The sequence below is a fragment of the uncultured Clostridium sp. genome, assembly GCF_937920395.1.
Taxonomy (GTDB): Bacteria; Bacillota; Clostridia; order Clostridiales; family Clostridiaceae; genus Clostridium_AD.
The window spans coordinates 1-57671 of the sequence record NZ_CALEVF010000038.1; the positions used below are offsets into that span (position 1 = coordinate 1).

58 protein-coding genes (1 of these 58 running past the window's edge) are annotated in these 57671 nt (G+C 30.0%); 50 read left to right on the forward strand and 8 right to left on the reverse strand.

All coding sequences use genetic code 11. The features are described from left to right. Window positions 1-231: 231 nt before the first annotated feature. Entirely contained in the window at window positions 232-654 is a 423-nt protein-coding gene (locus Q0649_RS03450) for a putative ABC transporter permease (protein WP_298837363.1), read from the forward strand. 84 nt (window positions 655-738) lie between these two features. Here the strand turns inward: Q0649_RS03450 and Q0649_RS03455 are convergent, their stop codons facing one another. The 3 genes from Q0649_RS03455 to Q0649_RS03465 form a co-directional block, all read right to left on the reverse strand. Continuing rightward, window positions 739-1185 carry a MarR family winged helix-turn-helix transcriptional regulator gene (locus tag Q0649_RS03455; protein ID WP_298837365.1) on the reverse strand — a complete coding sequence of 149 codons (447 nt, stop codon included), beginning with the start codon at window positions 1183-1185 and terminating at the stop codon, window positions 739-741. A 176-nt stretch (window positions 1186-1361) separates the two neighbouring features. After that, window positions 1362-4070, reverse strand: a complete 2709-nt coding sequence (locus Q0649_RS03460) for a hypothetical protein (protein WP_298837367.1) — start codon at window positions 4068-4070, stop codon at window positions 1362-1364. 27 nt (window positions 4071-4097) lie between these two features. Further along, on the reverse strand, window positions 4098-4283 hold the full coding sequence (locus tag Q0649_RS03465; protein WP_298837369.1) for a hypothetical protein: 186 nt from the start codon (window positions 4281-4283) through the stop codon (window positions 4098-4100). A gap of 237 nt (window positions 4284-4520) precedes the next feature. On the opposite strand from Q0649_RS03465, the gene Q0649_RS03470 reads away from it, so the two are divergent. The 20 genes from Q0649_RS03470 (at window position 4521) to Q0649_RS03565 (ending at window position 23570) form a co-directional block, all read left to right on the forward strand. Beyond that, window positions 4521-4721, forward strand: a complete 201-nt coding sequence (locus Q0649_RS03470; protein WP_298837371.1) for a hypothetical protein — start codon at window positions 4521-4523, stop codon at window positions 4719-4721. Between the two features lie 223 nt (window positions 4722-4944). Next, window positions 4945-5940 (forward strand): asparaginase, encoded by a 996-nt coding sequence (locus tag Q0649_RS03475; protein WP_298837373.1) that lies wholly within the window; start codon window positions 4945-4947, stop codon window positions 5938-5940. A gap of 100 nt (window positions 5941-6040) precedes the next feature. Then, window positions 6041-7462: an NCS2 family permease gene (locus tag Q0649_RS03480; protein ID WP_298837375.1), complete on the forward strand. Its 1422-nt coding sequence runs from the start codon at window positions 6041-6043 to the stop codon at window positions 7460-7462. Window positions 7463-7642: 180 nt separating this feature from the next. After that, window positions 7643-8797 carry an aminotransferase class I/II-fold pyridoxal phosphate-dependent enzyme gene (locus Q0649_RS03485; protein WP_298837377.1) on the forward strand — a complete coding sequence of 385 codons (1155 nt, stop codon included), beginning with the start codon at window positions 7643-7645 and terminating at the stop codon, window positions 8795-8797. Window positions 8798-9005: 208 nt separating this feature from the next. Next, window positions 9006-9884: a YicC/YloC family endoribonuclease gene (locus Q0649_RS03490; protein ID WP_298837379.1), complete on the forward strand. Its 879-nt coding sequence runs from the start codon at window positions 9006-9008 to the stop codon at window positions 9882-9884. Between the two features lie 14 nt (window positions 9885-9898). Next, window positions 9899-10180 (forward strand): extracellular matrix/biofilm regulator RemA, encoded by a 282-nt coding sequence (gene remA / locus Q0649_RS03495; RefSeq protein WP_298837381.1) that lies wholly within the window; start codon window positions 9899-9901, stop codon window positions 10178-10180. Beyond that, entirely contained in the window at window positions 10170-10781 is a 612-nt protein-coding gene (gene gmk, locus Q0649_RS03500) for a guanylate kinase (RefSeq protein WP_298837383.1), read from the forward strand. The genes remA and gmk overlap by 11 nt, the downstream gene beginning before the upstream one ends. Then, complete coding sequence (rpoZ, locus tag Q0649_RS03505) at window positions 10774-10992, forward strand: DNA-directed RNA polymerase subunit omega (protein ID WP_298837385.1); 219 nt, start codon at window positions 10774-10776, stop codon at window positions 10990-10992. Before gmk ends, rpoZ begins: the two co-directional genes overlap by 8 nt. A gap of 1 nt (window position 10993) precedes the next feature. Next, window positions 10994-12184 (forward strand): bifunctional phosphopantothenoylcysteine decarboxylase/phosphopantothenate--cysteine ligase CoaBC, encoded by a 1191-nt coding sequence (coaBC, locus tag Q0649_RS03510; RefSeq protein ID WP_298837388.1) that lies wholly within the window; start codon window positions 10994-10996, stop codon window positions 12182-12184. A 48-nt stretch (window positions 12185-12232) separates the two neighbouring features. After that, a complete protein-coding gene (priA, locus tag Q0649_RS03515) occupies window positions 12233-14434 on the forward strand; it encodes a primosomal protein N' (RefSeq protein WP_298837390.1) in 2202 nt (733 codons plus the stop codon). 38 nt (window positions 14435-14472) lie between these two features. Beyond that, window positions 14473-14925, forward strand: a complete 453-nt coding sequence (gene def, locus Q0649_RS03520) for a peptide deformylase (protein ID WP_298837393.1) — start codon at window positions 14473-14475, stop codon at window positions 14923-14925. A gap of 1 nt (window position 14926) precedes the next feature. Then, on the forward strand, window positions 14927-15856 hold the full coding sequence (gene fmt / locus Q0649_RS03525) for a methionyl-tRNA formyltransferase (RefSeq protein WP_298837396.1): 930 nt from the start codon (window positions 14927-14929) through the stop codon (window positions 15854-15856). A gap of 30 nt (window positions 15857-15886) precedes the next feature. Next, a complete protein-coding gene (rsmB, locus tag Q0649_RS03530; RefSeq protein ID WP_298837399.1) occupies window positions 15887-17215 on the forward strand; it encodes a 16S rRNA (cytosine(967)-C(5))-methyltransferase RsmB in 1329 nt (442 codons plus the stop codon). A gap of 46 nt (window positions 17216-17261) precedes the next feature. Further along, the gene (rlmN, locus tag Q0649_RS03535; RefSeq protein ID WP_298837401.1) at window positions 17262-18299 is read left to right on the forward strand and encodes a 23S rRNA (adenine(2503)-C(2))-methyltransferase RlmN; all 1038 of its coding nucleotides are present in this window, start codon (window positions 17262-17264) and stop codon (window positions 18297-18299) included. A gap of 12 nt (window positions 18300-18311) precedes the next feature. After that, on the forward strand, window positions 18312-19058 hold the full coding sequence (locus tag Q0649_RS03540; protein ID WP_298837404.1) for a Stp1/IreP family PP2C-type Ser/Thr phosphatase: 747 nt from the start codon (window positions 18312-18314) through the stop codon (window positions 19056-19058). Then, window positions 19033-21045, forward strand: a complete 2013-nt coding sequence (gene pknB, locus Q0649_RS03545) for a Stk1 family PASTA domain-containing Ser/Thr kinase (protein WP_298837407.1) — start codon at window positions 19033-19035, stop codon at window positions 21043-21045. The genes Q0649_RS03540 and pknB overlap by 26 nt, the downstream gene beginning before the upstream one ends. 36 nt (window positions 21046-21081) lie before the next feature. Next, the gene (gene rsgA / locus Q0649_RS03550; protein ID WP_298837410.1) at window positions 21082-21951 is read left to right on the forward strand and encodes a ribosome small subunit-dependent GTPase A; all 870 of its coding nucleotides are present in this window, start codon (window positions 21082-21084) and stop codon (window positions 21949-21951) included. After that, window positions 21948-22598 carry a ribulose-phosphate 3-epimerase gene (gene rpe, locus Q0649_RS03555; protein WP_298837413.1) on the forward strand — a complete coding sequence of 217 codons (651 nt, stop codon included), beginning with the start codon at window positions 21948-21950 and terminating at the stop codon, window positions 22596-22598. The genes rsgA and rpe overlap by 4 nt, the downstream gene beginning before the upstream one ends. A gap of 41 nt (window positions 22599-22639) precedes the next feature. Beyond that, window positions 22640-23275, forward strand: coding sequence for a thiamine diphosphokinase (locus Q0649_RS03560; RefSeq protein ID WP_298837416.1), 636 nt, complete (start codon window positions 22640-22642; stop codon window positions 23273-23275). Between the two features lie 124 nt (window positions 23276-23399). After that, window positions 23400-23570 carry a hypothetical protein gene (locus Q0649_RS03565; protein ID WP_298837419.1) on the forward strand — a complete coding sequence of 57 codons (171 nt, stop codon included), beginning with the start codon at window positions 23400-23402 and terminating at the stop codon, window positions 23568-23570. A gap of 354 nt (window positions 23571-23924) precedes the next feature. Here the strand turns inward: Q0649_RS03565 and rpmB are convergent, their stop codons facing one another. After that, window positions 23925-24116, reverse strand: coding sequence for a 50S ribosomal protein L28 (gene rpmB / locus Q0649_RS03570; protein ID WP_298837422.1), 192 nt, complete (start codon window positions 24114-24116; stop codon window positions 23925-23927). A 196-nt stretch (window positions 24117-24312) separates the two neighbouring features. Here rpmB and Q0649_RS03575 point away from each other — a divergent pair, with 196 nt between their 5' ends. The 6 genes from Q0649_RS03575 to Q0649_RS03600 all read left to right on the forward strand — a co-directional run bounded on the left by Q0649_RS03575 (window position 24313) and on the right by Q0649_RS03600 (window position 30197). Further along, window positions 24313-24663, forward strand: a complete 351-nt coding sequence (locus tag Q0649_RS03575; protein ID WP_298837425.1) for an Asp23/Gls24 family envelope stress response protein — start codon at window positions 24313-24315, stop codon at window positions 24661-24663. Between the two features lie 13 nt (window positions 24664-24676). After that, complete coding sequence (locus tag Q0649_RS03580; protein WP_298837428.1) at window positions 24677-26335, forward strand: DAK2 domain-containing protein; 1659 nt, start codon at window positions 24677-24679, stop codon at window positions 26333-26335. A gap of 89 nt (window positions 26336-26424) precedes the next feature. Then, window positions 26425-28461 carry an ATP-dependent DNA helicase RecG gene (gene recG, locus Q0649_RS03585; RefSeq protein WP_298837431.1) on the forward strand — a complete coding sequence of 679 codons (2037 nt, stop codon included), beginning with the start codon at window positions 26425-26427 and terminating at the stop codon, window positions 28459-28461. 75 nt (window positions 28462-28536) lie between these two features. Further along, window positions 28537-29100 (forward strand): 16S rRNA (guanine(966)-N(2))-methyltransferase RsmD, encoded by a 564-nt coding sequence (gene rsmD, locus Q0649_RS03590; RefSeq protein ID WP_298837433.1) that lies wholly within the window; start codon window positions 28537-28539, stop codon window positions 29098-29100. A gap of 80 nt (window positions 29101-29180) precedes the next feature. Further along, a complete protein-coding gene (gene coaD / locus Q0649_RS03595) occupies window positions 29181-29663 on the forward strand; it encodes a pantetheine-phosphate adenylyltransferase (RefSeq protein WP_298837436.1) in 483 nt (160 codons plus the stop codon). Window positions 29664-29672: 9 nt separating this feature from the next. Then, window positions 29673-30197, forward strand: coding sequence for an ATPase (locus tag Q0649_RS03600; RefSeq protein WP_298837439.1), 525 nt, complete (start codon window positions 29673-29675; stop codon window positions 30195-30197). On the opposite strand, the gene ylbJ is transcribed toward Q0649_RS03600, so the two are convergent. Together ylbJ and Q0649_RS03610 are read right to left on the reverse strand one after the other, a co-directional pair. Further along, the gene (gene ylbJ / locus Q0649_RS03605) at window positions 30180-31358 is read right to left on the reverse strand and encodes a sporulation integral membrane protein YlbJ (RefSeq protein WP_298837442.1); all 1179 of its coding nucleotides are present in this window, start codon (window positions 31356-31358) and stop codon (window positions 30180-30182) included. The two genes, Q0649_RS03600 and ylbJ, sit on opposite strands and share 18 nt — an antisense overlap. A gap of 125 nt (window positions 31359-31483) precedes the next feature. Beyond that, window positions 31484-32707, reverse strand: coding sequence for a nucleotidyltransferase (locus tag Q0649_RS03610; RefSeq protein ID WP_298837445.1), 1224 nt, complete (start codon window positions 32705-32707; stop codon window positions 31484-31486). 370 nt (window positions 32708-33077) lie between these two features. Between Q0649_RS03610 and Q0649_RS03615 the strand changes: the two genes are divergently transcribed. From Q0649_RS03615 to Q0649_RS03700, 18 genes are all read left to right on the forward strand, one after another. Beyond that, window positions 33078-34271, forward strand: a complete 1194-nt coding sequence (locus Q0649_RS03615; protein WP_298837448.1) for an acetate kinase — start codon at window positions 33078-33080, stop codon at window positions 34269-34271. A gap of 204 nt (window positions 34272-34475) precedes the next feature. Continuing rightward, the gene (locus Q0649_RS03620; RefSeq protein WP_298837450.1) at window positions 34476-34976 is read left to right on the forward strand and encodes a DUF177 domain-containing protein; all 501 of its coding nucleotides are present in this window, start codon (window positions 34476-34478) and stop codon (window positions 34974-34976) included. 12 nt (window positions 34977-34988) lie between these two features. Further along, a complete protein-coding gene (rpmF, locus tag Q0649_RS03625; protein WP_071613246.1) occupies window positions 34989-35174 on the forward strand; it encodes a 50S ribosomal protein L32 in 186 nt (61 codons plus the stop codon). Window positions 35175-35368: 194 nt separating this feature from the next. Next, window positions 35369-36367, forward strand: coding sequence for a phosphate acyltransferase PlsX (gene plsX, locus Q0649_RS03630; protein ID WP_298837461.1), 999 nt, complete (start codon window positions 35369-35371; stop codon window positions 36365-36367). A gap of 62 nt (window positions 36368-36429) precedes the next feature. Next, window positions 36430-36663, forward strand: coding sequence for an acyl carrier protein (gene acpP / locus Q0649_RS03635; RefSeq protein ID WP_298837601.1), 234 nt, complete (start codon window positions 36430-36432; stop codon window positions 36661-36663). A gap of 58 nt (window positions 36664-36721) precedes the next feature. After that, window positions 36722-37423, forward strand: a complete 702-nt coding sequence (rnc, locus tag Q0649_RS03640) for a ribonuclease III (RefSeq protein WP_298837464.1) — start codon at window positions 36722-36724, stop codon at window positions 37421-37423. Continuing rightward, on the forward strand, window positions 37416-38507 hold the full coding sequence (locus Q0649_RS03645) for an elongator complex protein 3 (RefSeq protein WP_298837467.1): 1092 nt from the start codon (window positions 37416-37418) through the stop codon (window positions 38505-38507). Before rnc ends, Q0649_RS03645 begins: the two co-directional genes overlap by 8 nt. A 242-nt stretch (window positions 38508-38749) precedes the next feature. Continuing rightward, a complete protein-coding gene (smc, locus tag Q0649_RS03650) occupies window positions 38750-42304 on the forward strand; it encodes a chromosome segregation protein SMC (RefSeq protein WP_298837470.1) in 3555 nt (1184 codons plus the stop codon). Window positions 42305-42356: 52 nt separating this feature from the next. Next, window positions 42357-43268: a signal recognition particle-docking protein FtsY gene (gene ftsY, locus Q0649_RS03655; protein ID WP_298837473.1), complete on the forward strand. Its 912-nt coding sequence runs from the start codon at window positions 42357-42359 to the stop codon at window positions 43266-43268. 98 nt (window positions 43269-43366) lie between these two features. Further along, window positions 43367-43714 (forward strand): putative DNA-binding protein, encoded by a 348-nt coding sequence (locus Q0649_RS03660; RefSeq protein WP_298837479.1) that lies wholly within the window; start codon window positions 43367-43369, stop codon window positions 43712-43714. A 10-nt stretch (window positions 43715-43724) separates the two neighbouring features. Beyond that, complete coding sequence (gene ffh / locus Q0649_RS03665; protein WP_298837482.1) at window positions 43725-45074, forward strand: signal recognition particle protein; 1350 nt, start codon at window positions 43725-43727, stop codon at window positions 45072-45074. A 48-nt stretch (window positions 45075-45122) separates the two neighbouring features. Beyond that, the gene (gene rpsP / locus Q0649_RS03670) at window positions 45123-45365 is read left to right on the forward strand and encodes a 30S ribosomal protein S16 (protein WP_298837484.1); all 243 of its coding nucleotides are present in this window, start codon (window positions 45123-45125) and stop codon (window positions 45363-45365) included. A gap of 34 nt (window positions 45366-45399) precedes the next feature. Then, window positions 45400-45627, forward strand: a complete 228-nt coding sequence (locus Q0649_RS03675; RefSeq protein ID WP_298837489.1) for a KH domain-containing protein — start codon at window positions 45400-45402, stop codon at window positions 45625-45627. A gap of 74 nt (window positions 45628-45701) precedes the next feature. After that, window positions 45702-46196 carry a ribosome maturation factor RimM gene (rimM, locus tag Q0649_RS03680; RefSeq protein ID WP_298837492.1) on the forward strand — a complete coding sequence of 165 codons (495 nt, stop codon included), beginning with the start codon at window positions 45702-45704 and terminating at the stop codon, window positions 46194-46196. Further along, the gene (gene trmD / locus Q0649_RS03685) at window positions 46193-46915 is read left to right on the forward strand and encodes a tRNA (guanosine(37)-N1)-methyltransferase TrmD (protein ID WP_298837604.1); all 723 of its coding nucleotides are present in this window, start codon (window positions 46193-46195) and stop codon (window positions 46913-46915) included. Before rimM ends, trmD begins: the two co-directional genes overlap by 4 nt. A 167-nt stretch (window positions 46916-47082) precedes the next feature. Next, window positions 47083-47430, forward strand: coding sequence for a 50S ribosomal protein L19 (rplS, locus tag Q0649_RS03690; RefSeq protein ID WP_298837605.1), 348 nt, complete (start codon window positions 47083-47085; stop codon window positions 47428-47430). 168 nt (window positions 47431-47598) lie between these two features. Continuing rightward, entirely contained in the window at window positions 47599-48450 is an 852-nt protein-coding gene (gene ylqF, locus Q0649_RS03695) for a ribosome biogenesis GTPase YlqF (protein WP_298837608.1), read from the forward strand. Window positions 48451-48582: 132 nt separating this feature from the next. After that, a complete protein-coding gene (locus Q0649_RS03700) occupies window positions 48583-49401 on the forward strand; it encodes a ribonuclease HII (RefSeq protein ID WP_298837495.1) in 819 nt (272 codons plus the stop codon). 76 nt (window positions 49402-49477) lie between these two features. Here the strand turns inward: Q0649_RS03700 and Q0649_RS03705 are convergent, their stop codons facing one another. Together Q0649_RS03705 and gltS are read right to left on the reverse strand one after the other, a co-directional pair. After that, window positions 49478-49846 (reverse strand): YraN family protein, encoded by a 369-nt coding sequence (locus Q0649_RS03705; protein ID WP_298837498.1) that lies wholly within the window; start codon window positions 49844-49846, stop codon window positions 49478-49480. 91 nt (window positions 49847-49937) lie between these two features. Next, window positions 49938-51155: a sodium/glutamate symporter gene (gltS, locus tag Q0649_RS03710; RefSeq protein ID WP_298837501.1), complete on the reverse strand. Its 1218-nt coding sequence runs from the start codon at window positions 51153-51155 to the stop codon at window positions 49938-49940. Between the two features lie 347 nt (window positions 51156-51502). Between gltS and Q0649_RS03715 the strand changes: the two genes are divergently transcribed. The 5 genes from Q0649_RS03715 to rpsB form a co-directional block, all read left to right on the forward strand. Beyond that, window positions 51503-53026 (forward strand): YifB family Mg chelatase-like AAA ATPase, encoded by a 1524-nt coding sequence (locus tag Q0649_RS03715; protein WP_298837504.1) that lies wholly within the window; start codon window positions 51503-51505, stop codon window positions 53024-53026. Between the two features lie 96 nt (window positions 53027-53122). Then, window positions 53123-54205 carry a DNA-processing protein DprA gene (gene dprA, locus Q0649_RS03720; protein WP_298837506.1) on the forward strand — a complete coding sequence of 361 codons (1083 nt, stop codon included), beginning with the start codon at window positions 53123-53125 and terminating at the stop codon, window positions 54203-54205. A 47-nt stretch (window positions 54206-54252) separates the two neighbouring features. Beyond that, window positions 54253-56370: a type I DNA topoisomerase gene (topA, locus tag Q0649_RS03725; protein WP_298837509.1), complete on the forward strand. Its 2118-nt coding sequence runs from the start codon at window positions 54253-54255 to the stop codon at window positions 56368-56370. A gap of 210 nt (window positions 56371-56580) precedes the next feature. Then, on the forward strand, window positions 56581-57357 hold the full coding sequence (gene codY, locus Q0649_RS03730) for a GTP-sensing pleiotropic transcriptional regulator CodY (RefSeq protein ID WP_298837611.1): 777 nt from the start codon (window positions 56581-56583) through the stop codon (window positions 57355-57357). A gap of 269 nt (window positions 57358-57626) precedes the next feature. Next, on the forward strand, window positions 57627-57671 hold the beginning of the coding sequence (gene rpsB / locus Q0649_RS03735; protein ID WP_171296921.1) for a 30S ribosomal protein S2. Its footprint extends 660 nt past the window's final position; 45 of the gene's 705 nt are visible here — the first part of the coding sequence; its start codon is at window positions 57627-57629; its stop codon lies off the right edge, out of view.

Below are 57671 nucleotides of genomic sequence, written 5' to 3' on the forward strand. Positions count from 1 at the left end.
AAATCTGGTTTATTTGTAGGGCATACAGAAGCTATGGCAACAGGAGCACTTGCAGTAGCAGAGTATTTTGAGAGAATGCAGGAACGTAGACTTTATACTTTAGATATAGATGAAATTAAGAGAAAAGTTGCGAAATTAAATTTGACTGATATATTTAAGGAAAAACTGATATAGAATAATAATTAATAAAGTTAGTAGTATATTTTACAATGTAACACACACAATATCATTATGTGGAAAAAATTTATTGTATACGGGATTTTAGGTCTTTTAGCAGAGGTTTTTTGGAATGGGTTTAGTGCAATGATTAAGGGAGATATGTTACTTAAAGGTACAACTTGTATTTGGATGTTTCCTATATATGGGCTTGCTGTATTTCTTGAACCAGTCCATAATAGAATCCGGCATCTTCCGCTTATAATTAGGGGAGGTATGTATATGGTACTTATATTTACAGTAGAATTAATTAGCGGACTACTGCTTAAATTGCTTTTAGGGGAGTGCCCATGGAATTATGTAAACAAAACATTGTCAATATGTGGAATTATAACATTGAGTTATGCACCGGTTTGGTTTGCCTACGGGATTATGTTTGAAAGAATACATGATGTTATAGCATGTATTGAAAAAAGCCTTAATAACAATGTTAATTAATGTAATATAAGGTATAACATACAATAAAAAAATGGTGTAGTAAGTTTAATTAATAAAATATATTAAACTTACTACATCGCTTCTTTATATCTTTTTATGGGTAGAATCTAAATTTGATAATAATGAATTAACATTTTCTTTAAGAGTAACTGCAGCCTGAGGTGATAGACCTGTTGAACAAAAGATTTCTTTGGGTATGCTAATAGCCATTTTTTTTAATTCAGCACCTAAAGGAGTTAGAGTAATATATACATTTCTCTCATCTACAGTGTCTCTAGTTCTTTTTACTAGGTTCATACACTCTAATTTTTTAAACAATGGAGTTAAAGTGCCAGAATCTAAATGTAATTTTGTTCCAATCTCTTTTACGGTTATATTATCTTTTTCCCATAATACTAATAGAGCAATATATTGCGTGTAGGTTATACCTAGTTTGTCTAATTCTGGTTTGTAAAGTTTCGTTATTTCACGGGAACAAGCGTATAGAGCGAAACATAACTGGTTATCTAATTTAAGGGATTCATCTGTCATTTTTGATCATTCCTTTTCATTTAAAGTGAATTTTGAATTTGTGTTTAAGTCTTCTTCTAAGTCTATATTTAATATAATATATATTTATAATTTAGATTACAGCTATTTAATAGTACAAAACTAAATTGAGTTAAATTTAAAATATCATGTTAGTTGTAAAATGTCAAGGAATATTTTTAAAAATCATGTTTTACAGCATTAATCTTATTTACCATGTAGCCTGATAAATAATCAAATTGATGCCATTTTTCTATTTGAACTTTATCACCCAAAAAAGTAGATTCCAGTGGTGCAGTAGCATTAATATAAAGGTTGGAGGAGGAGTTAAATAAAAATATTCCATCAGCGCCGTCAGCATATAAATCATAAGCTCTTAATAAATATTGCTGAATATTTAAGTATTTAATATTGGGTATATATAGTCCCTGCTTTATTAACTTTTCTTCTTCTTTTGTTACGTCGTGTCCACTAACATTTGCAGAAATACCTACATATAATTTTACGTTCGTATTTTTAACCATGTTTACATAAGATGAAATTTCAAAGTTTTTATCCTCATTACCAATGCTTGAAGGTATTAATGTATCAAGTAAACCTTCTTTAACCCAAGTAGTAACATCAAATCCATATTTAATAGGGTCCTTCCAGGGTATCCTTATGGTTATGGTTTTATTTTTTTGTAGTTCATTTCGCAAGGTTCGTAAGAATTCATTCATGATAAGTATCTTTTGATTTTCGGGAGTTTCGATTCCAAAAATAGTTGGGTATCTGCAAAAATCTAATGTTACCCCATTCACATTATTAAAAGACCCTGCCTCTATAAGTATGTTTTTGATGTAATCTCTAACTTCTGGGTAGTAATAACTTAGCGGAAAATTGCCAAGTTGAGTAAACTGTTTGTATTCATTATATATATTCCCATTTAAAAAGCCGTAAATACTTGGATTATAAAATGCATCCATTCTGAGTGACGCATTAACTTTTACTCCCATATCAATTCCTCTATCAGCTATAAGTTCGAGTGGTGACTTGCCAGAATGCAATATATTCAATATTTGAGATCTTGCTAACTTATCTCCATTTCTAAGCTCAGAATCAAATCCTTCTGTACCCTGGAACACGTTTCCTGCATATTTACTATTATAATTTAAAGCACTGGTGGTTCCTAAACACCAATTTACTGTTCCAACATTTTTATTGGCTAGGCTGTCTATAACCCTACTTTTAAGTGCTTTGACAGTGGGGAAGTTTCCAGAAAAAAAATCAGAATACCCATCAAAATCATAAATAACTGTTTTTTTATTTCCATTTTGTTGTTGATATAAAGCCACCTGATAATTTGTTAAACCTATTAGTTTAATATAAGCTATTTTAGCAATTTTAGAAGCAATTGGATGTATTTCAATTGAGTTGTTATCAAAATTTGAAATTATTGTAGATTTTTCATTAATCCATTTATCAGCATATGATGAGCTAGAATTAAAAGAAATGTCACCATTTACTTGCAAAGGTGAATAACTATTTGTTTTCCTAATTTGAAAACTTTCAGTACCGTCAACATAACCTACATAAACTCTAAACCATCCATTTAGGGATACAGGCATTTTTATTGATAGAGCATTTTCTCTATTTTCGATTATTGACCCACTCTTGTTATTTTCGCAATCAACGTAGGAACTTAATTTCCAACCGCAATTCAGAGCATCATTTTGATTTTTTGATAACATCTTATCCACTTGAGTATATAGGTACACACTTCCAGGGGTAGAAGTTATAACCTGGCCTGGAGTTATATTTATTACTGAAATAGTCATATTTAGAGTTTTTGTTATTTGTTCGATTTCATTATTGCCAGTTACAAGCTTCAATACAAGTTTCATTTTCCCAGATTGGGTTATATTATTAAGTGTAGAGGAAACATTTCTATTATCTATCATGGTTGTACTTTCTGCAATAATTTTGTCGTTTTTATATAAGTATGCTTTAATACTATATTGCTTAATATCAATAAGCTTTTCATCTTCAACAGTCATAACTGTTGAAATATTTATAGTTTGGTTCTTTTCATCAGTTAGTACAGCAGCATTTTTTATTGTTAATGATTTTACTACTGCAAAATTATCAATATATATTTTGTTCGTACCTGTAAGTGAATCAGTCATGTCGCTATAAAGTACAACCTTATCAGTAAGCCCATTAGCATCTAGTTCGGGATTAGGAAAATTACCAATAACTTTTCCATCTATTAATATAGATATAGTTTTATTTCCATCATATTTAATTGACCATCTATGAATATCATCATCTCTGGGCAAATATGTACTAATTGTATGAAAAAGGTTGTAACCTGAATTTTTACTTAACAAGTTTATATTTATTTTATTGTCAGAGTCTTTGTCATTAATACTAAGATGATATCTTTTATTGTTAGCAATTATATCTAGTACAAAACCTCTCCAAACTTCGTTTGTAGAAGGAGTTTGTAAATCGGCTATTATAGCATCAAATTCTATGTTGAAAGGACCAGCACCTATTTTAATATCTTTGCTTATTTTTGAAATTGAATTTTTAGTGTTATTGTAAAATAAATATTGTCCATATGGAATATGTGCATTATATTTTTTATTTTCATTTGCATCTGCAACAAATGAGTTATTAGTATACTTGTTACTTTTAATCCATCCACTAGTAAGAAGGTTATTGCAGTTATCATTAAAAATTGACTTGATATTCTTATTGTTTTTTACAAGTATATTATTCATTTTGAAAGTCTGTTGTATAGGTTTTTGCAATTGATTATTAGTTTGCTCAAATGCATATGAACTATGAGTAGATATTAATAAAAAGAATAATATAGTAAATGTAGTTATTAGTAGTTTTTTCATCTTTTGTAATCTCCCTTATAACTTAAGTTAAAAATAGGCATATAACATTTTATAAGCATAATAAAGCAATAAAAAAGCTAAAAGCCCAACTATAGCCCAAAAAAACATTAGTTTAAAATTTGATTTTTTAGGTTTCTTTGTAAAAACATCAACGATTTTATTTAGTGGTTCGCTGATTTCAGCATGTATTATTTTCTTTAAATCATCATTCACTTAAGTCACCTCATAAATTACTTATCTATATATATTATCTAAATACAATTTAATATACCTTATATTTAAAATTTGATTATTAAAGTACTTAAATAATTAATTAAGTAAAAGATTTTTAACAAATAATATAAAAATAGATTTTAGGTGAGATTACTACGTATAATATTATAAATTTGGAGAGAAAATAGTAAAGCAAATGGTTTTGAATGTAATTTAATTAAAAAGGAGGGTGATTTAATGATTAACAAATGTGGAAATTATATAGATGAAGGTTATAAAATAATGAAATTTGAGAGAGATATTGATAAAATTACTGGACAAGAAATAGGGACAATTGAGGTAAAGGCATTAGATGGTCATAGGCAGTATATAACATTAGATGATAATGGTGCTGATGAAATAGAAAAAAGTTTATTTGAATATTTAAAAAATAAATAGAATTATAAAAATAAGGCATGCTAATAATTCGTATGCCTTATTTTTATTTATGAAATTTTACAAATAAAAGATGTAATTTTTCCAGGTATATTGTAAAATAGAGTTTGTGTGTAAAATTCAAATATAATGTATCGTAAGTAAACATCTACGTTTGAGTTTCTATAACATTAAAGAGTAAAAACAGATTAATATATTTTAAAACTAAGATTAGGAGGTATTTTAAGTGAAAAAAGTTGCGGTTATTTTTAATGGCGGCACAATTTCTATGACATTAGATCCAAGAATAAAGGCAGCAGTTCCAACTCTAAGTGGAGAAGAAATAATGTCTATGGTTACAGGAATTGAAAAGTATGCCGAAATAGAATCATATACTTTCTCAAACATGCCAGGCCCTCATATGACGCCAGAAATCATGTTGGATTTGTCTAGATACATAAAAAAACTTTTAATTCGAGAGGATATATGTGGGGTTGTAGTTACTCATGGTACGGACACACTTGAGGAAACAGCATATCTATTACATCTAACTATTGATAATCCAAAGCCGGTAATTGTTACAGGTTCAATGAGAAATGGTTCGGAACTTGGTTATGATGGCCCTGCAAATTTATCGGCTGCTATTTGTACTGCGATTTCCAAGGAGGCACGTAATAGGGGAGTATTAGTATGCTTAAATGATGAACTTAATTGTGCTAGTGAAGTTACTAAAACACATTCAATGCACCTAAATACTTTTCAGAGCCCCGAGTTTGGACCAATAGGAATTATAGATAATAATGTAGCAATATTTTATAGGGATAGTTTAAAAAAAGAACATATAATAACAGATAAGATAGAAAATAGAGTGGATTTAATAAAAGCTTGTGCTGGAATGGATTCAAAATTAATTGATTTTTGTGTAAAGGAAGGTGCAAGAGGAATTGTTATTGAAGCTATGGGAAGAGGAAATATTCCACCGAAAATGGCAGAAGGCGTAAAAACAGCTATTGCAAAGGGCGTGGCAGTTGTTATGGTGTCTAGATGCTTTAAAGGAAGAGTATTAGATTCCTATGGATACCCAGGTGGTGGAAAAGAACTTAGGAATGCAGGCGTTATTTTTGGAGATAGTCTGCCAGGTCAAAAGGCTAGAATTAAACTTATGCTGGCACTTGCTAGTACAACAAATCTAAAAGAAATTGAACATATGTTCGAAGACGGAAGATATAGAAGCCGAATTTAATGAGCAAAATATGATTAAATATTCGTCATGGTATTGACGTAAACGTACGTTTTTGATATTATGTTTGTATAAAAAATAAAATACAGAATAGGGGATAAACATGAAATCAACAGAAAATATTGAAAAAAATTCTATATTTGAGAAGCTTTTCAAATTAAGAGAAAACAAAACTACAGTAAAAACAGAAATACTTGCGGGGATAACTACATTCATTACCATGGCATATATTATATTTGTAAATCCTAATATTCTTAAATTTGCAGGAATGAATTTACCTGGGATAAAGGGTGATGGGGCAGCCGGTTTCAACGCATTAAATGATCCAGTTGTAGCATCTGTTTTTGCAGCTACATGCATTGCAGCAGCTGTGGGTACATTTGTAATGGCTTTTTATGCTAATCTTCCATTTGCACAGGCACCAGGAATGGGATTAAATGCATTTTTTACTTATAGTGTATGTTTGGGACTTGGATATACATGGCAACAAGCGTTAGCAGCAGTTTTTATATCAGGAATTTTATTTATAATAATAACTCTTACATCAATACGAGAAAAAATAGTGGATGCATTGCCACAAAATTTGAAGCTTGCTATTTCAGGCGGTATCGGACTATTTATAGCACTTATAGGTTTTAAGGGTGGCGGAATAATTGTAAGTAATAAAGAAACTTTAGTAGCCTTTGGTAAGTTAACATCTCCAAGTGCGATAGTTACATTAATAGGTTTAACTGTTACGGCAATATTAATGGCTAGAAAAATAAAGGGGTCTATACTATTTGGAATTGTAATAACTGCTATAGTGGGCATTCCTTTTGGAATTACAAAACTAGCAGGTGTTGTGATATTCAGCAAACCACCGTCTCTTTCACCAACATTTATGCAGTTTGATTTTGCGGGTCTTTTAGGATCAGGTGCTAGTAAGGGAGTATTTTCAGCAATAATGAGTGTAGTAATGGTTGTAATAACCTTTAGTTTAGTGGATTTATTTGATACAATAGGAACACTCGTGGGAACAGCAACAAAAGCTAAGATGCTCGATGAGAATGGACGAGTAAAGAATATGAATAAAGCATTAATGTCAGATGCATTAGCAACTACTGCAGGAGCAGTTATGGGAACAAGTACAATAGTAACTTATGTCGAATCTACAGCAGGAGTTGCAGAAGGTGGAAGAACAGGTCTTACATCAGCTACAGTAGGAGTGCTATTTTTATGTTCTTTATTTTTTAGTGGACTGGTAGGAATAGTACCAGCTGAGGCTACTGCACCAGCACTTGTAATAGTTGGAGTCCTTATGATGAGCTCAATTACAAAGATTGATTTCGACGATTTTACAGAAGCACTTCCAGCATTCTTTACAATAGCAATAATGCCATTTAGTTATAGTATAGCAAATGGAATAGCTGCAGGAATTATTTTTTATCCAATAGTAAAAGTTGTAACAGGAAGGCAAAAGGAAGTTAGTCCTATAGTTTATGTTTTAGCAGCATTATTTATAATTAGATTTATTGTATTGCCTTAGTTAGTGATGTAATAAAATAATATTAAGAGGTTAAACTGGTACCTACAGAATAGAACTTTTAAGAAATCTATTCTATAGGTACCAGTTTATAATTTAAGTGTTTTTTTTAGTAATCTTTCAAATGTAACAAAGTTAGTATTATCCGAATAATATAATAAAAACTATGTAAAGGATGATACTATGAAAATAAATAATAGACTTTCTAATGTTTCCGAATATCATTTTAAAAAGATTGATGATATTAAAAAAAAAGCTATTACTTCTGGTGAAAAAATTATTGACCTTAGTATAGGAGATCCAGATTTATCAGTCAATTCAAAAATTACAGATGCACTAATAGAAGCCTTAAAATGTGAAAATTACAATAATTATCCTCCTTATGATGGGATAATTGAACTGAAAAAAGCAGTTATAAAATACTATAATCAAGTTTATAATGTATGCCTCGATTTAGACGAAGTAATAATTCTAATAGGATCAAAAGAAGGTATAAACAACATCATTCCAGCTGTATGTGATATAGGGGATTGTGTAATAGTACCTGAACCGGCATATCCAGTTTATAGCATTTGTTCAAAACTATGGGGTTGTGTGCCGTATACTGTGCCATTAACACAAAGCAATGGATATATGCCAAGGCTTGATGATATTCCTGAAATTATTGTTAATAAATGTAAATTGATTTTTATTAATTATCCTAATAACCCTACAGGTGCAGTAGCAAGTAAAGAGTTTTATAAGCATATTATAAAGTTTTCTTATGATAATAATATTGTTTTATGCAATGATTCAGCATATAATGAGATAATTAAGGAAGATAAAGAGCCAATTAGCCTTATGCAATACGATGTATTAAGAAAAAATGTGGAATTTGGGACTTTATCTAAAACTTATAATATGACAGGATATAGAATAGGGTATGCTGTAGGTAATGCTAAAGTAATAAATGCTCTTTTAAAAATAAAAAGTAATTGTGATTCTGGTCAATTCATACCAGTGCAAAAGGCCGCAGTTGCTGCTCTTAATTTAGAACGTGATTATGTTCATAATATAAGAAAAATATATGATGAAAGACGTGAAGTAGCTAAAAATGTTTTACTAGAGAAAAATATAAAATTCTTTGATACTGAAGCTACGTTTTATTTATGGTGTAGAACACCTAAAAATTATACGACAAATGAATTTTGTGAAGAATTGCTGATTAATCATGGAATTGTGGTTACACCAGGCAATGTTTTTGGAAAAATTGGATACGATTATTTCCGTATAGCTCTTACAAAAGATAAGCTCATTATTGAAGAAGCTTTAAAATCTTTAAAAAAATGTGGTGATTAATATTATTATTGGTATAATATAAGATATATAGGAAATATTTTATTAATAGTAAGAGCTGTTTTTAAAATCTATAAAATTACCGCTTGATAGTATTTTTTAATGAAAATCGTAATAAAAGTAAAAACTTATAATTTTAGCTTGAAATTAAGGTAATACTTTATGTATACTTATTACGAGGTCACAATGAACAATGGAAGGATGTCTTGTTATGATTAGGAGTATGACCGGATTTGGGAGAGGAAGCTCTGAAAAAGATGGTAAAAGTTTTACAATTGAGATTAAAAGTGTTAATCATAGATATTTTGAAACTAATATAAGAATGCCTAGAGTATTAATATCTTTTGAGGATAAAATCCGCAAAATAATTGGTGAAAAAGTAAACAGAGGAAAACTTGATGTTTTTGTAACTCAAGGTAATTATGATAAGGAAGATGTTGAAGCGTATTTGAATGAAAAATTAGCTGCAAGTTATATAAATTGTCTTGGAATTTTAAGGGATAAATATGGTCTAAGTGATGATATATCTGTTGCAACGGTAGCTAAATTACCAGAAGTAATAACCCTTAAACAAAAGGAAGAAGATGTTTCAGAAACCTTTGAGCAGATTGAGTTAGCATTAACAAAGGCGCTTGGGGCTCTTCTTTTTATGAGAGAAAGAGAAGGTAAAAAGTTACTTGAGGATGTTATAATTAAGTGCAATATAATTAATGAATTAGTTGAGAAAGTTAAGACAAGGGCACCGTTTGTTGTTTGTGAGTATAAAACAAAGCTAAACCAAAGGCTTAATGCCTTACATAAGGAAGTTGATTTTGATGAAAATAGAGTTGCTATGGAGATTGCAATTTTTGCTGACAAAGCAGGAATAGATGAAGAAATTGTAAGATTAAATAGTCATATAAATCAAATGAAGGAAACTCTAATTTTAGACGAACCTATTGGTAGAAAACTTGATTTTATTATTCAAGAAATGAATAGGGAAACAAACACTATAGCTTCAAAAGCAAATGATTTGGAAATTTTAAACACAGTAATCAGTATGAAAAGCGAAATAGAAAAGATTAGAGAACAAATACAAAACATAGAATAAACTGGAGGCACACGATGAGTATAAAGTTGATAAACATAGGGTTTGGAAACATTGTTTCAGCGAATAGATTAGTAGCTATAGTCAGCCCTGAATCAGCGCCTATAAAAAGAATAATTCAAGAGGCAAGAGATCGAGGAATGCTAATTGATGCTACTTATGGAAGAAGGACCAGAGCAGTTATTATTACAGATAGTGATCATGTTATTTTATCAGCTGTTCAGCCTGAAACTGTTGCACATAGATTATCTGTTAAAGATGAGGACCATTTGGACGAGGTTGAGAATAATGAGGAGTAAAGGACAGTTAATCGTAATTTCAGGACCTTCCGGTGCTGGTAAAGGGACTGTATGCGAGGCGCTTCTTAAAAAAAATAATTTCTGGATTTCAGTTTCAGCGACTACGAGAAGCCCAAGAAATTCTGAGATAGATGGTGTAAATTACTATTTTATATCTAGAGAAGAATTTCTAGAAAGGATTGAATCAAAAGACTTTTTAGAATATGCACAGGTTTATGGAAACTGTTATGGTACGCCTAAATCTGAGGTTTTAAAAGTGCTCGAGACTGGTCGTGATGTAATACTTGAAATAGATATTCAAGGCGCGCTTAAGGTGAAAATGGCTTATCCAAATGGTTTATTTATTTTTATACTTCCACCATCTATGGAGGAATTAAGAAATAGAATTACAAATAGAGGAAGTGAAACACCGGAGTCATTAATGACTAGATTTACGTCTGCGCATGAAGAAATAAGTTTTGTCTCAAAATATGATTATGCAGTTGTGAACGATACTGTTGATAGTGCATGTGAGAAAATTCAAAGTATTGTCATTGCAGAAAGATGTAGAGTCGATAGAATGAATGGAGATTTTTTAAAGGAGGAAATTATAAATGAATAATTCAATGATTAGCCCATCAATAGTAGATTTATTAAAAAGAGTTGACAATAGGTATTCTTTAGTTGTAGCAACATCAAAAAGAGCAAGACAAATAATAGAGGGTCAAAGCCCACTTGTACAGGTGGATTCGACGAAGCCTGTTACTATTGCTATAGAGGAGATTTATGAGGGAGCCATTGTTGCAATTACAACAAAAGAAGGAATAAAATAGTATGGAAAATAAAAAGACAGTAGTCATCGGTGTTACAGGCGGGATAGCTGTATATAAGGCTCTAGATGTTATTAGTAGATTAAAAAAAGAAAATATTGATGTGCATGTTATAATGACGAAATCTGCTATAGAGTTTGTAAACCCAATAAGCTTTCAATCACTTAGTCAGAATATGGTTATACATGATATGTTTCAGGAACCTAAAGCATGGGAAATTCAACATATAACTCTTGCTAAAAAAGCAGATCTATTTGTCGTAGTTCCAGCAACTGCTAATATAATTGGGAAAATTGCAAATGGAATTGCAGATGATATGATTACAACTACTATTATGGCAACTAAGGCACAAGTTATTTTTGCCCCAGCAATGAATGTTAATATGTATCATAATCCAATAGTGCAAGGTAATATTCAAAAGTTAAAGGATTTTGGTTATGAGTTTATTTCTCCAGTATCAGGAAGGCTTGCTTGTGGTGACATAGGAGAAGGAAAACTTGCACAAACTGAAGATATCTTTGAAGTGATTATGAGTAATTTGTATCCTATAAAGGATATGATTGGTACTAAGGTTTTAGTTACAGCTGGTCCTACAATTGCACCTATTGATCCTGTAAGATTTATAACTAATAGGTCAACGGGGAAAATGGGATATTCAATTGCTAGGGAAGCAAGAGACAGAGGGGCAGATGTAACATTAATATCAGGACCATGTAATGAAAAAACACCTTTTGGTGTAAGTATAATTAAGGTAAATACAAACGAAGATATGAGGAATGCTGTAATAAGCAAATATGAAGATAGTGACATAGTTATAAAAGCAGCTGCTGTATCTGATTATAAACCTAAGGTATATTCTAGTAGTAAAATTAAGAAAAGTGAAAATGTTTTAAACTTAGAGTTTGTACGAGATAACGATATTTTAAAAGAACTAGGATTACATAAAAAGAATCAAATCTTAGTAGGTTTTGCAGCAGAAAGTAATGATTTACTCAAAAATGCAAAAGAAAAGCTACTTAAGAAAAATTTGGATTATATAATTGCGAACGATATAACAAAAACAGACAGTGGATTTGGAACTGAAGAGAATAAGGTAATTATTTTAAGCAAAGATAACGATCCAATAGCATTAGATATAATGTCCAAAAAACAAGTTGCTAGGGAATTGTTTAATTTAATAAATAAAAAGCGCTAATGCGCTTTTTTATATTACAGAAAATTATAAAATTAAAAGGGTGATTAAGTGTATCAGTATGCTGGAGTGGTGGTGAATAACGATTCAGTTCAAGTAGATAAAATTTTTACATATAAAATACCTACTAGTTTATTGGGTATTGTGCAGTTAGGATATAGAGTTAAGGTTCCATTTGGTAGAGGAAACAGAACATTAGATGCCTTTATATTAGAACTATACCCGCAATGTGATAGCACTATTAATATTAAGGAGATAGCTAAAATATGTGATGAAATGCCACTTCTTAAAATAACTGACATTGAGCTTGTCAAAATCATGAAAAAAAAGTATCTCTGTACTTATCTAGAGTGTATAAAAGTTATTATTCCAAGAGGTATAACAAAGGGGATAAAAAAGAAGACATCACTGGTATTAACAATAGGTAAGCAGTTAGAGGGTAAATTTTTAAATGAACCGTACACGAGCATCTATGAGTTAATAGAATCAAATAAAATGAAATACAATAAGAATGAATTCAGTAAAACTTTTGATTTGTCATTATCATCAATTAATACAATGATTAAACATGGGTTTGTAACCACGCAAGAGATTACAATTAACAGATATAATCAAAAACATTATGCTAAGTACGAAGAAAAAATATTAAATGAAAAACAACGCCAATCAGTGGATTTTATAATGAATTCTAAAAAAAAGAAATTTTTGATTCATGGAGTTACCGGTAGTGGGAAAACTGAAATATATATGAAATTGGTTAGTTATATGTTAAAGGAAAATAAACAATCTATAATACTTATACCAGAAATATCTTTAACACCTCAAATGGTTGAAAGATTTAAAGGTAGGTTTGGTCCTGATATAGCGGTTTTTCATAGTAGATTGTCAGATGGTGAGCGTTTTGACGAATGGATGAGAGTAAAACTTGGAAACGCTAAAATTGCTATTGGTGCAAGATCAGCTATATTTTTACCTTTTGAGAACTTAGGATTAATTGTTATAGATGAGGAACATGAGGCTAGTTACAAATCGGATAGTGATCCGAAATTTGATGCTCGTGAAATAGCATATATGAAATGTGAACTTGAAAATTGTAAATTAGTACTAGGATCAGCTACACCATCTGTTGAAAGTTATTATAAAACTACAATAGACGAACTTTCATTAATTACTATTAATGAGAGGGCAGATGGTGCGGCAATGCCAAAAGTAGAAATTGTAGATATGCGTGAGGAACTTATGAATAACAATCGATCAATATTTAGTAAGTCACTACATGAGGGTATTGCGTTGTGCTTAAGTAAAAATGAACAGGTGATTTTATTTTTAAATAGAAGAGGGTTTTCAACATTTGTTTCCTGTAGAAAATGTGGGTATGTTTTTAAATGTAAAAAATGTGACATTTCATTAACATATCATAGTGCAGGTGAATACTTAACATGCCACTACTGTGGTGAGAAGGAAAAAATCAGTAAAGTTTGTCCTAGTTGTGGCAGTAGTTATGTGAAATATTTTGGCGTTGGAACAGAAAAAATTGAACAAGAAATTAATAGAATCTTTCCGAGTGCAAGAACTTTAAGAATGGACTTTGACACAACACGAAAAAAAAATTCTTATGAATATATATATAATACATTTAAAAGTAAAGGCGCAGATATTTTAATTGGAACTCAAATGGTCGCTAAAGGGTTAGATTTTAAAGATGTTACATTAGTTGGAGTGATAGCTGCTGATTTGTCACTTAATTTACCGGATTATAGGGCGTTTGAGCGAACATTTCAACTGCTTACTCAAGTTTCAGGAAGAGCTGGTAGAGGTAGTAAGGAAGGCAAGGTAGTTATTCAAACGTATAGTGCAGATGATTTAACAATTAAGTATGCTGCTAATAATGATTACGATAGTTTTTATAAAAATGAAATTATGATGAGAGAAGCCATGCAGTATCCGCCTTTCACAAGTATTTTAGTTATAACTATGAGTTCTGAGAATGAAGAAATGTTGATAAAAAACATACAAAGTGTTGGTGAAAATTTAAAATATCGGATCAAAGATAATAATAAAATTACATTGCTGGGACCCTGTACTTGTGGGGTTTCTAAAATTAAAAATTTCTATAGGTGGCAAATTATTATTAAAGGCGATATTAAAGAAACAATTGCTCTAGAAATAAAAAATTCTGTTTATGAATCGGTTAAAAATGTTTATAGTATCATAAGAGTTAGTATAGATATTAATCCAAGTAATATGATATAGATCAAAAACTTATAATTGAGTTAGAAGGAGGTTAATACATGGCAACAAGAACGATTAGAATATATGGTGATGAGTTATTAAGAAAAAAAAGTAGGGTTGTAGATGAAGTTAATCAAAGAATTTTATTGTTAATCAAGGATATGAAAGAAACTATGTATGTTTCTAATGGGATAGGACTTGCGGCGCCGCAGGTTGGCATTTTAAAAAGAATAGTTGTTATTGATATTGGTGAGGGGCTTATAGCGTTAATAAATCCGAAGATTGTTAAAAGGGAAGGTTCACAAATCGCAAGCGAGGGTTGTTTAAGCATACCAGGAACACAAAAAAATGTAGATAGACCAGAAAAAGTAAGTGTTTCCGCATTAAATGAAATGGGCGAGAAAATCGTAATAGAGGGAGAAGGTCTTCTTGCAAGAGCACTCTGCCATGAAATTGATCATTTAGATGGTATATTGTTTATAGACAAAGCAATAGAGGGTGAGATGCAATAATATGAAGATTATTTTTATGGGAACACCAGAATTTTCAGTACCATCTCTGCAATCACTTATTAATGAATTCCAAGTTTCGGCTGTATTTACTCAGCCAGATAGACCAAAAGGAAGAGGCAAAAATTTAGCTATGTCAGCTGTTAAGCAGTTAGCAATAACGTATAATATACCAGTATATCAGCCTTTAAAACTTAGAAATAATGTTGAAATGATAGATATAATTAAGAATTTAAAACCAGATTTTATTGTAGTGGTAGCATTTGGGCAAATTCTTCCAAAGTCAGTTTTAGATATTCCCAAATATGGATGTATAAATTTGCACGCATCTTTGTTGCCAAAATATAGAGGCGCAGCACCTATAAATTGGTGCATAATTAATGGGGAGAGTAGTTCTGGTAACACAACAATGCTTATGGATGTTGGCCTTGATACTGGTGATATGCTTTTAACAAATGAGGTTGAAATTACTACAGATATCACAGCTGGGGAACTTACAGATGTTCTTAGTAGTAGTGGTGCACAGCTATTAGTTGAAACAATAAATGCAGTAATAAACAATAAAATTAAACCCATTAAACAAGAAGATAAGTTTAGTACATATGCGTCTAAGTTAGATAAGAAAATGGCGAGTATTGACTGGGCATGTAGTAATATTGATATTCATAATTTTATAAGAGGTTTAAATCCATCACCAATTGCTTATACTCATTATGATGATAACGTAATGAAAATATATAAGTCAAGAATATTAAATGAGTTATCAGATAAACAGGTTGGATGCATTATAGATGTTTCAAAAGATGGGTTAAGGGTATCAACTGGCAGTGGGGTTTTACTTATTGAGGAAATTCAGTTTCCAGGTAAAAAACCTTTAAAAGTAAAGGATTATATAATAGGTAATAAAATAGATTTAGGCACGATACTTAAATAATTAAATCACAAGGGAAATTGAGGTAAGAGTATGAGCAATAGTAGACTGGTTGCAGTTACAATTATAGAAAAAGTATTAAATGAGAATGCTTATTCGAATATTGTTTTAGGATTAGAGCTTAATAAATCAGAACTAAACGATAAAGATAAAGCGTTAGTTACAGAAATAGTTTATGGAACTCTAAAATACAAATATACTATAGATAAAATATTGCAACACTTTGTTAAAAATGGTTTTGATAAGTTAGAAAGTTTTGTTTTAAATATATTAAGAATATCAGTTTATCAAATTAGATATTTAGATAAAGTACCGAGTTTTGCAACTGTTAATGAGGCTGTAAATTTAACTAAGAAAAAGAGTAACATAGGAGCATCAAAACTTGTTAATGGTGTACTTAGAAGTTACCTTAGGGAAACAGGTGAAAAGTACTATAACAAAGAGAATGATATTGAAAGATTATGTTTCGAGTATTCATTTACTAAGGCATTGGTTAAACTATTTATAAAGCAATATGGATTTCAAAAAGCTGAAGAAATTCTAAAGGGATTAAATTATAAGCCTGATGTTACAGTTAGGGTTAATACTTTAAAATTAACTTATAAAGAAATATGGGAAAAGCTTATAGAAAATGGTTATAATATAGAAGAAGGTTATGCGTCACCAGAAGCAATACGAATTATTAAAGGTAAAAACATAGAAAATAACATTTTATTTAACGAAGGTAATATAACGGTTCAAGATGAAAGCGCAATGCTTACGGCACCTTCTATGGATCTAAAACCAAATATGAAAGTCTTAGATCTTTGCAGTGCACCAGGTGGAAAAACAACGCATATAGCAGAGCTTATGAAAAATACAGGTCATGTCCTAGCGTTTGATATACATAAAAACAAATTGTCTTTAATAGAAGAAAATATAAAGCGAATAGGAATTACAAATACAACTTGTGAAGCTCAAGATGCTACTGTATATGCTCCAGGTTTGTTTGAATATGCTGATAGAGTGCTTATAGATGTACCATGTTCAGGGCTAGGAATTATCAGGAAAAAACCTGAAATAAAGTGGAGCAAAAATATAAAAGATATAAATAATATAATAGATATACAAAGACGTATAATGGATAATGCATCAAAATACGTAAAAAAAGGCGGAGTACTTTTGTATTCAACATGTACCCTTAATAAAGATGAAAACGAAGGCAATATTGATTGGTTTGTAGAGTCACACTGCGAGTTTAAGATAGAACCTGTATTTTTAGGGGAATTTGATAATATAAAATATAACGACAAAGGGTATGTTACTATATTTCCAAATGAATACATGGATGGCTTTTTTATAGCTAAACTTATAAAAGCTTAGCGGCGATATAAAGCTCGTGAGTGTATAAAACGATTGGGTGTGTAAAATGATAAATATATTAGATATGGATTTAGAAGAACTGAAGCAGTGGATGAAAAGTAATGGGGGAAGTAAATTTAGGGCTAAACAAGTATATGATTGGATTTATAAGGATATTTGGAAATTCGAAGATATGAATAATATTCCACAAAGTATAAAGGAAAAGTTACAAACAAATTTTTATATAGGAATACCAAAGCTTGTAGAAGAATATACTTCTAAACATAATGATACAAGAAAATATCTCTTTGAACTGGGCGATGGTAATTTAATTGAATGTGTTGTTATGAAATATAAACATGGGAATTCTATATGTATATCTACTCAAGTTGGATGTAGAATGGGATGTAAATTTTGTGCATCTACTATCGGAGGAATGATTAGGAATATAACCCCGGGAGAAATGCTTGCTCAAATATTAAAATCACAACATCTGATTAACGAGCGAATTTCTAATGTCGTACTAATGGGAAGCGGCGAACCATTTGACAATTTTGACAATGTAATGAAATTCCTTGAAATTGTAAATTCACAAAATGGATTAAATATCGGACAAAGACATATAACTATATCTACGTGTGGTATAGTACCAAAAATTAAAGAGTTTGCAGATTTTAATATGCAAACTACACTTGCTATTTCACTTCATGCACCTAGTGATGAAATCAGAATGAAGAGTATGCCAATTGCAAATAAGTATTCTATTGCAGAAATTATTGATGTTTCTAAGTATTATATAGACAAAACTAATAGGCGAATAACATTTGAATATGCTCTTGTTAAGGGACTTAATGATAGTAAGGTAGATGCGGAAAAACTAAGTACTTTGTTAAAAGATATGTTATGCCATGTTAATTTAATCCCAGTTAATGAGATTAAAGAAAATGAACTAAAAAGATCTTCAAATGATGATGTGGCTGAGTTTAAGAGGGTCCTTGAGGCTAATAACATTCAGACTACGATAAGACGAGAAATGGGGCTAGATATTAATGCTGCATGTGGACAGCTTAGAAGAAGTCATATTAAAAGTGAAGAACTTAAATGAGGAGGTATAACAATGCTTGGGGTTTTATCAGATGTTGGGAATGTTAGAAAAATAAATGAAGACTCTGTAGGTTATTTAGAAAGTAGTGATTATGATATTTATGTTGTTGCGGATGGCATGGGAGGACACAATGCTGGTGAAGTAGCAAGTGATTTAGCAATTAAGGTTATAATGGAATATATAAAGAATAATTATAAAGATAAAGAACTTAAAAAAGTTCTTTCAGAAAGTATAAAATGTGCAAACAAGAAAATTTATGAGATGGCGAGTCAAAGCGATTCACTTAAAGGAATGGGTACAACTATAACAATTTGTTTTAGAAAACAGAATGAAATGATTGTTGCAAATGTAGGGGATAGTAGTTGTTATATTATAGACAGCAAAAGAAAATTAGTGAAAGTTACAAGGGACCATTCACTAGTGCAACAGTTGTTAGATAATGGAACTATAACTGAAGAAAAGGCAAGAAATCATCCAAATAAAAATATTATAACAAGGGCACTTGGAACAAATGAGTTAGTAGAAGTTGATTTGTTTGACCTTGATTTGACCAATGTGATTAAATGTATTTTATGTACAGATGGTCTTACTAATGATGTGACTTATTCTGAAATGTATGATATTATTGTTGAAAATGATAATGCTACAAGTTGTAAAATGTTAGTTGATTTAAGCAAATTTAATGGAGGACGTGATAATATATCGGTTATCGTGTTTGAAGGAGAGTGCAGAGATGATAGGAACCATATTAGGGAGTAGATATGAACTCCTTGAAAAAATTGGAGAGGGTGGAATGGCAATAGTTTATAAAGCTAAGTGCCAATTACTCAACCGTTTTGTTGCTGTAAAAATACTAAAAGAAGAGTTTTCAAATAATATAGATTTTATGGAAAAATTTAGAAAGGAAGCGTTGTCTGTAGCTAGCCTTTCATCAAATAATATAGTTAACATTTACGATGTTGGAAGTGAAAGGGATATTAACTATATAGTAATGGAATATATAAAAGGTAAGACGCTTAAAGAAATTATAGTTGAAAAAGGCAGCATGAGCACTGAATTGGTATTAGACTATGGTATGCAAATAGCAAAAGCACTTGAATGTGCTCATAAAAATAACATTATACATAGAGATATAAAACCTCATAATATTCTTGTAACTGAAGATGGAACCGTTAAGGTTACAGACTTCGGTATAGCAAAAGCGGCAAGTTCTGTTACTATAACTAATACTAGCACTGTAATGGGGTCAGCACATTATTTCTCACCAGAGCAAGCTAAAGCAAGCTTTGTAGACTGCAGAACAGATATTTATTCATTTGGAATAGTGTTATATGAGATGGTAACAGGCAGAGTGCCTTATGATGCAGATAGTCCAGTCTCAGTAGCTTTAAAGCATATACAAGAAAAGGTTGTACCACCTAAGGAAGTTAATGATAAGGTTCCAGAAAATTTGAATAAATTAATACTAAAGGCTATAGAGAAAGAACCAATAAAGAGGTATCAGACTGCAAAAGAAATGTATTTGGATCTTCAGAGAATACAAAGTAATAGTGATTATACTATTGCTGGTAATAACATGGATAATGAGTACACAAGAGTTATGGCACCTGTAAATGTGGCTGACTATGAAAAAAAAGATGACGTGGCTGAAAGTCCAGAGCAAATGCCAAAAAGTGAAAATAAAAATAAAGATAAGAATAAAAATAAAAATAAAAATAAGAATAATAAAAAGACAATAATTGTGGCTTCAATAATTTTATTTATTGTTTTATTTAGTGCGTTAGGTTACATATATATGAATAATAACTCAGATAAAAATGGTGCAACTCAAGTTGAAACTAAGATAGTAGTTCCTACAATAATAGGGCTTGATAAGGCTGCTGCAGAAAAATTAGTCCTATCAAAGGGTTTAACTTTTGTAGTTAATAAAGAAGTAACTAGTGACGCACCAAAAGGTGAGGTTACAGCATGTTTTCCTGATGAGGGAACAAATGTAACTGCTAATTCAGAAGTAAGAGTTTATGTGAGCAAAGGTCCAGAGGGGTTCAAAATGCCTTCTGTAAAAGGACTTGATGAAAATTCAGCAAAAGCAAGCATAGATGAAAATGGATTGGTACTTAATAACACCACAAAGGATTTCAGTGATACAGTTGCTAGTGGTAATGTAATAAGCCAAGATCCAATAGGAGACACTTTAGTTCAAAAGGGTGATAGTGTGGACTTAGTAATAAGTGAGGGACCTGAAGTTAAACTTACAAAGGTACCAAATTTATTTGGATTATCTTTAAAGGCAGCATCAACATCATTGCAAGGATCATATTTAACATTAGGTGATCAAAAATCAGTAATAACTACGGATGAATCGCAGGATGGTCAAATTTTCAGTCAAAGTATTCAGTCTAATACTAGTGTCCAGCAGGGCAGCTCTGTAGGAGTTAGTTATTATACCTATAAAGAACCTGCAAAAGAACAAGTTGATGTTCCAAATTTTAATGGAAAAACTGTTAAAGATGCAAGAAATTTAGCTGCTCAATCTAAGATAACTATATCTGTATCTGGCAATGATGAAGATATAATTCAAACGCAAGATAAAGGTGCAGGAACTAAAGTTAATGTTGGAGATACTATAACTTTAACATCTAAAGCGGCAGTGCAAGATCCAATTAAAACTGATCCAACGACAAGTCCAACGACAAGTCCAAATACAAGTACAAACACAAACACAAATCATAAAACAGGTAAGTAAAAGAATATAAAATTAAAGGTAAATGGTGGAGGATATATGCAGGGAGTAATCACAAAGGGTATAGGTGGATTATATTTTGTAAAAGTTAAAGATAGGGTAATAGAATGTAAGGCAAGAGGAAAGTTCAGGTACACTGGACTTTCTCCTGTTATTGGTGATAAAGTAGAAATAATTCTTGAGACAGATGAAACTAAGGGTGTAATTGAAAAGATTTTCCCAAGAGATACAGAGATGATACGACCAGTAGTTGCTAATGTTACTCAAGCATTTGTAGTTTTTGCATTTAAAAAACCTGATTTAAATATGGAACTTCTTAATAAATTTTTAGTTCTTTGTGAGCATTATACACTAAAAATAGTTCTTTGCTTAAATAAGTTGGATTTAGTTGAGAAAGTTGATGAGGAGCTTATAAAAGAATTAAAAAGTGTTGGATGTGATATTGTATTTTTAAAAGCAAAAGAAGGCGAGGGCCTTGACGCTCTAAGGGAGAAAATAAAAAATAATATATCTGTTTTTTGTGGACCGTCTGGAGTCGGAAAGTCAACTATACTTAATAATATACTTGGAAGAGAAGCTATGAAAACTGGAGACATAAGTAAAAAATCTCAAAAGGGTAAACACACCACACGTCATAGTGAACTTATTGAATATGAAGAAGGCTTTCTACTCGATACTCCAGGTTTTTCATCATTAAGTTTAGATTTTATAGAGAAAGAGCAATTACAGTATTGTTTCCCAGAATTTGAAAAATACAGATATGAATGTAGGTTTTCTAATTGTATGCATTACAAGGAACCTAATTGTGGAGTTAAGGAAGCTGTAGAGGCTAACGAAGTATACAAGGACAGATATAAATTTTATGTAAAAACACTAGAAGAAATTATTGCTAGGGGGAATAGGAAATGATAAAAATAGCACCATCAATACTGTCAGCTGATTTTTCAAGGTTAGGAGAACACATTAAGCAATTAGATGCATATGGTGCGGATATGATTCATATTGATGTAATGGATGGTATGTTCGTACCTAACATTTCTTTTGGTACTCCAATAATTAAGAGTATCAGAAAACTAACAAGGCTTCCATTTGACGTACATCTTATGATAGAAGAACCATCTAGATATGTAGAAGAATTTGTAAATGCAGGAGCTGATATAATAACCATTCATTATGAAACCGATAGGCATATTGATAGGACTATTAATTATATAAAAAGTTTTGGGGTTAAAGTAGGAGTTGCATTAAATCCTGCAACTCCTGTAGCTTTATTAAAGTATTTGATAAGTAATGTTGACATGGTACTTATTATGACAGTAAACCCGGGATTTGGAGGACAAAAATTTATTGAATACTGCTCAGATAAAGTTAAAGAAGTTAGAGCTCTTGCAGATATTTATAATAAAGATATTATGATTCAAGTAGATGGTGGAATTGATGAATCTAATGTTCATGATGTTGTGAATAGTGGGGCTAATGTAATTGTAGCTGGGTCAGCTGTATTTAGAAATGATGAGATTGAAAAAAATATAAAAAAATTAAAAGCTGGAATTTGATAATGATTATATAATTAACAGCTTCGAAGGTGATGAGTGATATGAAGGTTGTAATAATATCAGGAGGGGCGCCTCCCTCAAAGGAATTACTTACAAAAGAAATTACAAAGGATACATTTTTAATTGGAGCTGACAGTGGTGCAAATTGTTTGTATCAATATAATATTAAGCCTGATTTACTTGTAGGAGATTTTGATAGCATAGATGAAGACATATTAGATTATTACAAAAAAAATAATTTTTCTACAGAGATTTATCCGACCGAAAAGGATTTTACTGATACTGAAATTGCAGTTAGAAAGGCTATAGGCATGAAGCCAAGTGAAATAGTCCTTTTAGGATGCACTGGTAGTAGAGTTGATCATATGCTTGGAAATATTGGAATGCTTAAGATTTGTTTGGAAAATAGTGTAAATTCTTTTATTAAAGATGAAAATAATGTTATTATGTTAACTAATGATTCAACAGTATTAAATGGAATCATAGGTGAAATATTTTCAGTACAATCTTATGGTGATGAAATAATTGGATTAACAATTGAAGGTGCTAAATATCCATTACATAATTATAATTTAAAGATTGGTGAGAGCATAACTATTTCAAATGAGTTTACATGCCCTCAAGTTAAACTTAAATTTAAATCTGGAACTTTGATGATATTATTATCAAAAGATTAATATTCATATAAAAAACTATTTTTTCATTGATTAATTCAATAAAAAAATAGTTTTTTATTTTTGTAAACATTATTAAAAGTAAATCATATAATATTATTGGAATACTTTGAGAGGAGAATAACTTATGAAAAGGTGGTTTAGGTGTTTACAAAGGCAACTTGGAGTAATCATTGCATGTTTAGGAATAGGAATTTTAATAGTAGTAATAGTTCCATTTTGGTGGTGGATAATTGTCGTGGGAGGAGGAATCGTTTATATTGGGTTTAATATAATGGATCATAACGATCATTGTTAGTGACATTTAGACTATAGGGGTAGTATTTAAATAAATTAATAAAGTCTAGTTCATTTAATTTATAAAAAATTACAATTGAAGATTCTATATATTATGTTTGGGGGGTAAGAAAATGAGAATTGTAGCTATTAAATTACCGAGATTTATGTCCCGAATAATCAAATTCTTTTTAAAAAAATAACATAGAAGAGTTAAAATTAAGTTCTGGAATTGAATTTTGATAAAAATGCAATCTTAAAATTGTATTTAAATAAAAAATACAGCTTTAGAGTTGTATTTAAATAAAAAAATACAACTTTATAAGTTGCATTTAAATAAAAAATGCAGCTGAAAAGCTGCATTCTTATTTCTTAATTATATAGCACGTTGTACTTTACCTGAACGAAGACATCTAGTACATACATGTATAGATTTAGGCGTTCCGCTAACTATAGCTTTAACTTTTTGAATATTTGGAGCCCATTTTCTTTTTGATTCACGGTGTGAGTGACTATATTGGCTACCTGAAACAACACCTTTATCGCATATATCGCATTTTCTTGACAATGAAAACACCTCCTTAAGACTATGAAGAAAAAATTCTTCTCAATTGAAACACGCATTATTGTAACATAGATACCACTACTCTTGCAAGTTAAAAACAAATTAATTACTAAGGATAGTAATTATAAAATTAATTTTGTTGAATAAATTAGTGATATAATATAATATAATCTATATAGCTTTATAAGGAGGAATTACAATGAAAGGTAACATTACAAACGAGAATGGTATTATATATTATTCAGAAGAAGCGTTAGCTAATATAGTTGGCATTTCTACAACGGAGTGTTATGGAGTTGTCGGCATGGCACTTAAAAATGCTACGGATGGATTTTGGCAACTAATTAAAAGTGATGGTTTAAATAAAGGAGTTAAAATTAATTCTAAAGAAAACAAACTATTTATCGAATTATATATAATTGTTGAATATGGTACAAAAATTTCAATAATAGCAAATAATATAATTCAGAAAATAAGATATAACGTTGAAAATTATACAGGACTAAAAGTTGCAGAAATAACAGTAAACGTACAAGGTGTAAGGGTTTAAGGGGGTATGGAAAGTGGAATGCTTAAAGATTAATGGACAACATTTCCGAAACATGGTAATTAATGCATCAAATAGATTAGAAGATGAGAAAGAATACGTAAATTCACTAAATGTATTTCCAGTTCCAGATGGAGATACAGGTACTAATATGTCAATGACATTTAAAGCTGCAGTGAAAGAAATCGAGAATATACAAACTGAATCTATTTCTGAGATAGCTAAAATATTAGCTAGAGGTGCACTTATGGGTGCAAGAGGTAATTCGGGAGTAATATTATCACAAATATTTAGAGGCATTGCAAAGGGGCTAGAAGGCTTAACAGAAGCTACATCTGAAGAATTTGCTAAAAGTATTTTGGAAGGCGCTAAGTTTGCATATAAAGCTGTTATGAGACCTACTGAAGGAACTATTTTAACTATTATTAAGACTGCTGGTGAAACTGCAGTTAATAGTGGAGCTACTGATGTTGTAGAACTTATGAATGAGGTTTGTGAGCATAGTGAAATAATGCTAAATAAAACTCCGGATATGCTTGCAGCATTAAAAGAAGCAAAAGTTGTAGATGCAGGTGGTATGGGGCTTCTCATATTGTTTAAAGGGATGAGGGAAGCTGTAAGTAATAATATTGAGGCTAAAATTTACAATACAAACAAACAAAGCATTAAAAAAGAAACTGTTGTATCTGCAGCAGGAGAAGCTCCTGAAGAAATAAAATTTGGATATTGTACTGAATTATTAGTTATAGCTAGGGATGTTGATATAAATAAACTAAAAGAGTATTTAGAAAAGATTGGAGACTCAATGGTCGTAGTTTCACAAGATGAGTTTCTAAAAATTCACATACACACAAATGATCCAGGACTTGTGCTTTCTAAAGCAGTAACACTAGGGGAACTCTCTAAGGTTAAAATTGAAAATATGAGAGATCAACATAGAAACTTATTAGGAATAATTGATGATAAAGTAGAAAAATCATTAGGAAAAGATATAACAAATGCAAATGTAATAGAAAATAAAAAATATGGATTTATATCTGTTGCACTTGGAGAAGGAATTAAAAATATTTTTGAGGATTTAGGTGTGGATGTTGTAATAGAAGGCGGACAAACTATGAATCCCAGTATACAAGATATAATAGATAGTATAAGTAAAATTAATGCTGAAAATATATTTGTATTACCTAATAATAAGAACATACTTATGGCAGCACTTCAAGCGGCCGAACTGTCAGATAAAAATATAGTGGTAATTCCATCTAAAACTATTCCACAGGGAATAACTGCAGTAACAATGTTTAATGAAGAGCTTAGTGTAGAGGAAAACGAGAAAAAATTGAAAGAAGCAATAAAAAATGTAGCTACTGCTTCTGTAACATATGCAGTTAAGGATACTGAATCTGATGGAAAGATAATAAAACAGGGAAATGTTTTAGGATTAGTGGAGCAAAAAATTTGCGAGGTTGGAACTGATATTTATAAAGTCTGTGCTGATATTATTGAAAGTATGGTAAATGATAGTAGTGAACTTATCACAATCTTTTATGGAGAAGATTGTGTTGTAAGCGAAGTAGAAAAGCTTGTTTCTGAGTTAGAACATAAATATCCGAATTTAGACATTCAGCAATATAATGGGAAACAACCACTATATTATTTTATTGCTTCAGTTGAATAAAAGCCCTCGGGCTTTTTTTCATGTATATTAAGCTGCGAGAAACGAAATAAATAGTACTATTAATAAAATATATTTCCGGGGTGATATTTATGGATACTTATAGTGAGATTAAATATGTAAAAGGTGTTGGCCCTAAAATGGCAGAGAGCTTGAATAAGTGTGGAATATTTAATGTGCTAGATTTGTTATTATATTTTCCACGAGATTATGAGAATGTATCTGTCCGTAAAAGCATCTTAGACTGCGAAAAAACTGAGAAAGTAATTATCGAGTGCACCGTTTTAAATATATTAAAGGATATTAGGTTAAAAAATAATAGGACTCTTTCTACCATAATTTTTTGCCAAGGTGATAATAAATTTAAAGGTAAATGGTTTAATCAAATTTACGCAAAAAATAGTTTTGCAATTTCTAGCAAGTATCTTATCACAGGTAAGGTTGATAAATTTAAGGACGAAATTACAATTATGAACCCTAAAATAGTAAAAAATACGTCAATGGATACAAATGAAATTATAGCCACTTACCCTCTTAAGAATAATATTACAAATAATTTTTTTAATAAGATTATTTCTGATGTTTTGTGTAATATTATAGTAACAGAAAATTTGCCAAAGGGGATAATAGAAAAATATTGTTTTTGTTCTTTAAATGATGCAATTAGAAATATCCATAGTCCTAAAAGTTTAGAACTCCTTAATGAAGCAAAAAGAAGACTTAAATTTCAGGAGCTTTTTACATATTCATTAAAAATATTAATGTTAAAAGAATTTATAAAATCTAATAATAATGGTATCCAATTTAAAATGGCAAAGGAACTTACAACTTTAAAGGCAAAGCTTCCTTATAATCTTACTAAGGCACAAAGTAAAGTTGTAAGAGAAATTTTAATAGATCAAAAGAAGGATATCGCTATGAATCGCTTGCTACAGGGGGATGTTGGAAGTGGTAAAACTATAGTTGCTATTATTACTATGTTTAATGTTGTAAAAAATGGTTATCAAACAGCCATGATGGCACCAACTGAGATTTTAGCAAAGCAACATTATGAAGAAATCAAAAATATATTAAAGGATTTTTCATTAAATATACAAATATTGAGTGGAAGCACAACTGCTAAAAACAAACAATTAATTAAACAAGATTTAAAAAATGGAGTTATTGACATTATAGTTGGGACTCATGCACTTATCGAGGATAATGTAGAATTTGAAAATTTAGGTATGATTGTTACTGATGAGCAACATCGTTTTGGAGTATCACAAAGAAACAGGTTTTCTAATAAGGGAAAAAACATAGATATCCTTGTAATGACAGCAACACCTATTCCGAGAACACTATCTTTATATTTGTATGGTGATTTAGATGTATCTATTATAGATGAATTACCACCAGGTAGACAGAAAATTGATACATCTAATGAAAGTATGGAGAATAGTGGTAAAGTATATGAATTTGCTTTAAATGAAATTAATAAGGGAAGACAGGTTTATATAGTTTGTCCACTTGTGGAGGAAAATGAAGAAATGAAATTAAGCTCGGTGGAGATGCTTTATGAAAAATTGAAAACAGAACAGTTTAAATCTATAGAAGTAGGAATGGTATATGGTAAAATGCCAAGTAAACTTAAAAATGAAATCATGGATAAATTTAAAGCTGGAGAAATTAAAGCTTTGGTTTCAACTACAGTAATTGAGGTTGGCGTAAATGTACCAAATGCTACAGTTATGATAGTTGAAAATGCAGAAAGATTTGGACTTGCCCAACTTCATCAACTTAGGGGAAGAGTAGGGAGAGGGGAGCATAAATCTTATTGTATACTGCTTGCAAATATCAAAAACAATATAGTAAGAAGAAGGCTTGGAATACTTATAAGAAGTAATGATGGTTTTTATATTGCAGAGGAAGATTTAAAAACTAGGGGCGCTGGAGAATTATTTGGAATAAGGCAACATGGTGAATCAGGTTTGATTTTATCAGATGTAATTGAAGATATTGGTATTTTGAAAATCGCAAATAACGAAGCAAAGAGTCTAATACAAAGTGATGATGTATGCGATATTAAGGTGAAAACTGAGATAATACAAAAAATCGAGCAGACTTCTAGCTACATTTGTTTTAATTAGATAAAATATCTTTGTATAAAATACATATATATGTTAAAATATTATCGAAACTTGCTTAGATGGAGGAATAAACATATGAGAATTATAGCGGGAAGTGCAAGAGGAAGAAAATTATTGTCACCAGTTGGGATGGGAACGAGGCCAACATTAGATAGAATAAAAGAAGCTATATTTAATATAATTCAAAATAGAGTGCGTAATGCAGTAGTTGTGGATATGTTCTCAGGTACGGGTAGCTTAGGACTTGAGGCAGCAAGTAGGGGAGCAAAAAAATGCTATCTTATCGATATGGGTGATACTACTTATGAAATGTTACAAGGTAATGTAGACAATTTAAAGTTTAACAATATATGTAAATGCTTAAAAGGTGATACATATAAATACATGGAGCAGTTTTCAAATGATGGTATTGTGTTTGATTTGATTTTTATAGACCCACCATATGCGAAAGATATGATTCCACCTGCTATTGAAATAATTTCTAGAAATAGTCTTTTAAGTAAAGATGGGATTATAGTCTGTAAAATAGATTCATCTGAAGAGATATATGAGGGCAATGGTATTATTCATCTGTCTGATACAAGAAAATATGGTAATACTACTGTATTGTTTTATAAATATAAGGAAACTAATAATTAAAAATTATTAGTTTCCTTAGAAAATACATGGGAATAATTAATAATTATTATTTACCCTAGAGAAAAACGTGGAGGCATCACATGAAAAAAGCAATTTGTCCTGGAAGTTTTGACCCAATAACAAATGGACATTTAGATATTATTGAGAGGGCGTCAAGAGTATTTAATGAATTGATCGTAGGGGTAGTTGTTAATCCTGAAAAAAAATGTTTATTTTCAGTAGATGAGAGAGTAGCACAAATAAAAAATGTAGTGAAAAATTTGCCTAATGTACGTGTGGAGAAGTTTAGTGGTTTACTTGTTCATCTTATGAATAAAGAAGGTGTTAGAGTTATTGTTAAAGGGCTTAGAAGTGTTTCAGACTTCGAATATGAGTTTCAAATGGCAGCAATGAATAATAAACTTGATCCAAGCAAGGAAACTGTGTTTATGATGACAAAAACGGAGTACTGTTATATAAGTTCTACTTCGGTTAAACAGGTTGCGATGCTTGGAGGATCTATTAAAGGGCTAGTACCTGAAGAAATCATTCCAGAAATTATTAGAAAAATTAATTCCAAATAGGGGGGAACTATGGATGTTATAAAGCTTTTAGAATATCTTCAAGGAATTATTGAGAGTTCGTCTAAAATACCTGTTACAGGTAAAGCAGTTATAAATAAGAGAGAAATACTAGATATAATTGATCAAATTATAAATCACCTGCCAGATGAATTTAAGAAGGCACAGTGGGTTTGCGATGAAAAAGAAAGGATTTTAGTTGATGCTAAAAAGCAAGCTAAGATTTTTGAGGAAGAGACAGTTGACAAAATAAGAAGAAGAGTTGAAAAACAAGACTTAGTTAAAGAAGCATTAAATCGGTCTGAAGAAATTATAGCGTCAGCCCAGAGGGATGCTAAAATTATGAGACTTGGCGCCAAGGATTATGCGGATGAAATATTATCCCAATTAGATAAAGAAATTGAATTAAAAGGACAGAAAATGATTCATGAAATTAAAAGTGATGTTCAAGATTTTTTAATACTTATGCAGGGCGAAGTTACAAATACTACAACCTCAATAAGGGAAAATGTAAAAGAACTAAGAGGTATGAAATAATTTAATTATAGTTATGATTAATGATGGTATAATTAAAACTATCAATATTAGTAAGTATAAATCACAATTTTTATATAGACTTATATTGTTAAAAGTAAGAACAGAGGATGCATTTAAAAAAATATAATATAATATTAATGTTAAAATTGAAGAGATTATACCTTGAAAAAATTTTCTCATAATATATTTTTTTATTGAAACAGTATATTTATATGTATAGCTATACACTTGAGAAATGATAGATAAACCACTAAAAGCAATTAAAAAACTCAAAACTGGAAGTTTTACATAAAGATTTGAAGGGCTAGAGGATATTAAATAACATCCATTGGTCATCTCAAGCATTCCCAGAAGTATTCCTTCTATAAAATTACCTGAAGCACCAATAATTAAAGATAATTTATTTATGACAATGTTAAATACGACATTGTCTTTAATTATGCCTGTTATTACTGAAAATATCACAATAAAACCACCTATATTTAAAGCGTTTTTCATAGCATCTTCAATACTGTTTTTTAATATAATACCAATGTTTAAATTATTGAACTCAGATTTAGAAAAATTATTACTCCTATACTTAAGTCTAAAAGTATAATTTTTAGAAGGAATAATTAATCCCATAAAAATGCATGATAGAATATTAGATAACAAGAGTATATAACCAATTTTAGGACTAAACATCATAGAGGTGCCTACTGATCCTAGAATAAATAGGGGGCTTGCATTAGAAGCAATATTTAGCAATCTTTCACAGGAATTTAAATCAATTATGTTTTTTTCATATAAGTCGCAAGTATACCTTGCACCTAGGGGATATCCACAGAGCACACTAACTAAAAGCGCAAAGTTACATTCTTTTGGTAGTTTTAAAGGCCTGCATATTAAATTTCCTAGTAATTTAGAATAAATATGAATACCGTCGTAACCGATTATAATATTTATTATAACTAAAAATGGGAAAAGAGATGGAAAAATTGCATTGAAAAATAATTTAGTACCAGTAATGGTGTACTGTATACAAATATTCGGAGCTAATATTATTTGAACAATGATAAGGGAACAAATAAATGTTACAAAAAAATTTATTTTTAAAGTTTTAAATAAATAAACTAGTAGAAACAATATAGAAATTAATAATATAACTAATAGTAAGTTCAATTTTAAGCCCCTCCTTAAAGTACTACTATACTAAATATATTTGAATTTAGTAAACTTATGTATTAGAATTACTAATTTTAAATATAATAAATGCGACTATCAAATTTTGATAGTCGCATTTATTGTTATTTTATAATAATAGGAGATATTAAATAATCACTACTTGGGTCTACGCTTTTATTTAAGATACTGTAAGCCCTTGTAGATTGAATGTCAAGGCTTAAGGTTTCATTGGTTTTCTTGGATATTTTAGTATAAAGTGGAATGCTACTATTTGTTTTTATAGATTTCAAAATTGATTTTCCTTTTGAGTTAAATCCTAAAACACGGGCATAAGGGCAAGGTATTGATCTTAATCGTGTAGTATCAAAATCATCAAATCCTATAAAATATTGACACAATATCCTGCTAATTCGGCTATAAGTATAACGTTTGCTTTTTATAGATTCAAGTGTATTTGCATAGGTCAAATTATGTTGTAAAGATTTAATGATTTTATTATCAAGTCCTTCAGATACATCTGGTAAATTTATCAATGAGTTTTTTGATGTAGCTGATTTATATTTTATGTATGGAAACATAGAGTCTTCAAATATAAAGTTAGTGTCTTTAGAGTATAAATTTCTAATTTCAGTGAATACTGAAGGTGGAACATAATCTTTAAGATTTGTTAAAATACCATTTTCTTTTACATATCTTCTTATAGCAGTAGCACTTGAAAATTCATTATTTATAAAAGTACTGTTGTAAGATGCACCTTTTCGCTTTAAGGTATAAGGAGTAATTGAACTATTAAGCTTTATTAAACTTTTACAATACTCTATGCCTAGTATATTGTTAGAAGAATTTAAAAAATCACCTAATAATAAGTTAGACATGGACATGTTTGAATTTGTCAAATATTCATAAAGTGCTTTAGCTCTTGCTAAAGGATACGTAATACCTTTAGATAAATAGGTTTTTAATAGTAATTTATATTCAGCAGGTTCTTTAAGTAATATATTTGAAATATTACATATATCATTAATATCTCCATGTTCGCTACCAAAGCATATGTTATCGACTATACCTAAACTGTTTAAAAGACTTATAGCGCCTTGCGCAAAAAATTCTGCAGACGAAACGCTGTAAATAGTTGGTAACTCTAATACTAAATCTACACCGTTGTTTATAGCCATTTTAGTTTTTGTCCATTTATCTATACTTGATGGAATACCGCGTTGAGTAAAATTTCCACTCATAACACAAATTAGGACATCACAATTTGTGAGTTCTTTAGTTTTATTAATATGGTACACATGGCCGTTATGTAATGGGTTATATTCAACAATTATACCCGAAATATTCATAAAATCACCTCGTAGAAGCTTATAGTAATTATAAGTTAATAATTTTTATAGCAAAAAAATTAAATTTAAATATGTGTTAATACAATATTCATTCTGATTTATATATTAAGTTTATAATTAAATTTTATTCATTTGTAATATATATTATATATTATATAACCAATTATTAAAAGTACATATTATCTAAAAAAAAGGTATGAAATTATTATAATATATTGAAATGAATGGGTTAAATAGTGTATATTATATATACATGTTTCAATGTATATAAGAAGACGGTTAATGAATATAAATTACAGATTCAGAAACTTATAAAAAACTAAAGTTTATGAAAAAATAGTTGCAAGTTATTTGGGGAGGTGGATATTTAATGAAAATATTAGTCATAAATTGTGGAAGTTCATCACTTAAGTATCAATTAATTAATATGGAAAATGAACAATGTTTAGCCCTTGGATTAGTTGAGAGAATAGCAACAAAAGGCTCAATATTAACTCAAAAGGTTAATGGGAAAAAGTATGTTATTGAAGAAACAATGCAAAACCATACAGATGCTATTAGATTAGTCCTTACGGCACTTGTAGATAGAGAACATGGAGTTATTAAAGAATTGTCTGAAATAGACGCAGTAGGACATAGAGTAGTTCATGGTGGAGAAAAATATGCAAAGTCAGTTATAATTAATGATGATGTAATGATCGGACTTTCTGAGTGCACAAAACTTGCACCACTTCATAATCCGGCTAATATAATGGGTATAAATGCTTGCATGGAATTGATGCCTAACACGCAAATGGTAGCTGTATTTGATACTGCATTTCATCAAACGATACCAGAGGTTGCGTATATTTACCCACTTCCTTATTACCTTTATACTGAGTATGGTATAAGAAGATATGGATTTCATGGAACGTCACATAAATATATTTCAGTTAGGGCTGCGAAAATGATGGGTCGGGATATAAAAGATTTAAAATTAATAACTTGTCATTTAGGAAATGGAGCAAGTGTTTCCGCAGTAAAGGATGGAAAATCTATAGAAACGAGTATGGGATTCACTCCACTTGAAGGTTTAGCTATGGGAACTAGATGTGGAAGCATAGATCCTGCTATATTAACATATATCATGAAAGAATTAAATTTAACAATTGATGAGGCAAATAATTTAATGAATAAAGAGTCAGGATTTTTAGGAGTATCAGGGGTAAGCAGTGATTTTAGAGATGTAGAATCAGCGGCTATGAACGATGGAAATAAAAGAGCACAGCTGGCAATTGATATATTTTGTTATGGTGTTAAGAAATATATAGGTGCTTATGCTGCGGTAATGGAAGGCGTAGATGCAATTATATTTACTGCAGGACTTGGTGAAAACTCCCCTAGAACTAGAACGAGAATATGCAAGGGATTAGAATTCCTAGGAGCAGTTTTGGATAAGACAAAAAATAACGCAGTAGGAATATGTGCAGAATTAAGTACTGATGATTCAAAAGTTAAGATATTGGTTATACCAACAAATGAAGAGCTAGTAATTGCAAGAGACACCGATGCTCTTATAAAATAAAATACCAAATTTAATCATAAATAATTCTTGACTTTTTATTGTATTGTTTATATAATAGACTGTGTTTGATGTAAGTAAAAAACAATTTAGTTAGGAGGGACGCAGAAGCTTTGCTCGAGCTGTATAATTTTTTTATACAAGATATAGAGATTTTTCTTTATATGAGAAAAATTAATTAATAGTTAGTTTTTCAGAGTGGATAGTATGGTAATAGACGTTTCAGAATTATTTAGTAATAAAAGAGCAAGAAAAGAAATTGATTTAGATTTAGAAAAAGCTAAGTTTTGCTATGATAATGAATTTATACAATTTTCTAAACCAGTTAAAATGCATTTGACTTTAAAATCTAATGATGATGATATTGATTTAACTGGAAGTATTGATACAGAACTATTACTTGCTTGTTCTAGGTGTCTTGAGACCTTTTCTTATTTAATACATATTGAATTAAATGAAAGATTGTCGAAAACTCTAAAGAGTGAAGATGAGGATATTATTTTTATTGAAGATGATAGATTAGATTTAAATGAGATTGTGGAAAATAATATCATTTCTATTCTGCCTATAAAAAGACTTTGTAATAAAGATTGTAAAGGCTTATGCCATCAGTGTGGAATCAATTTAAATCATAATACATGTAATTGTATTATTGAGGATATTGATCCAAGGTTGGCAAAATTAAAAAATTTGTTTTCAACTGATTAAGGAGGTGTTACAATGGGAAATCCTGCTAGAAAATTTTCTAAAGGTAGAAGAGATTCTCGAAGAGCGCAAACATTTAAACTTGGTTTACCAGGAATAGTTGAATGTCCTCAATGCCACGATATGAAGCTTGCTCACAGAGTATGTAAAAACTGTGGATATTACAAAAATAGAGAAGTAGTTTCAATGGAACAAAAATAAAAAAGAAAGTCGAAAGACTTTCTTTTTTATTTTTAAAGGTAAATATAATTATATTTGTATTTTAGCATTGCTAATACTATAGATATTTAAATAATATGGTATATAATATAAGTAAATAAATAAATAACCAATAAACAAATAAATAGATATTTATTTGTTTGTTTATTTTGGAACATTCAAAGTGAGGGCTTAAAATGGTAGTTGTTGTAGATGGAATGGGTGGAGATTTTTCACCAAATGTTGTGGTTGAAGGTTGTATTGCAGCTATAAAAGAATACGATATAAATATATTAATAACTGGCCGTGAAGATTTAATAAGTGAAGAGTTAAAGAAACACACCTATGATACTAATAAAATAAAAGTTATTAATGCTACCGAAGTTATTAATACAAATGAGCATCCGGTAATGGCTCTTAAGCGTAAAAAGGATTCTAGTTTGGTAAAGGCATTAAATCTTGTAAAAAATGGAGAGGCGGATGCGGTTATTTCAGCTGGAAGTACAGGTGCATTTTTGGCTGGCTGTACACTTATAGTTGGAAGAATAAAAGGGATAGATAGACCAGCTTTAGCACCAATAATTCCTGGTAAAACAATGCCTTTTATGATTATTGATTGTGGAGCAAATGCAGAATGCAAGCCTAATTATTTATTGCAATTTGGACTTATGGGAAAAATATATTTTGAAAATATTTTAAATGTAGTTAATCCATCAGTAGGTCTTGTAAATATAGGTAGTGAAGAAGAAAAGGGTAATGAACTTTCTAAAGCAACTTTTAAGTTATTGAAGGAATCTAACTTAAATTTTGTAGGAAATGTGGAAGCTAGAGAAATTCCAACTGGCGACGTTAATATTATAGTTTGTGATGGGTTCACTGGAAATGTAATACTTAAATTATATGAGGGTACAGTTGCTACTATATTTGATTTACTAAAAACAAGTATAATGTCATCATTTAGAACTAAGATCGGTGGTTTGTTATTAAAACCAGTTTTTAAGAAGTTTAAAAAGGATTTTGATTATAAAGAATATGGTGGAGCAGCGTTTCTTGGAGTAAATGGTATTTGTATAAAAGCTCATGGAAGTTCAGATGCAAAAGCTTTTAAAAATGCAATTAAACAGGCAACAATATTTTATGAAAACAAAGTTGTTGACAAATTAAAACTAGAAATTGAAAAGCTTTCAGATAAGTAAAAAATATAAATTGAGTTATTAATGGTTATTATGTAGTCTATAAAAATACAAGGAGGTGAAAGATTATGTTTGAAGAAATTAGAGCGTGTATATCATCACAATTAAATATAGATGATGAAGAAATAAAAATGGAATCATCATTTATGAATGATTTAGGTGCAGATTCACTTGATATTGTAGAATTAATTATGGAACTTGAGGAAAAGTATGATATAGAAATTCCAGATGAAGATGTTGAAAAAATTGCCACTGTTGGAGATATAGTAGAATATATTAAAGCTCATTCAGAAGAATAAATAATAAAAAGTTAAGGATAAAATTCCTAAAATAAACTTCCGAAAAGGAGTAATAATTATGAAAAATGATATACAATTACAGGAACTTGAAAAGAAACTGAAATTAAATTTTACTGATAAGGATTTATTAAAAACCGCAATTACCCATAGTTCTTTTGCAAATCAGAAAAAGAAGGTTGAATTTAATGAAAGACTTGAGTTCTTAGGAGATTCTGTATTACAACTTATAATATCAGAACATTTATATAGTCGCTTTACGCAGAAACCTGAAGGCTATTTAACTAAAATTAGGTCGTTAATAGTGTGCGAAAATTCGCTTTGTGATATAGCTAATGCTTGGGAACTTGGAATATATATGAACATGAGTAAAGGTGAAGAAATTACTGGCGGTAGAAATAGAGTGTCGATACTTGCAGATTGTGTTGAAGCAGTGCTTGCTGCTATATATTTAGATAAGGGAATAGAGTATTCTAAGGTATTTATACTTAATAACTTTAAAACAACTATTGAGAAAGCAATTAATAATGAGATAATTTTAGATTATAAGACAAAACTTCAAGAAATATTTCAGCAAAATGGAGAAGTGAATATTCGTTATGAACTTGTAAAATTTGAAGGTCCACCACATAGAAGAAAGTTTTTTGTTAATATTTTAATAAACGATTGTGTAAAAGGTTCAGGGCAAGGGTTTAGTAAAAAAGAAGCAGAACAAAATGCAGCTAAAGAAGTTATGTTAAACAAGGATGATGTACATGAGTGATTTGCATTACATTATTCCTATTTTCGTTCCACATGAAGGGTGTCCACATGAGTGTGTGTTTTGTAATCAAGATAGTATAACAGGTACAAAATCAAAAGTTGATGCAATGTATGTGGAAAAAACAATAAATGAATATCTTGAAACAATAAAGAATGATGATGCTATCATTGAAGTATCTTTTTTTGGCGGGACATTTACAGCTATAAAAATAGAGAAACAAATAGAATTATTGACTGTTGCTAAAAAGTTTAAAGATAATAATAAAATAAAATTTATTAGGTTATCTACAAGGCCAGATTATATCGATGATAATATATTAAAGAATTTAAAAAAATACTCTGTAGATATTATAGAACTTGGGGTACAATCTATGGATGAAGAAGTTCTGCTGAAATCTGGAAGAGGGCATACTGCGACAGATGTAGAAAATGCATCTAAACTTATAAAGCAGTATGGTTTTGTTTTAGGACATCAAATAATGATAGGTCTTCCTGGAGATAACATAACTAAAGATATTGAAACAACTAAAAGAGTGGTTGCTCTTAAACCAGATATTTGCCGTATTTATCCGGCTCTTGTAATTAAAAATACTGAAATGGAAAGAATGTATATACAACATAAATTTAAACCTTATTCATTAAGTGAAGCGGTAAATATAAGTAAGATTATTTATATTATGTTGTCCCAAAATCAAATAAATGTTATAAGGATAGGATTACAACCTACAATAGAGATATCAGAGGGTCATGATCTTGTTTGCGGACCATTTCATCCTGCATTTAGAGAACTAGTTGAGGGAAGTATATATAGCGATTTAATATATGATGTTATCATGAATAGCTTTAATAAAGAACTTAGTTATAATAGAGTTTTAATAAAAATCAATCCAAAAGATATTTCTAAGCTTTATGCTAATGGAAAAATTTATTTTAATGAACTGAAAAATAGATTAAAAAGAACTTCCCTAGATATATCTCAAGATATTACAGTTAAACGTGGAAGCATTAGTATAAGAACAGAAGAAAAGTGTATTATTATGACTATATATGAGTACTTGTCAATAAAGTATAAAAAAGGATTCTAATTAGTGTATAAAATATAATTTCAATTCTTATAAGTTGAATAAAGTATACATTACATTGAATAAATTTATAGTAATGTATTCTTTTTTTATATTAAAAAAGTTGAAAAATTCTAATATGAGGTGAAGTATGAAAAAAGCGAAAAGAGATAAATATACAAAGGTAATTATTTACGGTATTGTTTTCATTTTTACAATAGGTTTTGTATTGCCAATGTTATTTAGGTAAAATAGGAGAGTGGTTCATGTTCTTAAAATCTATCGAAATAAGAGGATTTAAATCCTTTGCGGATAAGACGGAGTTAACGTTTGAAAAAGGGATTACAGCAGTAGTAGGTCCTAATGGAAGTGGGAAAAGTAATATTTCAGATGCGGTAAGATGGGTTCTTGGAGAACAAAGCGTACGAAGCCTAAGAGGCGACAAAATGGAAGACGTTATATTTGCAGGCACACAGTTTAGAAAGCCTGTGGGGCTTGCTCAGGTGTCATTAACACTTGATAACAGCGATTCTGAATTGGACATTGATTATTCTAATGTAACTATATCGAGAAGGTTATATCGCTCAGGAGAAAGTGAATATTTAATAAATAATACATCTTGTAGATTAAAAGATGTTCAACAACTTTTTATGGATACAGGTATAGGAAAAGAAGGATATTCAATTATTGGCCAAGGTAAAATTGACGCTATTTTAAGTGGTAAAACTGAGGAAAGAAGAAAATTATTTGAGGAAGCTGCAGGAATCGTAAAATATAAAACAAGAAAAGAAGAGGCAGAAAAAAGATTAGATAGTACTGATCAAAATTTAATTAGAATAAGTGATATCTTAAGTACTTATGAAGAACGATTAGAACCACTAATGAATGAAAGTGATAAGGCGAAAAGGTTTTTAAAGCTTTTTGAAGAATTGAAAAGTAAAGAAGTTAGCATAATTATTGATTCTATTACTAAAGTGGAAGAAAGAATCAAAGGATTACATGAGGAATTAGATAAATTGCAGGTAGAAGTTGTAAAAACAACAGAAGAAAAAACATCTTTTAAGAAAGGTGTTGAAAGTTTAAATGAAGAATTTGAAAAATTTGAAAATAAAAGCCAAGTCGAGAAACAATTATTTTATGATAATAAGATAGTATATCAAAATAACATTTCACAAATAAATATTCTTCATGAGAGAATAGAAAATTTAGAAAAGGTTATTGATAAAACAACAAACGAGAGAAGTGTAGCTCATAAAAATTTGTTAGTTTTAAAAAACAATAACATAAAAGCTGAGGACTTATTAAATAATATAAAAAATACTCAGACAGAAATCGATGAAGAAATAAAATTAGAAGAAATGAAAATAAAAAATATTCAGGGAAATATAGAAATTGAAAGTAATGAAATTAAATCTCTTAAGGAAGTAAAACAAAACAGCATAAACAAAAACATGGTATCTAACAATAGTTTATTAATCTTAAATAATAACATAGATATATCTAAAAACAGGATAATTATGTTGAAAAAGACTATTGAGGATCTTGAAAATTTAATAAAGATAAATGTTACTAAAAAAATAACCATTGAAAGTGAATTGGAAGAAGCAAGGCAAAAGATAAAACAATCTCAAAGTCAATTTGATAAAAATAAAACCGAGATTAATAAACTTCAAAATATTTTATCTATAGATGAAAAAGATATGAAAAATTGTGCTTTTAAAATTAACAAAGCGGAAGCTAATTTTAATGTACTTACAATACTCGAGAAAAAACATGAAGGTTATAATAAATCGGTAAAGAACCTAATGCAAAATGTTAATGAAGGCAAAGTAGGTAATATTCATGAATGTTTTGTTCTTGGTGAAATTATAAAGGTTGAAAAGTATTTAGAAGTTGCTTTAGAAATTGCTTTGGGGGGGACTATATCACATATAATAACCAAAGATGAGAATGTGGCAAGGACGTTGATTAATTATTTAAAAGCAAATAAACTTGGACGTGCAACATTTTTACCTTTAAACATTATTAAGGGCAGAAAGATCACCATTGATAATGAAACTAAAAGTAATCCAGGATTTGTCGGAATAGCAAGTGAACTTATAGGTTATAATGAAAAATTTAGTGAGGTTATGGCATTTGTTTTAGGTAGAACAATCATTTGTAAAGATATGGATTCAGCTTTAAATATATCAAAATATAATAATCATAGAATTAAAATTGTTACGTTATCAGGTGAGGTTATAAACGTTGGTGGATCTCTAACAGGTGGAAGTGTATATTCCAAAACATCAAGTATAATTGGAAGAAAAAGAGAAATTAAAGAATTAGATAAAGACTTATCAACCCTAAAAAAGGAAAATGTTGTTTACTTCGAGAAAATTAAACAAGGTAAAACTGAAACCCTAAGATTTGACAATGAAAATTTGAAAATAAGGGAAGAGATTCACTTTGAAAACATTGAGGTAGCAAAAAAAGAAGCTAAAATAAACTCAATACTAGATGATACAAATAGATTGAAGAGTAACAGCAAAAAATCAAATATTGAAAAATCTTTAGAAGAGAGTAAACTTAAACAAGATTATATAGAAATTGAAGAGAAAAATATGTTAGTTACTAATTTTACACATGCAAAAGACGAAATAGAGGAAAATTTAAATAAAATTGAATTTAAATTAAAAGACAAATTACAAGAAATTGACAATATAAAAGACTCGATTACAGGAGCTAAGATAAAAAAAGCTCAAATCAATGAGTCAATACTTAACAAAGATTCTGAAATTAAAAGATTGAATGTAGACATATTATCTCAAAGTGAAAAAGTAATTATATATTCTAAGGAAATAGAAGAAGCCATAAAAAATAAGGAAACAAGTATATCTTCAATTCAAAGTGTAGAAGAAAAGGCAAATGAAATAATGATTACCATAGAAGAAATGAAAAAAAACTTTGAGGATTATGAGATTCAAAGGATTAAGATTAAAGATAATATAAAAATAAAAGTGGGTCAGTTTGATAATGTTACGATGATCCTTGAAAAAACAGAAAAAAGTTTATATAAGTGTCAATTAGCTCTAGCAAAAGTTAGTATGGAAAAGGATAATTACTACAAGAAATTGAATGAAGACTTTGAACTAACATATGCGGAGGCGCTAATATTTAAAAGAGAAATTGATGATATCGGTAAGCTTAAAAATGAAATAGCAGCATTGAAAGAGGCTATAACACTTCTTGGTAAAATAAATGTAAGTGCTATTGAAGAGTATAAAGAGGTAAAAGATAAATATACATTTATGAATGGTCAAAAGGAAGACTTAGTATCAGCTAAAAATGAACTATTGACTGTAATAAGTGGAATGACTGAAAAAATGAAAAAAATATTTGCAGAAAATTTTATTATATTAAGGCAAAATTTTAATGAAACATTTATGGAATTATTTAAAGGCGGTAGTGCAGATTTAATACTTACAGAGGGTGATGAACTTACAGCAAAAATCGATATAAACGTACAGCCACCAGGGAAAAAGCTTCAAAATATAAGTCTAATGTCTGGTGGAGAAAAAGTTTTATCTGCGATTGCATTATTATTCGCAATACTCAAGATGAAGCCAACACCATTTTGTATTTTGGATGAAATAGAGGCAGCTCTTGACGATGCAAACGTTGTTAGATATGCAGAATTTTTAAAGAGATTTTCTGATAATGTTCAATTCATTATAATAACCCATAGGAAAGGAACTATGGAGGCTGGGGATGTATTATATGGTGTTACTATGGAAGAGAAGGGTGTGTCAAAAATAGTATCTATTGATTTAAAAAAATAGAGATTTATAATAACCGTTTTGTGCATCAAAGTAGAAACAAGGAGGATTTGAAATGTTTGGAGGATTTTTCAATAAATTAAAAGATGGATTAGCAAAGACTAGAAATAGTATAACGGAAAAAGTTAGTGAAGCATTAAACTTAGCAATTACAATTGATGATGAATTGTATGAAGAACTAGAGGAAATATTAATTACCTCGGATATTGGAGTTGACACTTCTGTTTTTATAATTGAAAAACTTAGAAAAAGAGTCAAGGAATTAAAAATAAAAGATCCATCAGAGATTATACCCTGTTTAAAAGAAGTTTTAATGGATATATTAGGGGAAGAGGAAGATCAAACAAAGAGTGTACAGTTACCCAAGGTAATTTTGGTAATAGGAGTTAATGGAGTAGGTAAAACAACATCTATCGGCAAAATGGCATCATCATTAAAAACTAAAAAGTATAAAGTACTTATTGCTGCAGCAGATACATTCAGAGCAGCAGCAATTGATCAGTTAGAAATTTGGAGTAGTAGAGCAGATGTTCCATTAATAAAACACCAAGAAGGTTCTGACCCTGCAGCTGTAGTTTTTGATGCTGTTCAAGCTGCTAAAGCAAGAAAAGTGGATATACTAATTTGTGATACGGCAGGTAGACTTCATAATAAAAAAAATCTTATGGATGAATTAGCAAAAATAAATAGAGTTATTATGAGGGAGTATAGCGAGGCTCATATGGAAACACTATTAGTCATTGATGCAACTACGGGGCAAAATGGGATTCAACAGGCTAAACAATTTATGGAAATATGCCCGATTGATGGAATAATATTAACTAAATTAGATGGTACTGCCAAAGGTGGTGTTGTAATATCAATTAAGGACCAACTTAATATACCTGTTAAATACATAGGCGTTGGTGAGGGAATTGATGATTTACAAGAGTTTAATTCAAAAGATTTTGTAGAGGCGTTGTTTTAAAAACAACGTAAAAAATATAAAAATAGTGCCTGTTAAGTAAAACTACTTGACACCACATTAAAACTCTGATATTATATGATTTGTGAGTCGGTGATGAAATGGAAAAAAGATTTGAAATTTCACTATTATTAGATTTTTATGGAGTATTGCTTACACAAAAACAACGAACCATAATGGATTTGTATTTTAATAATGATTTGTCTTTGTCTGAAATAGCAGAAATAAATAATACGAGTAGGCAAGCTATTCATGATACTATAAAAAGATCTGATAACGCGCTTTTAGTATATGAAGAAAAATTAAAATTATTAAACAAAGACCTTGAATTAAAAAAGATATTTGAAAATATTATATTGGAATTAGATGAATTACAAATTAATATAAAAGATAAAAAAATGAATCAGCTTATATGTGATATAAAAACACAGATTATCGAGAATGTTTAGGAGGTTTATTATGGCTTTTGAAGGGTTATCTTCTAAGTTACAAGATACCATAAGAAAATTAAAGGGTAAGGGTAAGCTTTCTGAAAAAGATATTAAAGATGCTATGAGAGAAGTAAAATTAGCATTGTTAGAAGCTGACGTTAATTATAAAGTAGTTAAAGATTTTGTGAGAAATGTAAGCGAAAAGTGTTTAGGTAATGGAGTGTTACAAAGCTTAACACCTGGGCAACAGGTTATTAAAATTGTTAATGATGAGTTAACTAGTTTAATGGGTAATTCAGAAAGCAAGTTAGAGTTATCAACTAGTGGGTTAACAGTTATAATGCTTGTGGGGCTTCAAGGTGCTGGTAAAACCACAATGGGTGGTAAACTTGCCCTTTCGCTTAAAAGAAAAAACAAAAAACCTTTGTTAGTAGCTTGTGATGTATATAGACCAGCTGCAATAAAACAATTGCAAGTAGTAGGAAAACAAATTGAAGTTCCAGTATTTACAATGGGTGATAAAGTGAGCCCTGTAGATATAGCAAAAGCATCAATAGATTTTGCTCGTGAGAATGGTAATAATGTAGTTATATTAGATACTGCAGGAAGACTTCATATAGATGAAAACTTAATGGAAGAACTTCAAAATATGAAATTAAGTGCAAAACCAAATGAAATAATGTTAGTTGTAGATTCAATGACTGGTCAAGATGCAGTTAATGTAGCTGATAGTTTTAATTCGCAGTTAGATATAACGGGTGTCATTTTGACTAAATTAGATGGAGATACAAGAGGTGGAGCAGCACTATCCATTAAAGCAATAACTGGAAAGCCTATAAAATTTGTTGGTTCTGGTGAAAAAATGAATGACCTGGAAGTGTTTTATCCAGATAGAATGGCATCGAGAATACTTGGTATGGGAGATGTGCTTTCATTAATTGAAAAAGCACAGGATTCTTTTGATGAAAACGAAGCAAAGGAACTAGGAAATAGGATGTTATCTCAAGAATTTAACTTTGATGATTATTTGGCATCAATGCAGCAAATGAAAAAACTTGGACCACTTAATAAAATAGTTGAAATGATTCCAGGTTTAAATAAAAAAGAATTGCAGGGTGTAGACTTATCTCAAGGTGAAAAACAAATGGGAAAAAGTGAAGCCATAATAAGATCAATGACTGCATCAGAAAGAAAACATCCTAATTTGGTTAGTGGCTCTTCATCTAGAAAAAAAAGAATCGCTAATGGATCAGGGACTTTAGTCCAGCAGGTAAATAAAGTTTTAAAAGATTTTGAAATGATGAAAAAATTTATGAAACAAGCAAAAGGATTCCAAAAACCTGGTAAAAAAGGAATGTTTGGTAAAATGCCTTTTTAATATAATACTTGATAGATTACTAAAATTAGATTTAAGGAGGTGATATACGTGGCAGTTAAAATAAGATTAAAAAGAATGGGTGCTAAACATGCTCCATTTTACAGAGTTGTAGTTGCAGATTCAAGATCTCCAAGAGATGGTAAATTTATTGAAGAAATAGGATACTACAATCCAACAACAGAACCAACTACTATTAAAATAGATGTTGAAAAAGCAACTAAGTGGATGAAGAATGGTGCACAACCATCTGATACAGTTAAAAGGTTACTTAGCAAAATAGCAGTCAACTAGAAAAGTTTGTAAGTAATGAATGGAGGAGTTTTCCATGAAGCAGTTACTTGAAGTATTGGCAAAGTATTTAGTTGATAAACCAGAAATGGTAGTAGTAAACGAAGTATTACATGAGCATATGGTACTTTTAGAATTATCTGTAGCACATGAAGATATGGGGAAAGTTATTGGGAAACAGGGTAGGATAGCGAAAGCTATTCGTACTGTTGTCAAAGCTGCTGCTGTTAAAGAAAATAAAAAAGTGGTTGTTGAAATAAAGTAAGAGTTAGGTTCAGCCTAACTCTTATTTTATTTATAAAACAAACAAAGTAAATAATATTGGAAGGAGGATTTTAAATGAAAGAATTTATGAGCGTAGGTACAATAGGGAAAACACACGGATTAAAAGGTGAAGTTAAAGTTTTTTCGTTAACTGATAGTCTTGAAAGATTTAAAAAATTAAAAAATGTGTATATAGATGGTGAGATTCGAAAGGTTGAGGGTTGTAAACTTCAAGCAGATAAAGCAATACTTAAGATTGAAGGCATAGATACCATAGAACAAGCAGAAACATATAGAAACAAGTATCTGATGGTTAAACGAGAAGATGCAGTTAAGTTAACAGAAGGAAGCTACTATGTTGCTGATTTGCTTGATTGTAGTGTATTCGAAGAAGGATCAGAAGAAGAACTAGGTAAGGTATTTGATGTTCTTAATACACCAGGGAATGATGTATACTGGGTTAAAGGAAAAGAAGAATTACTTATTCCAGTACTTAAGAATATTGTAGTTAGCGTAGATATTAATAAACATATAATAATAATTAAACCAGTAAAAGAATGGCAAGAATGAAAATAGACATATTAACTTTATTTCCTGAAATGTTTGAAATATTTAATTATAGTATGATTGGAAAAGCAATAGATAAAAACATACTTAATATTACATCTCATAATATTCGCGATTACACGATTGACAAACATAGAAAAGTAGATGATTCTCCATATGGTGGTGGAGCTGGTATGGTGATGCAAGTTCAACCATTAGTTGACTCAATTAGAGATGTTAAATTAGCTAATAAAGGGAAAGTAATATTTTTAGGACCAAGAGGAATTACATTTACCCAAGATATTGCAAAAGAATTATGTAAGGAAAAAGAACTAATATTTGTATGTGGTCACTATGAGGGTATTGATGAGCGAACTTATGAGTATATAGATATGGAAATGTCCCTTGGAGATTTTGTTTTGACTGGTGGAGAAATGGCATGTATTCCTATTGTTGATAGCATTTGTAGGCTAATTCCGGGAGTATTATCTTGCGCGGAGAGTTATACAGAGGAATCTTTTTATGATGGTGTACTTGAGTACCCACATTATACAAGACCAGAATGTTTTGAAGAAAAAAAGGTCCCAGACGTTTTAATATCCGGACATCATGAAAATATAAGAAAATGGAGAAGGCTACAATCACTCCTAATCACCAGGGAAAAAAGGAAAGATTTATTTCAAAAACTTAAGCTTACGAAAGAAGATAAAAAATTATTAAGTGACAAACATAAAATAGAATAATGAATAGTTATTTGAAAATTAAATAGCTTGTTTATAAGAATAAAAGATGTTTTATGTTGATATATAACTATATTTATGATAAAATATAGTTTGTGCTAGTACGGGCGCTCCTCTGTCATAACATAATGATTACGAACGTCACAATAAAATTTTAGGAGGGAATGCACATGTTAGAAATTATAAGATCAATAGAAGCAGAGCAAATTAGAACTGATTTACCAGTATTTAATGTAGGTGATACTGTTAAGGTTCACATCAAAATCCGTGAAGGTAGCAAGGAGAGAATTCAAGTATTCGAAGGAACCGTTCTTAAAAGACAAAATGGCGGTTTAAGAGAAACTTTCACAGTAAGAAGAGTAGCATCTGGTGTTGGTGTTGAAAAAACATTCCCAGTTAATTCTCCAGTAATTGAAAAAATTGAAATTGTAAGATTAGGTAAAGTTAGAAGAGCTAAACTATTCTACTTAAGAGATAGAGTTGGTAAATCTGCTAAGGTTAAAGAAAGAATGAGATAGAATTGGGGGGGCTGAAAAGTCCCTTTTTACATTTAACTATAATGTAACATACATAAATGGGAAAGTTATTAATTAGTATTAAAAAATAAAACTCAATCTTTTGCACGGAAAAGTAGTTACAAGGCTTTATCCATTCAATCGAATAGGGAGGATTAGATAAATATGGCTATGACCATAAATTGGTTTCCAGGACATATGGCGAAAACTAGAAGACAAATTGGCGAGAGCTTAAAACTTGTTGATGCTGTAATAGAAATTAGAGATGCAAGGATAGTTAAATCGAGTGCAAATCCACAAATCGATGAAATATGTAAAGACAAACCTAGAGTTATTTTGTTAAATAAGAGTGATTTAGCAGAAGATAAGGTTACTAAACAATGGATTGAAAAACTTACAACTGATAATGTAAGGCCACTCGCTGTAAATTGTATTACAGGTCAAGGTTTAAAAAGTATAAAAATCACACTTGACGAGTTATTGAAACAAAAACATGATAGGCAAAGAAAAAAAGGTTTAGTTAATATAGTTACGAGAGTTATGGTAGTAGGAATACCTAATGTTGGCAAATCTTCTTTTATAAACAAACTAGGAAAAAATAACATTACTAAAACTGGCGATAGACCAGGAGTTACTAAAAGTAAGCAATGGGTAAGAACTACATTGGGAATAGAACTAATGGATACTCCAGGTGTGTTATGGCCTAGATTTGAAGATGAGACTGTTGGGCTTAATTTGGCATTTACAGGAGCTGTAAAAGATGAAGTTATAGATATAGAAGAATTAGCACTTAGATTAGTAGAAAGACTTCAGATTAATAATGCAGACAGATTAATTGAAAGATATAAACTTACAGAAATCATGGAAAATCCTTTAGATAACTTAGACAATATAGCTAAAAAGAGGGGAGCTGTGATTTCAGGGGGAAATATTGACTATAACAGAGTAGCAGTTATGCTTTTAGATGAATTTAGAGGTGGTAAATTAGGAGCAATATCTCTAGAGAGAGTAAAGGAAGATTAGGTTTATACATATAAGTTATTATATGCAAATATTGGTTAAAAGTATAAAGGTATCTTAAAAATATTGGCCAAGTGTTCTAATATTTTTAAGATGTTAAATTTAATGTTTTGATGGTTATAAAGGAGGAATAATATGAAGTTTAATGTTGATTTTTCAAGCATGAATTATAAAGAAGTAAAAGAATATGTTTTTAGTGTAGAAGATATTGAAAACGTTTTCAAAAAAGGTAAAAACGGAAGTATATTAGACAGACTTTTGCAAGATAAGAGAAAAACTGTTCAAAAACTAGGAACTAAAATGTCTAAAGTGCTAGCGCTAAAAGAAAAAGAAATTCAAAGAGTAAGGAAAATGTATGATTTTGATAGAAGTTTTGGTAACTTTAGATATGTTGCTGGGGTAGATGAGGTTGGTAGAGGCCCTTTAGCGGGTCCAATAGTTGCAGCTGCAGTGTTATTTGATTCAAAATCAGTTGAAGATAAGGACTTAATATTAAGAGCAAATGATTCTAAAAAATTGTCAATAGCTTGCAGAAAAGAACTTTCTCTTATTATTAAAGAAAGGGCATTAGCTTACGCTATTATCGCTATTGATAATAAGCAAATTGATGAAAAAGGAATTGCTTGGTGCAATAATCAAGTATTTTTAGAAGCATGTGCAGGGCTAACTATTAAACCCGATTTAGTTTTATCTGATGGATATAGAATAAAAAATTATCCTAATTTAAACGAATTTGTAATTAAAGGCGATACATTGAGCATAAGTATAGCTTGTGCTTCTATAATTGCAAAGGTATATAGAGATGAATTAATGGTGGAATATCATGAAAAATATCCGGATTATGGATTTGATAGAAATGTTGGGTATGGTACCCAGGGACATGTATTTGCGATAAAAAAGTTTGGAATTACTCCTATACATAGAAAAAGTTTTTTAACAAAAATCTTAGAATAAATTAATAAAAAATTTACAAATACACTTTGAAATTTAATAAGTGTATTTGTAAAATTTGTTTTAATTATATTAAAATTTATAATTGAAAAGCGTCTTCAATATGATTAACTAAAAAATCATTATTATCTCTATTTAATAATACTTCAATAACATCAAACCTAAAATTACTGTTTATAATATTTTTCTTTAAGATATAAACTTGAGCTGTTTTATAAATTTTATGCTGCTTATAAATAGTAACCGATTCTGCTGGTATTCCAAAATTTATACCATATCTTGTTTTTACCTCGATAAAGCAAATATAATCTTTAGATGCGGCTATTAGGTCAATTTCACCGCATTTGCATCTGAAGTTTTTCTCTATTATTCTGTAGTTTAAATTTTTCAAAAAGTTTTCTGCTATTTCTTCACCAAATTTTCCAATGTCTTTGTTAAAAGCTTTCATGAAAAAACCCTCCCTTAATAATTTATAATTTACAATAGCCTATTTTGAATAGGCTATAACTAAAGAAAAAACAAATGCATTTGAAAGTTGTTTATTGTGAGAGAAGATTCATAAACGTTGTAATGACACCTGCATTACAGAAATCTATAAATAAACTTCCGACCAAGGGTACAATAAAAAATGCCTTTTGAGAAATACCATATTTTGTTGTCATAGCTCCCATATTTGCCATTGCATTTGGCGTTGCACCCATACCAAATCCACAATTGCCAGAAACAATTACGGCTGAATCATAATCTCTTCCCATAACATTGAAGGTTATAAAATAGCAAAACAATCCTGTAAGAATTGTTTGAGCGAGTAACATTACTATTAGAGGCAACGCTAAAGCTGATAATTGCCATAACTTTAAGCCCATTAATGCCATAGTTAAGAATAAAGATAATGAAATTTCTCCTATAATATCAGATTCTTCTTCATGAACTTTATACGCATTTGTAGCATCAGCTATATTTCTCATAATTGCAGCTGCAAACATAGCTCCGATGTATGACGGGAAAGTCATACCTGTCTTTTCTAGAATTACTGATATAATTGTACCTATTCCCATTGCTAATAAAATTTCAGCAGCTGCACTCATAAAATTATCAGTACTTAGAAGCTTACTATTATGATTACTATTTTCTTCTGTTTTTATCATTTCATTTTGTGTATTTGAATTATTGATTTTCATAGGATACGAAAGATTGTTTTTTTCTATTAATCGCTTTCCTATAGGTCCACCAATAATACTTCCCATTACTAAACCAAATGTTGCGGATGCAAGAGCTACAGTACTTGCACCTATGGCACCCGCTTTTTCAAATATTGGACCAAAGGCACCGGCAGTTCCGTGCCCGCCAACCATAGGAACAGAAGCTGTAGAAAGGCCTATAAGGGGATTTAGACCAAATATTTTAGCAAGGGTGACACCTGTGATATCTTGAAGAACACATAGTATTACGGATATACCTAAAAATATTAAAACCCCTTTTCCACCTTTTTTTAGTAATTTAAGACTTGCAGTAAGTCCGATAGTTGTAAAGAAGACTGTCATAAATAATTTTTGAAGTGTTATATCCATATCAAAAATTAATATGTTACTCACCTTTAGTATTAAAGTAATTATTGCAAAGATTAATCCTCCAATCACCGGAGCGGGGATACAGTACTTATCCAAAAAAACCAGCTTATTTTTAATTTTTTGTCCTATGAATAGAACAACAACAGCAAGGGATGCTGCTTGAACCATGTCTAATTTTAAAGCCATTTTATTACCTCCTCGTATAATGTAATTGTAAGTATTGGTAATAAATAAGCCATAATAATTATTAATGTCATCACTAAAATCTTATTTAATGTTTTAAACTCACAACTAAAATTTAATTATAAAGACGCTTATTACTAATTGTAACAAATATAATCAGATTGCGAAAGTATAAAGAAGGGAAAATATACTTTCGATGTCTAATACTATTTGACTATGTGAATATGACTATGAATAATGAAAAGTTATAAACAATTAAAAAATAAATTTTAAGTAAGGTTATTTTATTTATAATTATGTCAATAATTATGTAATATGAAGTAGGAAATAATAAAGGTAAGGGTGATAATATGGCAATACAAATTATGTCAGCAGCGTTTACAGGAATTAAAGGTGTTATAGTTACTGTTGAAATTGATATAACGAGGGGACTACCGGCATTAAATATAGTTGGGCTTGCAGATATATCTGTTAAAGAATCAAAAGAACGAGTGCGTTCTGCAATACTAAATTCAGGATTTGATTTTCCAGTAAATAGAATAACTATAAATTTAGCACCGGCTGATTTAAGAAAAGAAGGATCACTATTTGATTTGCCAATAGCGATAGGCATTCTTCTTGCAACTAAACAAATAAATGTTAGTGATATTAATGATTATCTTTTTATTGGAGAATTATCATTGTCAGGTAAATTGAAGAAAGTACGTGGAGCCTTACCTGTAGTTATGGAAGGAATTGAAAACAAAATTGAAAAATTCATAGTGCCCACATATAATGCAAGAGAATGTAGTCTTGTTAAAGCTGCAAAGTTATTTCCTTTGGACAATTTAAAGCAAGTAGTAGATTTTTTAAACTATAAGGATTTAATGCCTTATGAACGAGGGAAAGATATAGAAATACTAATTAATGAAGAGTTAGACTACGCGGATGTTATGGGGCAGGAAAGTTCAAAACGTGCAATTGAAGTGGCCGCTGCTGGAGGACATAATTTGCTTATGTATGGTCCACCGGGCTCAGGTAAATCAATGATGGCTAAAAGAATTTCTAGTATACTACCATCTTTAAGTCAAGAGGAGTCACTTGAGGTTACAAAAATATATAGCGTTTCTGGTAAGCTTTGTGATAATGAAGGAATTGTTTTGCAACGTCCTTTTAGAAGTCCTCATCATACTATTTCACGGATTGCTTTAGTTGGCGGTGGAAATAAGATAATACCCGGGGAAATTTCTTTAGCTCACAAGGGGGTATTATTTTTAGATGAAATATTAGAATTTAAAAAGAATGTATTAGAGGTACTAAGGCAACCATTAGAGGAGAGGAAAATAACTATTTCAAGAGTTAATGGAACTATAGAATACCCATCGAATTTTATGTTTGTAAGCGCATTAAATCCATGTCCTTGCGGATACTATGGATCTTACGTGCGGCAATGTAGTTGTAGTGAATATGAAAGAAGAAGGTATTTGAGTAAGCTTAGTGGCCCATTATTAGATAGAATTGATATATTTACGGCAGTTAATTTTTTGCCTTATAATAAAATAATTAGTGGAAAAAGTAGTGAAAAATCTGATGTTATTAAAAAAAGGGTTGTAGAGGCAAGAAATATTCAAGAAAACCGTTTTAGTACCGAAGAAATAAACTGCAATGCAGAGATGAACCAAAAATTAATTAAAAAGTATTGCATTATAGATAAAAAGGCAAGTAAAATTCTTGAATTAATGTACAATAAATTTGCGCTTAGCACAAGAGCTTATTCTAGAATCATTAAAGTATCTAGAACTATAGCAGATCTAGATGGAAGCAAGGATATTTTAGATAAACATATAATTGAGGCGGTGCAATATAGAAAATTTATTGATGAGCAGATAGTTTAACAAATTTTGGTGGCCCAGAAAATGATTTAATTATTAATATAAATTGTTATAAAAAATAGTTGTTATAAAAAAATACAAAGGAGGTATAGCAAAAGGATGAATGACTACGATATATGGTTCTCTTTAGTTAAATTATCCCCCAAAATAAAATTGAAATTAATAAATGATTTCCATAATACGCAGCAAATATGGTATTATGGTGTACATAATAAAAAAACAGAATATTTTAATAATAATTTAATTAACGTCCTATCCTGTGCTTGGAGTGACAAAAAAATTGATAATGTAAGAAGAAATTTAGAAACTAATGAAATAAAATCGGTACAATACTACGAAGATGAGTATCCACAAAAATTAAAAAATTATGACGATGCGCCATATACATTATTTTATAAAGGAAATATAATGCCATTGAATGAAGGGTTTAACATTTCTGTAGTGGGATCTAGAAAGTATTCGAATTACGGTAAAGATGTTACTAAAATTATATGTTCAGATTTATGTGTAAATAAAGTTAATATTATTAGTGGCATGGCTAAGGGCATTGATACATTTGCTCATGTGAGTTGTCTTACAAATGAAGGATACACCTGTGCAGTTCTAGGTTCAGGACTGGATGTAGTATATCCTAAAGAAAACTCTAAAATGTTTAATGAAATAGTTAAAAAGGGTGCTGTTATTTCGGAATTCTTGCCAGGAACGCCTCCCTATGCTTATAATTTTCCACAAAGGAATAGAATTATAAGTGCTCTTGGTGACATTATAATTGTAATAGAGGCTGGTGAGAAAAGTGGTTCTTTAATTACTGCAAATTTAGCGCTTGAGCAAGGTAAAGATGTCATGGCTGTGCCAGGGTCTATATTTTCATTTGAAAGTAAAGGAACAAATAAGTTAATTAAAGATGGAGCATTCCCGCTTACATCTAGTAATGACATATATAATTTACTAGGAATAGAGATTAAAAAAGAAAAAAGCGTCACTGCAAAATCTTTAAATAGTAAAATTAATGAAAAAATATATAGCATTATAAGCGATAGCCCGTTACACATTAATGACATTATTAGAATAACTAGCATTGACATAAAACAATTATATGAGGTATTATTTGAAATGCAGATTAAAAATGAAATATTATGTCTAGCAGGAAACTATTATGTAAGAGTAAACGACAAAATATAAGTAAATATAAGTTGATTATATTAGAATACATTGATGGAGGGGATAAGATGGGACAAAAACTTGTTATAGTTGAGTCACCTGCAAAAGCTAAAACGATAAAGAAGTATTTAGGTAGTAGCTATGTGGTGGAAGCGTCTATGGGACATGTTAGAGATTTGCCTAAAAGCCAATTAGGTGTTGATATCGACAATAATTATGAACCTAAATATATAACTATCCGTGGTAAAGGTGAACTTTTATCTAAACTAAGAAAAGCAGCTAAAAAAAGCGATAAAATATATTTGGCAACAGATCCTGATAGAGAAGGCGAAGCTATTGCATGGCATTTAGCGAAAGCATTGAAAATAGACGAAAAAGATAAGTGCAGGATAGAATTTAATGAGATAACAAAAACGGCTGTTAAAAACGCTATAAAATCTCCAAGAGTAATAAATGCAACACTTGTGGATGCTCAACAGGCAAGGCGTATACTTGATAGACTAGTTGGATATGAGATTAGTCCTATACTTTGGAGAAAAGTTAAATGGGGATTAAGTGCAGGAAGGGTTCAATCAGTTACTCTTAAAATAATTTGTGATAGGCAAAAGGAAATAGAAAAATTTATAACTAAAGAGTATTGGACTATAGAATGTGAGTTGTATAAAAAAGGAGATTCTCAGAAATTAAATGTTAAATTAACTTCAAAGGGTGGAGAGAAGTTTGAAATAAATTCTAAGGAAGAAAGTGAAAAGGTTATTAATAACCTTAAAGAAAAAGAATTTATTGTGAGTAAAATAAAGAAATCATCTAAAATTAAGAATCCATTACCACCATTCATAACAAGTACACTTCAACAAGATGGTTATAGAAAACTTAACTTTGCAACCAAAAGAACTATGTCTATTGCTCAACAACTATATGAAGGTATGGAAATAGAGGGACATGGAACGGTAGGTTTAATTACATATATGAGGACTGATTCCACAAGAATTGCACAGGAAGCTCAAGAAAGTGCAAAAGACTTTATTTGCAGTAAATATGGTGAAAAATACTATCCAAGTACACCAAGAATATTTAAAAGTAAAAAAAATATACAAGATGGTCATGAAGCTATTAGACCTTCCAATATTGAAATAACGCCAGAAGTTGCAAAGAAAACACTTAAAGCACCACAATACAAATTATATACATTGATTTGGAATAGATTTGTAGCAAGTCAAATGGAAACATGTTTACTTGACACTGTATCTATAGATATACAAAATGGAGAGTATAGTCTTAAAGCATCTGGATCTAAAGTAGCATTTGATGGATTTAGGAAAATTTATGGTGAAGATTTAGAAGGGGACGAAAACACTTTAAAGTTTCCAGAACTTAATAAAGAAGATATTTTGTATAGTGAAAATACTGAGGGAAAACAACATTTCACCTTGCCACCCGCTAAATTTTCTGAAGCATCTCTTGTAAAAACATTAGAGGAAAATGGTATTGGGAGACCTAGTACCTATGCACCAATTATTTCCACACTTCTTAACAGAAGATATGTAGAAAAAGATAATAAAGCTTTAGAGGTTACAGAGCTTGGGAATATTGTAAATGATATAGTAAGTGAATACTTCAAACAAATAGTAGATATAGAATTTACAGCACAAATGGAGAATAATTTAGATTATATAGAAGAAGGACAAGAAAAATGGCAAAACATAGTTAATAACTTTTTTACACCGCTTAAAGAAGATATTGAAATAGCAGAGAAAGAAATAGCTAAAATTACAATTGAAGATGAAGTTACAGAGGTAGAATGTGATAAATGTGGAAAGTTTATGGTAATAAAACATGGAAGATTTGGCGATTTTTTAGCATGTCCAGGTTATCCAGAATGTAAAAACACAAAAGCAATTACTAAGGAACTAGATGTCCCTTGTCCTAAGTGCGGTGGAACAATTTTAGAAAGAAGAAGTAAAAAAGGAACTAAATTTTTTGGCTGCAGTAATTATCCTAAGTGTGATTTTGTAAGTTGGCATGAACCAACTGATATAAAATGTTCTGAGTGTGGTACATATATGGTAAAAAGGTACAGTAAAACTAAAAGTGATTATATGGAATGTTCAAATGCAGAATGTAAACATAAGGAATATAAAGAGGAAGAAAACATTGAAGAAAATAGTGAAGAAAAGAAAAATTAGGATAACAAAGTAAAGAAAAAAATATTGGATAAAAAAAATGTCGAAATATATATTAATACTGTTGATATAGAATGAATGTTGTGATATCATTATAAACGAAACGATTCTAAAAATTTAAAATATTTTGAATTATACCAATTATAAAGTAAATTGACTTTGTGAATTCGTTCAAATAATATAAGTTGTATTTATAACAAAATGAGGAGGAATATTGTGTCATTATTAGATAAAACGAGAATGTTGAATAAAATATTGCAAAAATCAGGAACAGAACCAGTTGTTTTTGATGATATATGTAACTTATTAAGCGATGTATTGCAATGTAATGTATATATTATTAGTAGAAGAGGAAAAATATTGGGTTATGATTTATCAAGTGGGTTTGAGTGTGAAGTCGTAAAAGATGAAATCATAAAAAACATGAGATTCCCAGAGGATTACAATAATAGTTTGCTTAATATTAATGAAACGAAAGCAAATCTTACAAATGAAAATATTTGCGTATTCCAGGATGATAAGGAATGTGCAATAGAAAATAAATTGTCAACTATAGTACCGATAAATGGTAATAGAGAGAGATTAGGTACTCTTTTACTTTCAAGATTCGAAAAAAGATTTACAGATGATGATCTAGTTTTAGTTGAATATAGTGCTACGATAGTTGGTCTTGAAATTTTAAGGGCTAAAAATGATTTGATAGAAGAAGAAGCAAGAAAAAAAGCAGTAGTGCAACTTGCTATTGGAACGTTATCTTATTCAGAACTTGAAGCAGTACAACATATATTTAATGAATTAGATGGCAGTGAAGGCTTACTTGTAGCTTCTAGAATAGCAGATAAGGTTGGAATAACTAGATCTGTTATAGTTAATGCGTTAAGAAAATTTGAAAGTGCAGGAGTAATAGAATCAAGATCACTTGGAATGAAGGGTACACATATTAAGATATTAAATGAGAAATTAATGGATGAATTAAAAAAAATAAAATAATTTAAGGCAGAACAGTTTTGTTCTGCCTTAAAAAAAATCAATAGATAATGTATAAATATGTATGAAATGAGAATATTAATAAATAGAGTATTCTTCTGATTCAATAAAAGATGTAATTATATTAAAGATTTTTATTGAATACATTATTACCTTATGTTATACTACACAGGTGAGAAAATACACACATTACTTAATTATTGAAGGGTGCCAATATTTGGTCTTTAATAAAATGATGGTAATGGAGGTAAAAACCAAGGAGGTTATTATTAATGGCAGTTATATCAATGAAACAATTATTAGAAGCAGGTGTACAT

Coding starts and splice junctions, on each gene's coding strand:
- Q0649_RS03450 (WP_298837363.1), top strand. CDS start 232: ATGTGGAAAAAATTTATTGTATACGGGATTTTAGGTCTTTTAGCAGAG.
- Q0649_RS03455 (WP_298837365.1), bottom strand. CDS start 1,185: ATGACAGATGAATCCCTTAAATTAGATAACCAGTTATGTTTCGCTCTA.
- Q0649_RS03460 (WP_298837367.1), bottom strand. CDS start 4,070: ATGAAAAAACTACTAATAACTACATTTACTATATTATTCTTTTTATTA.
- Q0649_RS03470 (WP_298837371.1), top strand. CDS start 4,521: ATGATTAACAAATGTGGAAATTATATAGATGAAGGTTATAAAATAATG.
- Q0649_RS03480 (WP_298837375.1), top strand. CDS start 6,041: ATGAAATCAACAGAAAATATTGAAAAAAATTCTATATTTGAGAAGCTT.
- Q0649_RS03485 (WP_298837377.1), top strand. CDS start 7,643: ATGAAAATAAATAATAGACTTTCTAATGTTTCCGAATATCATTTTAAA.
- Q0649_RS03490 (WP_298837379.1), top strand. CDS start 9,006: ATGATTAGGAGTATGACCGGATTTGGGAGAGGAAGCTCTGAAAAAGAT.
- remA (WP_298837381.1), top strand. CDS start 9,899: ATGAGTATAAAGTTGATAAACATAGGGTTTGGAAACATTGTTTCAGCG.
- gmk (WP_298837383.1), top strand. CDS start 10,170: ATGAGGAGTAAAGGACAGTTAATCGTAATTTCAGGACCTTCCGGTGCT.
- rpoZ (WP_298837385.1), top strand. CDS start 10,774: ATGAATAATTCAATGATTAGCCCATCAATAGTAGATTTATTAAAAAGA.
- coaBC (WP_298837388.1), top strand. CDS start 10,994: ATGGAAAATAAAAAGACAGTAGTCATCGGTGTTACAGGCGGGATAGCT.
- def (WP_298837393.1), top strand. CDS start 14,473: ATGGCAACAAGAACGATTAGAATATATGGTGATGAGTTATTAAGAAAA.
- fmt (WP_298837396.1), top strand. CDS start 14,927: ATGAAGATTATTTTTATGGGAACACCAGAATTTTCAGTACCATCTCTG.
- rsmB (WP_298837399.1), top strand. CDS start 15,887: ATGAGCAATAGTAGACTGGTTGCAGTTACAATTATAGAAAAAGTATTA.
- rlmN (WP_298837401.1), top strand. CDS start 17,262: ATGATAAATATATTAGATATGGATTTAGAAGAACTGAAGCAGTGGATG.
- Q0649_RS03540 (WP_298837404.1), top strand. CDS start 18,312: ATGCTTGGGGTTTTATCAGATGTTGGGAATGTTAGAAAAATAAATGAA.
- pknB (WP_298837407.1), top strand. CDS start 19,033: ATGATAGGAACCATATTAGGGAGTAGATATGAACTCCTTGAAAAAATT.
- rsgA (WP_298837410.1), top strand. CDS start 21,082: ATGCAGGGAGTAATCACAAAGGGTATAGGTGGATTATATTTTGTAAAA.
- rpe (WP_298837413.1), top strand. CDS start 21,948: ATGATAAAAATAGCACCATCAATACTGTCAGCTGATTTTTCAAGGTTA.
- Q0649_RS03560 (WP_298837416.1), top strand. CDS start 22,640: ATGAAGGTTGTAATAATATCAGGAGGGGCGCCTCCCTCAAAGGAATTA.
- Q0649_RS03565 (WP_298837419.1), top strand. CDS start 23,400: ATGAAAAGGTGGTTTAGGTGTTTACAAAGGCAACTTGGAGTAATCATT.
- Q0649_RS03575 (WP_298837425.1), top strand. CDS start 24,313: ATGAAAGGTAACATTACAAACGAGAATGGTATTATATATTATTCAGAA.
- recG (WP_298837431.1), top strand. CDS start 26,425: ATGGATACTTATAGTGAGATTAAATATGTAAAAGGTGTTGGCCCTAAA.
- rsmD (WP_298837433.1), top strand. CDS start 28,537: ATGAGAATTATAGCGGGAAGTGCAAGAGGAAGAAAATTATTGTCACCA.
- coaD (WP_298837436.1), top strand. CDS start 29,181: ATGAAAAAAGCAATTTGTCCTGGAAGTTTTGACCCAATAACAAATGGA.
- Q0649_RS03600 (WP_298837439.1), top strand. CDS start 29,673: ATGGATGTTATAAAGCTTTTAGAATATCTTCAAGGAATTATTGAGAGT.
- Q0649_RS03610 (WP_298837445.1), bottom strand. CDS start 32,707: ATGAATATTTCGGGTATAATTGTTGAATATAACCCATTACATAACGGC.
- Q0649_RS03615 (WP_298837448.1), top strand. CDS start 33,078: ATGAAAATATTAGTCATAAATTGTGGAAGTTCATCACTTAAGTATCAA.
- Q0649_RS03620 (WP_298837450.1), top strand. CDS start 34,476: ATGGTAATAGACGTTTCAGAATTATTTAGTAATAAAAGAGCAAGAAAA.
- rpmF (WP_071613246.1), top strand. CDS start 34,989: ATGGGAAATCCTGCTAGAAAATTTTCTAAAGGTAGAAGAGATTCTCGA.
- plsX (WP_298837461.1), top strand. CDS start 35,369: ATGGTAGTTGTTGTAGATGGAATGGGTGGAGATTTTTCACCAAATGTT.
- rnc (WP_298837464.1), top strand. CDS start 36,722: ATGAAAAATGATATACAATTACAGGAACTTGAAAAGAAACTGAAATTA.
- Q0649_RS03645 (WP_298837467.1), top strand. CDS start 37,416: ATGAGTGATTTGCATTACATTATTCCTATTTTCGTTCCACATGAAGGG.
- smc (WP_298837470.1), top strand. CDS start 38,750: ATGTTCTTAAAATCTATCGAAATAAGAGGATTTAAATCCTTTGCGGAT.
- ftsY (WP_298837473.1), top strand. CDS start 42,357: ATGTTTGGAGGATTTTTCAATAAATTAAAAGATGGATTAGCAAAGACT.
- Q0649_RS03660 (WP_298837479.1), top strand. CDS start 43,367: ATGGAAAAAAGATTTGAAATTTCACTATTATTAGATTTTTATGGAGTA.
- ffh (WP_298837482.1), top strand. CDS start 43,725: ATGGCTTTTGAAGGGTTATCTTCTAAGTTACAAGATACCATAAGAAAA.
- Q0649_RS03675 (WP_298837489.1), top strand. CDS start 45,400: ATGAAGCAGTTACTTGAAGTATTGGCAAAGTATTTAGTTGATAAACCA.
- rimM (WP_298837492.1), top strand. CDS start 45,702: ATGAAAGAATTTATGAGCGTAGGTACAATAGGGAAAACACACGGATTA.
- trmD (WP_298837604.1), top strand. CDS start 46,193: ATGAAAATAGACATATTAACTTTATTTCCTGAAATGTTTGAAATATTT.
- rplS (WP_298837605.1), top strand. CDS start 47,083: ATGTTAGAAATTATAAGATCAATAGAAGCAGAGCAAATTAGAACTGAT.
- ylqF (WP_298837608.1), top strand. CDS start 47,599: ATGACCATAAATTGGTTTCCAGGACATATGGCGAAAACTAGAAGACAA.
- Q0649_RS03700 (WP_298837495.1), top strand. CDS start 48,583: ATGAAGTTTAATGTTGATTTTTCAAGCATGAATTATAAAGAAGTAAAA.
- Q0649_RS03705 (WP_298837498.1), bottom strand. CDS start 49,846: ATGAAAGCTTTTAACAAAGACATTGGAAAATTTGGTGAAGAAATAGCA.
- gltS (WP_298837501.1), bottom strand. CDS start 51,155: ATGGCTTTAAAATTAGACATGGTTCAAGCAGCATCCCTTGCTGTTGTT.
- Q0649_RS03715 (WP_298837504.1), top strand. CDS start 51,503: ATGGCAATACAAATTATGTCAGCAGCGTTTACAGGAATTAAAGGTGTT.
- dprA (WP_298837506.1), top strand. CDS start 53,123: ATGAATGACTACGATATATGGTTCTCTTTAGTTAAATTATCCCCCAAA.
- topA (WP_298837509.1), top strand. CDS start 54,253: ATGGGACAAAAACTTGTTATAGTTGAGTCACCTGCAAAAGCTAAAACG.